The 57,471-nt window shown below is 69.0% G+C and carries 49 protein-coding genes, 2 tRNA genes and 4 pseudogenes (2 of these 55 running past the window's edge); 28 read left to right on the forward strand and 27 right to left on the reverse strand.

The features are described from left to right. Window positions 1-2,509, forward strand: the 3' portion of a protein-coding gene (locus OG385_RS19155; RefSeq protein ID WP_266855947.1) for a D-alanyl-D-alanine carboxypeptidase. It extends 116 nt beyond the left edge of the window; the window shows 2,509 of its 2,625 coding nt (coding positions 117-2,625); its start codon lies off the left edge, out of view; it ends in the stop codon at window positions 2,507-2,509. Between the two features lie 306 nt (window positions 2,510-2,815). Further along, on the forward strand, window positions 2,816-4,573 hold the full coding sequence (locus tag OG385_RS19160; RefSeq protein ID WP_266860998.1) for an MFS transporter: 1,758 nt from the start codon (window positions 2,816-2,818) through the stop codon (window positions 4,571-4,573). A 61-nt stretch (window positions 4,574-4,634) separates the two neighbouring features. Here OG385_RS19160 and OG385_RS19165 read toward each other — a convergent pair whose 3' ends face one another. The 5 genes from OG385_RS19165 to OG385_RS19185 all read right to left on the reverse strand — a co-directional run bounded on the left by OG385_RS19165 (window position 4,635) and on the right by OG385_RS19185 (window position 11,808). Further along, window positions 4,635-5,723 carry an NlpC/P60 family protein gene (locus tag OG385_RS19165; protein WP_266855949.1) on the reverse strand — a complete coding sequence of 363 codons (1,089 nt, stop codon included), beginning with the start codon at window positions 5,721-5,723 and terminating at the stop codon, window positions 4,635-4,637. A 9-nt stretch (window positions 5,724-5,732) separates the two neighbouring features. After that, window positions 5,733-6,215 (reverse strand): poly-gamma-glutamate biosynthesis protein PgsC/CapC, encoded by a 483-nt coding sequence (locus OG385_RS19170; protein ID WP_266855951.1) that lies wholly within the window; start codon window positions 6,213-6,215, stop codon window positions 5,733-5,735. Then, window positions 6,212-7,870 (reverse strand): poly-gamma-glutamate synthase PgsB, encoded by a 1,659-nt coding sequence (pgsB, locus tag OG385_RS19175; protein ID WP_266855953.1) that lies wholly within the window; start codon window positions 7,868-7,870, stop codon window positions 6,212-6,214. Before pgsB ends, OG385_RS19170 begins: the two co-directional genes overlap by 4 nt. A 6-nt stretch (window positions 7,871-7,876) precedes the next feature. After that, window positions 7,877-10,210, reverse strand: coding sequence for a cache and HAMP domain-containing protein (locus tag OG385_RS19180; protein ID WP_266855955.1), 2,334 nt, complete (start codon window positions 10,208-10,210; stop codon window positions 7,877-7,879). Between the two features lie 365 nt (window positions 10,211-10,575). Continuing rightward, entirely contained in the window at window positions 10,576-11,808 is a 1,233-nt protein-coding gene (locus tag OG385_RS19185) for a CapA family protein (protein ID WP_266855957.1), read from the reverse strand. 47 nt (window positions 11,809-11,855) lie between these two features. Here OG385_RS19185 and OG385_RS19190 point away from each other — a divergent pair, with 47 nt between their 5' ends. From OG385_RS19190 to OG385_RS19205, 4 genes are all read left to right on the forward strand, one after another. Then, a complete protein-coding gene (locus OG385_RS19190; RefSeq protein WP_266855959.1) occupies window positions 11,856-12,893 on the forward strand; it encodes a hypothetical protein in 1,038 nt (345 codons plus the stop codon). A 102-nt stretch (window positions 12,894-12,995) separates the two neighbouring features. Continuing rightward, window positions 12,996-14,381 carry an MATE family efflux transporter gene (locus tag OG385_RS19195; protein ID WP_266855960.1) on the forward strand — a complete coding sequence of 462 codons (1,386 nt, stop codon included), beginning with the start codon at window positions 12,996-12,998 and terminating at the stop codon, window positions 14,379-14,381. Window positions 14,382-14,759: 378 nt separating this feature from the next. After that, on the forward strand, window positions 14,760-15,674 hold the full coding sequence (locus OG385_RS19200; RefSeq protein WP_266855961.1) for a hypothetical protein: 915 nt from the start codon (window positions 14,760-14,762) through the stop codon (window positions 15,672-15,674). Next, on the forward strand, window positions 15,671-16,462 hold the full coding sequence (locus OG385_RS19205) for a hypothetical protein (RefSeq protein WP_266855962.1): 792 nt from the start codon (window positions 15,671-15,673) through the stop codon (window positions 16,460-16,462). The genes OG385_RS19200 and OG385_RS19205 overlap by 4 nt, the downstream gene beginning before the upstream one ends. Window positions 16,463-16,518: 56 nt before the next feature. Here the strand turns inward: OG385_RS19205 and OG385_RS19210 are convergent, their stop codons facing one another. The 6 genes from OG385_RS19210 to OG385_RS19235 all read right to left on the reverse strand — a co-directional run bounded on the left by OG385_RS19210 (window position 16,519) and on the right by OG385_RS19235 (window position 23,252). Beyond that, on the reverse strand, window positions 16,519-17,286 hold the full coding sequence (locus OG385_RS19210; RefSeq protein WP_266855963.1) for a TetR/AcrR family transcriptional regulator: 768 nt from the start codon (window positions 17,284-17,286) through the stop codon (window positions 16,519-16,521). 483 nt (window positions 17,287-17,769) lie between these two features. Then, window positions 17,770-19,035, reverse strand: coding sequence for an IS701 family transposase (locus OG385_RS19215; protein WP_266850846.1), 1,266 nt, complete (start codon window positions 19,033-19,035; stop codon window positions 17,770-17,772). Between the two features lie 155 nt (window positions 19,036-19,190). Beyond that, on the reverse strand, window positions 19,191-20,399 hold the full coding sequence (locus OG385_RS19220; protein ID WP_266855964.1) for a cytochrome P450: 1,209 nt from the start codon (window positions 20,397-20,399) through the stop codon (window positions 19,191-19,193). Beyond that, entirely contained in the window at window positions 20,396-21,634 is a 1,239-nt protein-coding gene (locus OG385_RS19225) for an NAD(P)-binding domain-containing protein (protein ID WP_266855965.1), read from the reverse strand. The genes OG385_RS19220 and OG385_RS19225 overlap by 4 nt, the downstream gene beginning before the upstream one ends. Window positions 21,635-21,789: 155 nt before the next feature. Continuing rightward, a complete protein-coding gene (locus OG385_RS19230; protein ID WP_266855966.1) occupies window positions 21,790-23,061 on the reverse strand; it encodes an NAD(P)/FAD-dependent oxidoreductase in 1,272 nt (423 codons plus the stop codon). Beyond that, a complete protein-coding gene (locus tag OG385_RS19235; RefSeq protein WP_266855967.1) occupies window positions 23,058-23,252 on the reverse strand; it encodes a ferredoxin in 195 nt (64 codons plus the stop codon). Before OG385_RS19235 ends, OG385_RS19230 begins: the two co-directional genes overlap by 4 nt. A 137-nt stretch (window positions 23,253-23,389) precedes the next feature. On the opposite strand from OG385_RS19235, the gene OG385_RS19240 reads away from it, so the two are divergent. Next, window positions 23,390-23,608, forward strand: a complete 219-nt coding sequence (locus OG385_RS19240; RefSeq protein WP_323183941.1) for an SDR family oxidoreductase — start codon at window positions 23,390-23,392, stop codon at window positions 23,606-23,608. A 167-nt stretch (window positions 23,609-23,775) separates the two neighbouring features. Here the strand turns inward: OG385_RS19240 and OG385_RS19245 are convergent. After that, window positions 23,776-23,839, reverse strand: a tRNA-OTHER gene (locus OG385_RS19245). Window positions 23,840-23,952: 113 nt separating this feature from the next. Here OG385_RS19245 and OG385_RS19250 point away from each other — a divergent pair. Continuing rightward, window positions 23,953-24,744, forward strand: a complete 792-nt coding sequence (locus tag OG385_RS19250) for a maleylpyruvate isomerase N-terminal domain-containing protein (protein ID WP_266855968.1) — start codon at window positions 23,953-23,955, stop codon at window positions 24,742-24,744. Window positions 24,745-25,418: 674 nt separating this feature from the next. Here the strand turns inward: OG385_RS19250 and OG385_RS19255 are convergent. Then, the gene (locus OG385_RS19255) at window positions 25,419-25,781 is read right to left on the reverse strand and encodes a hypothetical protein (RefSeq protein ID WP_266855969.1); all 363 of its coding nucleotides are present in this window, start codon (window positions 25,779-25,781) and stop codon (window positions 25,419-25,421) included. A 379-nt stretch (window positions 25,782-26,160) separates the two neighbouring features. Here OG385_RS19255 and OG385_RS19260 point away from each other — a divergent pair, with 379 nt between their 5' ends. Further along, complete coding sequence (locus OG385_RS19260; RefSeq protein ID WP_266855971.1) at window positions 26,161-26,499, forward strand: hypothetical protein; 339 nt, start codon at window positions 26,161-26,163, stop codon at window positions 26,497-26,499. A 421-nt stretch (window positions 26,500-26,920) separates the two neighbouring features. On the opposite strand, the gene OG385_RS19265 is transcribed toward OG385_RS19260, so the two are convergent. Continuing rightward, on the reverse strand, window positions 26,921-27,433 hold the full coding sequence (locus OG385_RS19265) for a hypothetical protein (protein WP_266855972.1): 513 nt from the start codon (window positions 27,431-27,433) through the stop codon (window positions 26,921-26,923). Window positions 27,434-27,474: 41 nt separating this feature from the next. Next, window positions 27,475-28,239 (reverse strand): GntR family transcriptional regulator, encoded by a 765-nt coding sequence (locus OG385_RS19270; RefSeq protein WP_266855974.1) that lies wholly within the window; start codon window positions 28,237-28,239, stop codon window positions 27,475-27,477. Window positions 28,240-28,316: 77 nt separating this feature from the next. Between OG385_RS19270 and OG385_RS19275 the strand changes: the two genes are divergently transcribed. From OG385_RS19275 to OG385_RS19290, 4 genes and pseudogenes are all read left to right on the forward strand, one after another. Beyond that, window positions 28,317-28,595 carry a hypothetical protein gene (locus OG385_RS19275; RefSeq protein ID WP_266855976.1) on the forward strand — a complete coding sequence of 93 codons (279 nt, stop codon included), beginning with the start codon at window positions 28,317-28,319 and terminating at the stop codon, window positions 28,593-28,595. Between the two features lie 505 nt (window positions 28,596-29,100). Beyond that, window positions 29,101-29,325, forward strand: a complete 225-nt coding sequence (locus tag OG385_RS19280) for a hypothetical protein (RefSeq protein WP_266855978.1) — start codon at window positions 29,101-29,103, stop codon at window positions 29,323-29,325. An 8-nt stretch (window positions 29,326-29,333) separates the two neighbouring features. Further along, window positions 29,334-30,063, forward strand: a pseudogene (locus OG385_RS19285) (GntR family transcriptional regulator). Further along, window positions 30,060-30,404, forward strand: a complete 345-nt coding sequence (locus OG385_RS19290) for a hypothetical protein (RefSeq protein ID WP_266855979.1) — start codon at window positions 30,060-30,062, stop codon at window positions 30,402-30,404. Before OG385_RS19285 ends, OG385_RS19290 begins: the two are co-directional and overlap by 4 nt. Window positions 30,405-30,846: 442 nt before the next feature. On the opposite strand, the gene OG385_RS19295 is transcribed toward OG385_RS19290, so the two are convergent. After that, window positions 30,847-32,028 carry a DUF4231 domain-containing protein gene (locus tag OG385_RS19295; protein WP_266855981.1) on the reverse strand — a complete coding sequence of 394 codons (1,182 nt, stop codon included), beginning with the start codon at window positions 32,026-32,028 and terminating at the stop codon, window positions 30,847-30,849. A gap of 991 nt (window positions 32,029-33,019) precedes the next feature. Between OG385_RS19295 and OG385_RS19300 the strand changes: the two genes are divergently transcribed. Beyond that, the gene (locus OG385_RS19300) at window positions 33,020-33,916 is read left to right on the forward strand and encodes a Shedu anti-phage system protein SduA domain-containing protein (RefSeq protein WP_266855983.1); all 897 of its coding nucleotides are present in this window, start codon (window positions 33,020-33,022) and stop codon (window positions 33,914-33,916) included. 60 nt (window positions 33,917-33,976) lie between these two features. Continuing rightward, entirely contained in the window at window positions 33,977-34,687 is a 711-nt protein-coding gene (locus OG385_RS19305; RefSeq protein WP_266855985.1) for a hypothetical protein, read from the forward strand. A gap of 510 nt (window positions 34,688-35,197) precedes the next feature. On the opposite strand, the pseudogene OG385_RS19310 reads toward OG385_RS19305, so the two are convergent. Continuing rightward, window positions 35,198-35,431: pseudogene (locus OG385_RS19310) on the reverse strand (NUDIX hydrolase); the annotation flags it as partial. A 76-nt stretch (window positions 35,432-35,507) separates the two neighbouring features. Between OG385_RS19310 and OG385_RS19315 the strand changes: the two are divergent. Further along, window positions 35,508-36,044 (forward strand): tyrosine-type recombinase/integrase, encoded by a 537-nt coding sequence (locus tag OG385_RS19315; RefSeq protein ID WP_266860999.1) that lies wholly within the window; start codon window positions 35,508-35,510, stop codon window positions 36,042-36,044. On the opposite strand, the gene OG385_RS19320 is transcribed toward OG385_RS19315, so the two are convergent. Further along, window positions 36,006-36,078: transfer RNA gene (locus OG385_RS19320), tRNA-Arg, on the reverse strand. The genes OG385_RS19315 and OG385_RS19320 overlap by 39 nt on opposite strands. Before the next feature lie 235 nt (window positions 36,079-36,313). After that, the gene (locus tag OG385_RS19325) at window positions 36,314-37,240 is read right to left on the reverse strand and encodes an RNA polymerase sigma factor SigF (RefSeq protein ID WP_266855986.1); all 927 of its coding nucleotides are present in this window, start codon (window positions 37,238-37,240) and stop codon (window positions 36,314-36,316) included. A gap of 355 nt (window positions 37,241-37,595) precedes the next feature. Between OG385_RS19325 and OG385_RS19330 the strand changes: the two genes are divergently transcribed. Both OG385_RS19330 and OG385_RS19335 read left to right on the forward strand, forming a co-directional pair. Then, window positions 37,596-38,048, forward strand: a complete 453-nt coding sequence (locus OG385_RS19330) for an ATP-binding protein (protein ID WP_323183801.1) — start codon at window positions 37,596-37,598, stop codon at window positions 38,046-38,048. A gap of 125 nt (window positions 38,049-38,173) precedes the next feature. Next, window positions 38,174-40,006 carry a class I adenylate-forming enzyme family protein gene (locus OG385_RS19335; protein ID WP_266855988.1) on the forward strand — a complete coding sequence of 611 codons (1,833 nt, stop codon included), beginning with the start codon at window positions 38,174-38,176 and terminating at the stop codon, window positions 40,004-40,006. Window positions 40,007-40,123: 117 nt separating this feature from the next. Here the strand turns inward: OG385_RS19335 and OG385_RS19340 are convergent, their stop codons facing one another. Further along, window positions 40,124-41,467 carry a M6 family metalloprotease domain-containing protein gene (locus OG385_RS19340; protein ID WP_266855990.1) on the reverse strand — a complete coding sequence of 448 codons (1,344 nt, stop codon included), beginning with the start codon at window positions 41,465-41,467 and terminating at the stop codon, window positions 40,124-40,126. Window positions 41,468-41,793: 326 nt separating this feature from the next. On the opposite strand from OG385_RS19340, the gene OG385_RS19345 reads away from it, so the two are divergent. Both OG385_RS19345 and OG385_RS19350 read left to right on the forward strand, forming a co-directional pair. Then, window positions 41,794-42,432: a TetR/AcrR family transcriptional regulator gene (locus OG385_RS19345; RefSeq protein ID WP_266855992.1), complete on the forward strand. Its 639-nt coding sequence runs from the start codon at window positions 41,794-41,796 to the stop codon at window positions 42,430-42,432. A gap of 339 nt (window positions 42,433-42,771) precedes the next feature. Then, window positions 42,772-44,301 (forward strand): MFS transporter, encoded by a 1,530-nt coding sequence (locus OG385_RS19350; RefSeq protein WP_266855993.1) that lies wholly within the window; start codon window positions 42,772-42,774, stop codon window positions 44,299-44,301. Window positions 44,302-44,464: 163 nt separating this feature from the next. Here OG385_RS19350 and OG385_RS19355 read toward each other — a convergent pair whose 3' ends face one another. Next, window positions 44,465-44,980, reverse strand: coding sequence for a MarR family winged helix-turn-helix transcriptional regulator (locus OG385_RS19355; protein WP_266855995.1), 516 nt, complete (start codon window positions 44,978-44,980; stop codon window positions 44,465-44,467). Between the two features lie 91 nt (window positions 44,981-45,071). Here OG385_RS19355 and OG385_RS19360 point away from each other — a divergent pair, with 91 nt between their 5' ends. Further along, a complete protein-coding gene (locus tag OG385_RS19360; protein ID WP_266855997.1) occupies window positions 45,072-45,851 on the forward strand; it encodes a dioxygenase in 780 nt (259 codons plus the stop codon). Between the two features lie 150 nt (window positions 45,852-46,001). Here OG385_RS19360 and OG385_RS19365 read toward each other — a convergent pair whose 3' ends face one another. Then, the gene (locus OG385_RS19365) at window positions 46,002-46,529 is read right to left on the reverse strand and encodes a GNAT family N-acetyltransferase (RefSeq protein WP_266855999.1); all 528 of its coding nucleotides are present in this window, start codon (window positions 46,527-46,529) and stop codon (window positions 46,002-46,004) included. Between the two features lie 183 nt (window positions 46,530-46,712). Here OG385_RS19365 and OG385_RS19370 point away from each other — a divergent pair, with 183 nt between their 5' ends. After that, window positions 46,713-47,693 (forward strand): RNA polymerase sigma factor RpoD/SigA, encoded by a 981-nt coding sequence (locus OG385_RS19370; protein ID WP_266856000.1) that lies wholly within the window; start codon window positions 46,713-46,715, stop codon window positions 47,691-47,693. 142 nt (window positions 47,694-47,835) lie between these two features. Here OG385_RS19370 and OG385_RS19375 read toward each other — a convergent pair whose 3' ends face one another. Continuing rightward, window positions 47,836-49,359: an MFS transporter gene (locus OG385_RS19375; RefSeq protein WP_266861001.1), complete on the reverse strand. Its 1,524-nt coding sequence runs from the start codon at window positions 49,357-49,359 to the stop codon at window positions 47,836-47,838. Window positions 49,360-49,607: 248 nt separating this feature from the next. On the opposite strand from OG385_RS19375, the gene OG385_RS19380 reads away from it, so the two are divergent. Then, the gene (locus OG385_RS19380; protein WP_266856022.1) at window positions 49,608-50,591 is read left to right on the forward strand and encodes a YafY family protein; all 984 of its coding nucleotides are present in this window, start codon (window positions 49,608-49,610) and stop codon (window positions 50,589-50,591) included. A gap of 195 nt (window positions 50,592-50,786) precedes the next feature. On the opposite strand, the gene OG385_RS19385 is transcribed toward OG385_RS19380, so the two are convergent. Both OG385_RS19385 and OG385_RS19390 read right to left on the reverse strand, forming a co-directional pair. Beyond that, window positions 50,787-51,533 (reverse strand): DUF6227 family protein, encoded by a 747-nt coding sequence (locus OG385_RS19385; RefSeq protein WP_266856024.1) that lies wholly within the window; start codon window positions 51,531-51,533, stop codon window positions 50,787-50,789. A gap of 157 nt (window positions 51,534-51,690) precedes the next feature. Further along, entirely contained in the window at window positions 51,691-52,938 is a 1,248-nt protein-coding gene (locus OG385_RS19390) for a P1 family peptidase (RefSeq protein WP_266856026.1), read from the reverse strand. A gap of 101 nt (window positions 52,939-53,039) precedes the next feature. Here OG385_RS19390 and OG385_RS19395 point away from each other — a divergent pair. The 4 genes and pseudogenes from OG385_RS19395 to OG385_RS19410 form a co-directional block, all read left to right on the forward strand. Then, window positions 53,040-53,357: pseudogene (locus OG385_RS19395) on the forward strand (hypothetical protein); the annotation flags it as partial. Between the two features lie 107 nt (window positions 53,358-53,464). Further along, window positions 53,465-54,042, forward strand: a pseudogene (locus OG385_RS19400) (ubiquinol-cytochrome c reductase iron-sulfur subunit); the annotation flags it as partial. Between the two features lie 35 nt (window positions 54,043-54,077). Continuing rightward, entirely contained in the window at window positions 54,078-54,545 is a 468-nt protein-coding gene (locus OG385_RS19405; RefSeq protein ID WP_266856027.1) for a DUF6755 family protein, read from the forward strand. Window positions 54,546-54,635: 90 nt separating this feature from the next. Continuing rightward, window positions 54,636-54,899 (forward strand): hypothetical protein, encoded by a 264-nt coding sequence (locus tag OG385_RS19410; RefSeq protein ID WP_266856029.1) that lies wholly within the window; start codon window positions 54,636-54,638, stop codon window positions 54,897-54,899. Between the two features lie 176 nt (window positions 54,900-55,075). Here OG385_RS19410 and OG385_RS19415 read toward each other — a convergent pair whose 3' ends face one another. Next, a complete protein-coding gene (locus OG385_RS19415; protein ID WP_266856031.1) occupies window positions 55,076-55,402 on the reverse strand; it encodes an RcpC/CpaB family pilus assembly protein in 327 nt (108 codons plus the stop codon). A 732-nt stretch (window positions 55,403-56,134) separates the two neighbouring features. Here OG385_RS19415 and OG385_RS19420 point away from each other — a divergent pair. After that, window positions 56,135-56,938 (forward strand): alpha/beta hydrolase, encoded by an 804-nt coding sequence (locus OG385_RS19420; RefSeq protein ID WP_266856033.1) that lies wholly within the window; start codon window positions 56,135-56,137, stop codon window positions 56,936-56,938. Between the two features lie 162 nt (window positions 56,939-57,100). Here the strand turns inward: OG385_RS19420 and OG385_RS19425 are convergent, their stop codons facing one another. After that, a protein-coding gene (locus tag OG385_RS19425) for an S-methyl-5'-thioadenosine phosphorylase (protein ID WP_266856034.1) crosses the window boundary here: on the reverse strand, window positions 57,101-57,471 show its 3' portion. Its footprint extends 514 nt past the window's final position; 371 of the gene's 885 nt are visible here — the last part of the coding sequence; its start codon lies beyond the right edge, outside the window; its stop codon occupies window positions 57,101-57,103.

A 57,471-nucleotide genomic window follows, 5' to 3' on the forward strand; every position in this document is an offset into this window, starting at 1 on the left:
CGCGGTGTCCGGGTCGCAGTCGGGCGACGCACGGCTGCGTGAGGCGGTGGCCGCGTGGGTCGCGGCGGCGGACGAGCCGGCGGGTGACCCGTCGGGCGAGTCGGCGGACGGGCCGTCGGACGGTTCGTCGGACGGGAAGGATCCGTCGGGCGCGGACGGTGCGGACGGTGTGGCTGGTGCAGCCGATACGTCCGGTGCGGACGGTGCGGAAGGTGCGGAAGGTGCTGCGGAGGAGGCCTCGAAGACCCACGTGATGGCCGGGCCCCCTGCCGACACGCCCGAAACGGCCGACGAAGACGAATCCGACTCGAACGCGGAGTCGACGGGTGAGGGCGCTCAGGGCGCTTCCGGGGCCGCAACCGCGTCCGAGGCGCCCCAGAGCGCCCCGGAGGGTGCGGGGGCGCGCACGGGCGCTTCAGGCGGCGCGGACGCCCCCGCCGAGGCGAACGGTGACGCGGATTCCGACGATGCGCCGGAGAGCGCGGCGATCGGGACGGGCGGAACGGGTACCGGCGGCACCACGAGCGACACCGCAACGGGCACCACGGACGCGAAGGCATCCGAGGGTGCTGGGTCTGGGTCTGGGTCTGGCTCTGACGCGGACTCCGGCGCCGATGCGGATGTGGATGCGGCCGACGCCGACGCCGAAGCCGACAAGCCGGCTGCGAAGCCTGCTGCCCGTGCGGACGCAGAGTCCGACGCCGACGGGAAGACGGACGCCGACGCCGAAGCGGATGCCGCGACCGCCGACACCACCGCCGGGGACACGCCCGGCGCCACGTCGGACGCGAAGCCGGAAGCCGAGCCCGACGTCGCAAACGCAAAGTCCGCCCCGAAGGGCGATGCGAAGGATGACGCGAAGGCCGAAGCGAAGGCCGATGCGAAGGCCGATGCGAAGGCCGAAGCGAAGGGCACCCCGAAGGCCGACAACGAGGCCGACGGCGAGGCCGTCGATCAGCCCACCGGTATCTTCCGTGTCCCTTCCCGCCCCGTGATCGACCGGCCCACCACCACGCTGAAGCGCAGCACCTTCGTGCCGCTGCGCCCCGACGACGTACCCGGTGAGCGGAAGAAGCAGCCCGCCCCGGTCCCGTCGCCCGCCAAGCCCCCGGCCGGGATCCCCGCCGCGAGCAGCACCACCAGCGCCACCGGTCCCACCGCCACCGCGGCCGGTGCCGGTGCCGCGCAGCCGGGCGTCGTCGAGCCGACCCGGCAGCTGGCGATGCCGCCCAAGCCGCCGCTCGACCTGCTCGCCGAGCTGACCAACAAACCGGCCCCGCCGGAAACCCCGGTGCGGACCGTCGTCCGCCGGTTCAAGATCTGGACACCGCTGGTGATCCTGCTGCTGATCATCTTTGCAGTCGTACAGGCGGTCCGGCCGCTTCCTGATCCGAGCCTGTCCCTGACCGCCGCGCCGTCGTACTCGTTCGGCGGGTCCAAGGTCACCCTGCCCTGGCCGAGCGAGGGCCAGGGGAAGATCTCCGTGGCGGGGCTCGGCACCGTGGACGGTTTCGGGGACGAGAAGCCCGTGCCGATCGCGAGTATGGCCAAGTCGATGACGGCCTACCTGATCCTGCAGGACCACCCGATGAAGCCCGGTGCGAAGGGCGCGTCGATTCCGGTCGACGCCACGGCGGAGAAGGAAGGCCACTACGACAAGACCGGTGGTGAGTCCACTCTCAACACCATCAAGAAGGGCGACGTCCTCTCCGAGAAGGACGCGCTCAGCGCGATCATGATCCCGTCGGCGAACAACGTCGCGCGGCTGCTCGCCCGCTGGGACTCGGGCTCGGAAGCGGTGTTCGTGAAGAAGATGAACGACACCGCCAAGAAGCTCGGCATGACCAACACGAAGTACACCGACCCCTCGGGGCTGACCGCCTCCACGGTCAGCACGGCTGCCGACCAGGTGAAGCTGGGCCAGGAGCTCGTGAAGATCCCGGCGTTGATGGACATCACGAAGCTCCCGAGCTGGACCGACCCGTCGGGCAAGACCTGGGGCAACTACAACCGGCTGGTCCCCTACAACGGTGCGATCGGCATGAAGACCGGCTCCACCACCAACGCCGGTGCCAGCCTGCTCTTCGCCGCGGAGCAGAAGGTCGGCGGCACGACGCAGTACATCGTCGGAGCGATCCTCTCGCAGCACAAGACGCCGATCATCGACACGGTGAACGCGGTGAGCAAGACAGCGCTGCTGGCCACCGAGTCCGCGCTCACCTCGCGGAACGTGGTGAAGAAGGGCGAGGTCGTCGGGTACGTGGACGACGGGCTCGGCGGGCAGACCCCGGTCGTCGCCACCAGGGACTTCGAGGCGGCCGGCTGGGCCGGTCTGAAGGTCGACATCAAGATCGGCAACAGCAAGACGATTCCGCACTCGGCGAAGGCCGGGACGGTCGTCGGCCAGCTGACCGTCGGCTCCGGACCGGGCAAGGTCTCCGCCCCGGTCGCCCTCCAGAAGGATCTTCCGGAGCCCGGCTTCGGAGCGAAGCTGACCCGCGTCGGCTGAGCGCCCGACCGGGCACCTCACTCCGGCATCCATCAGGCGCCCGACCAGGCGCCCGACCAGGCGTCCGAGTGAGTATCAGGGCTGCCGCCTCCGGCCTTCACGACCGGCGGCGGCAGCCCATTTCGTACGTGTTAGCGTCGCTGGGCAACTCTGGGCGCGGGGACTGCGTCCTCCTTCGCAGGAGAGCGAGCCTTGGTGACCACAGCAGACCCGACACGTGAAGAAGGCAGAGGGAGCCCCCGCGCCGGGGGCCGTACCGGCCTGCTCTCACGGGGTGACGGGCCGGGGCAGCGGCCCTCGGACCGGATGCCGTGGACCTGGCCGGCCGCCCACCCCGTCGTCACCGCGACCGCCGTGGCCGCCGTCGCGCACATCCTCTGGTTCTTCTTCTTCGCCAACAGTGGTGGCGACCTCGCGGCGCAGGACGCCTGGGCCGAGTTCGTCGGCCGCCACCCGGCGTCCGCGTACAACCTCGCCTGGTACGGCGGGATGCACCCCGTCTCGTACAGCGTGGTCTCGCCGTATCTGATGTCCGTGCTCGGTGTCCGTACGACGATGATGATCGCCGGGACGGTCTCGGCCGCGCTGACCGCGCTGATCCTCGTGCGGCTGCGCGCCGTCCGTAATCCGCTGCTGTGCGCGCTCGCCGCCGACTTCGCGTTTCTCTGCAACGCGCTGTCCGGCCGGGTCACGTTCGGCCTCGGCACGATGTTCGCGCTGGGCGCGGTGGCCGCGGTCTTCTGCTGGCCGCACCGCTGGCGCACCCGCCGCTGGGCGAAGGCCTGGGTCGCCGCCCCGCTCGCCGGGCTCGCCACCGCGAGCAGCCCTGTGGCCGGGCTCTTCCTGGGTGTGGTGGCCGCCGCGCTCTTCCTCAACAAGCGGCGCCCCGGCGCCTATGCGCTGGGGCTCGCACCGGTCGCCGTGGTCGCGCTGTCCGCCTGGCTGTTCCCGTTCTCCGGCACCCAGCCGATGTCGGTGGGGACGGCTTCGCTCCCCCTCCTCTACGGGGTGTTCGTCCTCTTCCTGGTCCCGAAGGAGTGGCGCACGGTCCGTACGGGCGCGGCCGTGTACGCGCTGGGCGTGGTGCTCACCTGGCTGATCAACTCGGAGATCGGCTCGAACATCTCCCGGCTGCCGATGCTCTTCGCAGGGGTGGTGCTGCTCGCGGCGCTGCCGTACACGGTGCCGAAGTCGCGCAAGTGGTACGCCCTGGTGATCGCGTTCATCGGGCTCAATGTGTGGATCGGCTTCAAGGGCGTCGACGACGTGGTGCGCACCGCCCCCGCCGCCTCCTGGACCCGGGAACTCGCCCCGCTGGTCAACCAGCTCCAGAAGAGGGGCGCGGACAAGGGCCGGGTCGAGGTCGTCCCGGCCAAGAGCCACCGGGAGGCCTCCGCGCTCTCCCCGTACGTCAATCTGGCCCGCGGCTGGAACCGCCAGGCCGACATGGAGCGCAACCCGATCTTCTACGACGACACCCTCGACTCGGTCAACTACAAGGCCTGGCTGGCCCGCTGGGCGGTGCGGTACGTCGTACTGCCCACGGGGGCCCCGGACACCGGGGCCGGCCAGGAGGAGAAGCTCGTCCAGGACGGCCTGCCGTATCTCAAGCGGCTCTGGGGCGACGACAACTGGCAGCTGTTCGCCGTCGACCGGCCGACGCCGATGGCCGACCCGCCGGGCACCGTGGAGCGCGCCGAGGAGGGCGGGCTGACCGTCCGGGTGAAGCAGCGGGGCCGGGTGCTGATCCGGATCCCGTACTCGCCGTGGCTGGGTCTGGTCGACGACAAGGGCAAGAGCGTCGAGCCGCCGCAGGAGACGGAGGCGTCCAAGGGGCGCGGCGAGGGCGAGCCGAAGGCCTTCGCCAACACGCACGGCTGCCTGGCGAAGACGGACAAGGACGCGGACGGCGACGAGTGGACGGAACTGCTCGCCCCGAAGGCCGGTGTCTACCGGCTGGCTTCGCCCTACCGGCTGCCGCGCGGGACACCGTGCCCGGACGAACTGAAGGACACCCTGCCCGCGGGCGCCCCGGACCAGCGGGTGGCTCCGGGCCACCCCTGAGCGTGGGCGCTCCTGATCCTGGGACGCCCCAGTCTCCCGTGGTTCCTGGGGTGTCCCTCCCTCAGATCCGCTTCGCGCTGCGCAGTGTCGCCGCGTAGTAGCCGTTGCCGTCGAGGCGGGAGGTGCCGCCCTTGTCGCCGATGGTCGGGCCGTTCACCTCTTCGCGGCTGGAGACGAAGATCAGGTGGCCGTCCGTGTCGTGGCCCATGTACATGCCGATGTGGTCGAGCCGCTGCCCGGTCCGCTGGTCGAGCTTGAAGAACACCAGGTCACCGGGTTGCAGGACATCGATCGAGGTCGGCCGGTCCGCAGGCGTGATGCCCTTGAGCGGGATGACATCGGCGCCCAGCTTGGAGCGGCCGATGCCGTTCGCGGTACGGGGCAGACCGTCACCCTGGCCGTCCAGCGGGGCGAGCGGGTAGCGCGCGCGGTAGCCGAAGATCGTCCGCATGAAGCCGGAGCAGTCGATCGCGCGGTACCGCGCCTTCGAGGGCTGCCGGGTGACACCGTTGCGGAAGGTGTACGGGATGCCGAGGTAGTCGAAGAAGTCCGACTGTTCGAGGCGCAGGTCGTTGCCCTCGCTGCCTTCCGGGTTGATCGGCCCGAAGTTCGCGTCGCCCGTGTACGGGACGCCCTCGTCGTCCTTCTTGACCGGCGCCCCTTCCACGTACTGGAAGGCGAACGCGAAGAGGTCGTCCTCCTCGCTGCCGTAGTACTTCTTGAACCAGTCCTGGAACCACTGCTGCTTCTCGGCGCCCTTCTTCCACTTCTCGGGCATCAGCCGCACCCAACTCTCCGTGACCACACGGGACTTGGTATTGGCCGGCTCCGCGAAGGTGCGGGACGGGCCGGTGAGCGTCGCCGTGCGGGCCGCGTCGGTGAAGGTGGCGAGCACCTTGCCGTCGGCGTCGCGCAGGACGGTACGGGCAGGCGAGTTGAGCCGTTCCCAGGTCTTCCCGGTCTTCAGCGAGTCGCCCGCGGTCCGCAGACCGGGCTTGTCGGTGACGGCCTGGACGGTGGGCGCCTTGGCCTGTTCGTCCTGGCGCAGCTCCACCGTGAAGTACGCGCTGCCCGCGAGCAGCGCGAGGACGGTGGTGGCGTGCAGGACCGTGCGGCTGCGCTTCGACTTCTTGGTACGCGGAGCGGTCATGGGATCACCTCAGGCAGACGGGAGAGCGCCGAGCAGGATGCCGGCGGTCAGGACGACGTAGGCGAGGAGCGAGACCGAGCCGGTGGCCAGCAGCGTCGCCCCCTTGGGCTGGCGGACCAGCTGGTAGGCGATGAGGCCGGGAACGATGAAGCCGAGCGTCTGGTTCGCGTACATCAGCGGGAACTCCACCTGGAGCACGATCATCACCGTCGCCTGGAGGATCACCCCGGTCAGCACCACGGCGGAGAAGAGCCGCTTGCCGTAGAGGATGACGACCTTCTGGAGCATCAGCACGGAGACGTACGTGAGGACGGTGACCCCGACGACCATCGCCGCCCGCTGCAGATCCTCGACGAGCGTCAGCGCGAGCCAGCCGGGCGTGATCATGCCGCCGGGGGAGAGGTTGGTCGTCAGATAGCAGACCAGGGAGAACATCAGGCCGAGAGCGATACCGATGGCGGCGATCTCGGGCGTCAGGACGGTGGGGATCAACGGGGGTCTCCTGCGCTGTTCTGCCGGCTCTGCTGGTACGGGTCGTGCGACGGATGCGGCTCGTGCGGCTCGTGCTGGTGCTGGGGCTGGTACAGGACGACCGGGTACTGCGGCTCCGTGTATGCCTGGTCGGGGTGCGCCTGGTCGGGGTACGGCGGCTCCCGGTACGCCTGCTCCGGGTGCGCCTGCTCCGGGTACACGGCCGGTTCGAACATGCCGCGGGGCTGCTGCCGCGATTGCTGCGATTGATGGGGCTGTTGAGGCTGTTGGGGCTGCTGTTCCTGCTGGTACGAGTACGGCTGGTGCTGCGGCTGGTAACGGGTCTCGTACGCCTCCGGGTAGGGCGCGTACGGGTCCAGATGCGGCCGGTACTGCTGCCCCAGCGTCTCGTCGTGCCGGGGGTGGTGCGGGTGCTGCGGACTGCGCTGTTCCGGTATGGCGGGCGCCTCGGCCGGGGGCGTCTCGTCCGGGGTCTCGTCGGGCGGGAGTTCGGCGAGGTGCTCCAGGAGCAGTTCGCCCTGGCCGTGGATGTTGCCGATGGCGATGAGCGAGGAGTCGGGGCCGAGCTCCCCGAGCAGCGCTGCCATGAACTCGTCCGGGTCGCGCCGGTCGCCGCCGAGGTCGACCGCACGGTCTCGCCACTCGGCGGGTATCGCGTCGATGGCGCTCTTCGCGGGGTGGCCGATGACGAAGACCTTGTCGGGCCGGAGATCGGGGATGATCTCGCCCATCTGCCCGTTGCGCTCGACGCGGTCGGGACGGCAGTTGATGACGACGTGCAGCGGACGGTGCACGGCGCCCAGGTCGAGCAGCTGGTTGACGTTCATCAGCGTCGACTCGGGGTCGTTGGCCGCGAAGACATTGGCGAACCTGAGCTTCTTGCCGTCGGGCGTCAGATACCGCTCGACGGAGAGGACGCCCGGGTCCGGCGGGGCGTCGTACATCCCCTTGAGGGCCGTCTCCCGTTCCACGCCGAGGAGTTCGGCGACCTTCAGCGCGATGGCCACGTTCTCCTTGAACGTGAACCAGCTGAACCCGCGCAGCTCCTCGTCGCTGACCGTCTCCGGATCGGCGTAGACCAGCTCGCAGTCCCGTGCGTCGGCCTCCTCCTGGAGGATCGCGAACCGGTCGACCTCAGCGGTGACACAGATACCGCCCTCCGGCATGGAGCGGCAGAGCGAGCGCGCCACGTCGTCCAGGGTCGGGCCCATCTCGGCCAGATGGTCCTCGCGTACGTTGCAGAGCACGCCGATCGTGGAGCGGATCAGCTTGGACTGGTTGATCTCCTGGAGCGCCGGCATCACCGCCATGCACTCGATGACCAGTGCCTGCGGATCGTAGGACGCGGCCCGGCGCACGATGCCGATCTGCTCGACCACGTTGGCAAGGCCGAACTTCCGGTAGACCGGCTCCTCGGTGGCGTCGGGGTGGATGAACCGGGCAGCGGTGCCCGTGGTCTTGGCGACCGTCACCAGATCCCCGCCACGCAGTGCGCCCGCGCAGAGCCGGGTGATGGAGGACTTGCCGCGGATGCCGTTCACCAGGACCCGGGAGGGAATGCGCTCCAGGTTGATGAAGTGGCGGCGCTGCTCGACGATGCCCGCAACGAGCAGGATCGCGCAGCAGACCACCAGCACGGTGTAGAGGAACAGCACGTCCGGTCAGGTCCTTTCGGCGTGGGTCGCGGGCGCCGCGGGTGCGCTCGGCGCGGTGGGCGCGGTGGGCGCGGTGTCGCGCTTCGGCTGCGCCGGGAGCTGCTGGCGTACGAGCTCCAGAGAGCGGGTGACGGCGCCGACCTCGTCGTGGTGGCGCGGGTACAGGACGGTGCGGCGGTCTCCGCCGGCGAGGGCCTCGGCCTGGTCGGCGAGTGCCCGCAGCGGGCGTACGACGACGATGTGCAGCCAGCCGAGGCAGGCGGCGACAGCGGCCATCCCGAGCAGCCCGCCGAGCACGGTGAGGTTCTGTCTGCGGTATTCGGGGATGGCCAGAGAGCGTGCGGGCTGCTCGCTGACCACGGTCCAGCCGAGGGTCTTCGCCGCTCCTCCGCCGACGAAGGGCGCGGCTGCCGCGATCTGCACGGAGCCGCCGTCGCGGTAGAGGATGCCGCTGGGGTGCGGGCTGATGCCGGTCTGCTGGTTGGTCCCCGCGACGAGGGTCCTGAGGCGTTCGTTCGGGAGCCGGTGGAAGGCCCGGTAACCGGTGTTGCCGCCGATGACCCGCTGGTCGGCGTCCACGACCCGGACCTCGCCGAGCCCGGGCCGCTTGAGCAGCGCGTTCAGGAACTCGATCCGGAACTCCCCGATCACGGTGGAGCCGCTGCGGCTGGGGATCCCGGCATACCCGACGATGAGCGGCTTCTTGCCCGAGTGGTTGAGCACCCGGATCGAATGGCCGGCCTTGGCGCGGCTCACCGGCTGGTGGGGGGTGTCGCCCGCGTGGGCGACGACCTTCCCCGACGGGTCGACGACGTACAGCGACTGGTAGCGGTCGTGCTCCAGGCGGGTGCGCTCCAGGACGGTGTGCATATCGGCGGGCGAGGTGTCGCTGCCGATCAGTGTGGCCACCGAGAGAAGGTCGGCCTGGCCCTCGTTGAGGGCGCGGCGCACCCGGTCGGTGAGGGTGTCGGTGCGCTCGCGCTGGTCGTTGACGAGCTGCTGCGGTACGACGGCGGTGTCGTCGGCGCGGTTGAGGAGCAGCAGCATCGGCGCGCACCAGACGAGCAGCAGCGCGCCGCAGACCAGGACGAGCCCGCGGCTGCCGAATTCGCCGGTGCGCGCGAACCTGCCGCGCCGCTGGGGAGCGGCCGCCCCCGCGGGTTCGCCGAGCAGTTGCCGGCGCAGCCGCTCAAGGGCGCGTCCGATCCTGGCGGCCTCCCCGTACGCGGGGGAGCTGACCGGGCGGGTCAGGTCGCCGCGGGTCAGCCTGCGGCTCTCCAGGAAGAGCCGGAGCAGCGGGCGTTGGACGGTGCCGAGCAGCAGCGCGACGGCGAGGGCCCCGATGACGACCAGCGCCCCGGCCGCGATCAGGCCGAAGAGCGGTCCGGCGACGGCGGTGGGGTTCTCCGAGACCGGGACCATGGCCACGACGCTGAGGCCGAGACCGGTGGCGATGGTCGGCTCACCGGGCTGCGGCCCGGCGAGCGAGGCGTATCCGGCGATGCTCCGGTCGCCCGTGTGGACGGCGCCCACCAGGCTCCCGCTGACACCGGGGAACCCGCCCGAGCCGGGCTCCCTGGCCGAGATGGGGTTCCGGCGCACCTTCACCGCGGCTGTCTTCGCGAAGCTCTTGAGCTGCCTTTCGGCCCGTTTGGCGTCGGCGCGCTGGGTGGCGGTGCGGACCTGCTCGGGCTCGGGGATGCCGTCGCTGGAGAGGATCTCCGCTTCGTCGTCGATGACGGCGATGGAACGGAACTGGCCCAGGCTGATGCCGGGGAAGCGCAGATTGCTGGAGGCGACCAGGAGTTGCTGCGGGGTGCCGGGCCATGACAGCACGGCGAAGGAGAGCAGCCGGGTCTCGCCGTTGGCGAGCCGCACCATGCGCGGGCTGAGCCCGTCCTTGGCGCGGAGTTTGGTGGTGTCGACGGCGGTGAGGGGGACGTTCTCGCCGCGGGCCGCCAGCAGTTTTCCGGAGGAGATCTGGACGACGGCCGTGCCGGTCCACTTCTGGTAGACGCTGCTGACCTTGTCGAGCACGGCGTCGGGCGACGCGGGCGCTCCGGCGTTGAAGAGGTTCGCGGTCCGGCCCAGGTCGGTGAAGCTCTCGTCGATCGAGGCGCGCAGCGCGATGGCGCCGTCCTCGGCGAACTGCTGCTGCGAGGTCAGCACCGCCTTGGGGACGGGGTCCTGCACCGTACGCCCGAGGTTGAGTGCCGTGATCCCGGCCAGGGAGAGCAGCAGGACCGAGAGGACCGCGATGGGCGGTCGTATGCCACCCAGCAGCGACATGTCGGCCCGGCGGCGGACCTTGTGTCGCCGCTTCGCAGGCGTGGCGGCCATGAGCGTTCCCTTTCTGGGACTTCTTCCCGGGAGTTCTTCCGGGACTTCTGGGTCGGGCAGGGCGGGGTGGGGCGGGGTGGACCGGATGGCGCGGGCCGTGCCGTCGGAACTGTCCGGGCCGGAACTGTGTGTGTCGGAACGGTGAGTGATCGGAACGCGGTCGCGAAAATGCATGACACGTTCGAATTGAGAACGGTTGTAAGGAAAGTGGCGGGTGTGACTCAGCGCACACAGCTGACTCACAGCGTCCGCCGTGCCGGTCCACCCGGCAGACATCCGGGGGTGTCTCTCCGGTAACCGCGACGTCTCCCGGGCGCCCCCGCCCGTTCACCGGCCGGCCGCTGCCGCCCGGACCGCACCGCAGGTCAGCCGGGCAGACTCTCCAGCGGCTTCAGCCCGTCCTGCGCCGCCCCGCGGTTCAGCATCGTGCCCTCGGTGCGCTCGAACGCCAGCCGGTAGCGAGCCTTTTCCTCCGCGGTCAGCTTCCCGCTGTCACGCAGCGCCGCCGCCACATCGATGAGCCGGTGGTCCTGCACCGCGTCGGCGGCCGGCGGATTCGCCGCGTCGGACTCGGGCGGGATGGAGACGAGCGTCGGTACGTACCGTGCCCGGACCTCCCACTTGCCGCCCCGCTTCTGGAAGTCGAACCAGCCGATGACGCCCTCCTCGGTCAGCCCGGACGGCACCTCGTGCCGTGCGACCTGATTGCCGAGCCCGTACGCGATCCAGGTCCCGTCGACCTTCTCCATCGGCTGGACGACATGGGCGTGATGGCCGATGACCAGATCGATGCCGGTCTCACGGGCGATCCGGCGGGCCAGGCCGATCTGCCCCGAACTCGGCTCGGGGTGGTGTTCGCGGCCCCAGTGGATGCTGAGGATCACCACATCGGCGCCGGCTTCACGGGCGCGCAGCTCGGCCTTCCTGATCCGGTCGAAGGCCGTCAGGTTGGCGAGCCAGGGCTTGTCCGCCGGGACCTCGCGCCCGTTGAACCCGAAGGCGTACGAGATCTGTGCGACCTTGACGCCCTTCACGTCCATGATCAGCGGCCGGTCGGCCTCCGCACTGCTGCGGGCCGAACCGGTGTGCTTGAGCCCGGCCTTGTCGAGTGCGTCGAGCGTGCGCTTCACGCCGGGCGCGCCGTGGTCGAGGGTGTGGTTCGACGCGGTGGAGCAGGTGTCGTAGCCGATCTGCTTGACCGCGGTGGTGATCTGCGGAGGCACCAGGAAGTCCGGGAAGCTGCGGAAGGGGCCGTTGGGCTCGCCCACCACCGGCTCGAAGTGGCAGATCGCCAGATCGGCCCGGGAGATGACGGGTTGCACCCCGGCCATCAGCCGGTAGAAGTCGAGCCCCTGCTTGCCTTCGGCCTTGGCATCCTTGCGGGCCTGCTCGATGAGCGGCGGATGGATGAGGATGTCACCCGCAGCGGCCACGGAGAACGACTGCCCGCCGCCCTTGCCCGATGCGCCGTGGCCCGATGTTCCCGACGCGTCCGAACCGTCGCCGCCGTTCAGGAGCGAGCACCCCACCGCAGCCAGTGCGAGGAGAGCCGTCGCTGCGGCGCGGGTTGTGAAGGAGGCGTAAGGGTGTCGTGTCACCCGTGTATTTTTACTTCAATATGACGAGTCCTTGGGCCGGTAAAAAAGTGATCTTTGCAATATCGCTGGTCACAGCGTTGGTGGCGGTGGGTGTGGTGCTCGTCACGTCCAGCGGAGGAGGCGGTTCCGCCAAGGACCGGCCGCAACGTGCCCGCCCGCGCGAGCAGGTCGACCTCGCCGCACGGATCGATGACTTCACCCGGCAGACGATCCGCCGCAGCGCCTTCCGCCCGCCCACCGCCCTGGAGCGCCGTGCGGTCGCCGACGGCGTCGGCCTGTATCTGGACGGACGCCGCGCGGAGGCCGGGAGGCGCCTGGCCGAGGTCGACTTCGGCGTCTCCGCTTTCACCGACACGGCCACCGGCCGCCCCTTCGCCGAATTCGCGGACCGGGCACGGGAGTCCACCCGGGGATGGGGCCGGGTGTACGTGGACCTGCCGCAGGCCGGGCGGCCCGCGGCGAAGTGGTCCGTGCAGGTTCCGCACCCGGTCGCCGATGCCGACAGCGAGAAACTGGGGGTGGGGGCGTGGCGCGCCACACCCGGTGGGGTGCTGGTGCTGGCGGGCGCCAACCGCAGGGCGGGCAAGGACGGCGCGGCGGATGTGGCCCACCGCCGGGACACGGTCTTCCACGCGGTCTGCGCCGAACTGATCGCCCGCCGGCTGCCGGGCATCCAGGTGCACGGCTTCGCCGACTCCACCGAGCCCGACTACGACGTGATCGTCTCCACCGGCCGGGGCGACCACGGCCGCACCTGGGGCGAAGGCCTGGCGGCAGCGCTGTCCCGGCAGGGCTTCGACGTCTGCCGGGTCTGGGTGCGCCGCTGCTCACTCGAAGGCCGTACGAACGTCCAGGGGCGCGCCGCGGCCGACGCCGGACTCCCTTTCCTGCATGTGGAGTTCAGCCGCACGGTGCGGAAGTCCCCGGAGCGGATCACCCGCGCGGTGAAGGCGATCAGGGAGGCGGCGGGGCCGGCCGGCGGGGCTGCGCGGCCGGGGGCTGGCGCGCGTGCGGGGGCGGGTGCGCGGGCGGATGAGGGGACAGGTATGAGTGCGGATGCGAACGAGGGCGCAGTTGTGGGGTGAGCGCGCAGTGGTGGTGTGCGGGCGCTGTCGACCGGTGCGGTGGGCCGGCCGGGGGCGAAGTTCCGCCACCCGGTGCCGTGTTGAGTGGCAGGATCCCCGTATGTGAGCCACGACCGCAGCGCGTTCATGACCATCGCGAGGACCGCAGCCCCGCTCTACGTCACCACCCTGGCCGCGTCGGCGGGTTCGCTCGTCGACACGGTGCTGCTGGGCCGGCACGCGACCGCCTCACTGGCCGCCTTCGCGGTGGCGGTGGCGGTTTTCGGGCCGGCCACCGCCACCGTGGCCGGCGCGCTGCGCGGGGTGATGCCGTTCATCACGCCCCACCGTGAGAATCCGGACGAACTGCTGCCGCTCGTACGGAGCGGGATGTGGCTGGCGTTCGCGGTGGGCGGGGTGTGCGCGGCCGTGGTCGCCGCGGTCCCGCTCATCGGCGGACTCTGGGGCGTACAGCCTGCCGTACTCCACCAACTGGGGCTGCTGCCCTGGCTGCTGGCGGGCAGTGTGCTGCTGATTGCCGTCGGCGGATCGGCGACATCGGTCCTGGTCGCGCTGGGCCGCTCCGCGCAGGTGATGCGTTCCGGTCTGGTGGGCACCGCCGTATCCGTCACGCTGTCGATCCTGCTGGTCGGCGGCCCGGGGCCGCTCCCGAGCCATGGACTGACCGGCGCGGGCGTGGCCATGCTCGCCTCCAGTCTGATCAGCACCGTCCTCAACCAACTGGCCCTGCGGCGGCGGACGGTACTGGCGGGACGGCCGCTGCGCCCCGGCCGGCCCGACCCGCGGCGCGTGCTGCGGCTGGCCGCGGTGGGCATCCCGCTCGGCGGCACGGTCCTGGTGAAGTTCTCGGTGCTGGGCATGCTGACGTTCGCGGCGGCCCGGATCAGTACGGACGCGGCAGCCGTGCACGGCGTCTCGGAGTCGCTGGTGAACGTCATCTTCACCGCGGCGGTCGCGGTCGGCCAGTCCACGGTCCCGCTGATCGCCGACTACGCGTCCAAGCGTGACCTCAGGAGGATCCGCCGCAGTGTGGGGGCGGGGGTCAGGGTGGCCCTGAGTGCGGTCACCGTGCTGGGGGCGGTGCTGCTGGCGCTGCGCGGCCCAGTGGTGGGCCTGTTCACGACGGACGACTCGCTCAGCCACCAGGTGATGAGACTGCTGCCTCTGGTCCTCGCGGTGGTGGTCGCGGACGCACTGCAGGCGGTGGCGGGCTTCGCCCTGGTCGGACTCAGACGAACGGGCCCGAGTCTCGTGTCAACGGTGGTGTGGTTCGGGGTACTTGCCGCTCTGGCGGTCCCGGTGGCCGATACGTACGGTCTGACGGGCCTCTGGGCAGCGCTTGCGGGTGCGAACCTCCTGCAGGCCGGAACCAAGTCGCACTCATTCCTGCGGCACAGCTCCCGCCTGCGGACGCAAGGGGTCGCCGTAGCCCGTACGGGTGGCACCAGTGAGTCCGCAGGACGCACCACGCCCGGGGTACAAGGCTGAGGGGTGAGCCGAGGAGTGACCCATGGTGCTGACACCGCCGCAATGCCCCCACTGCCGTGACCCCCGTCCGCTGTGGAAGGACACCAGCACCACCGGGCCGAAGGTCCCGGACGGATGGCGCTGGTACTGCACAGGATGCAGACAGGTGTGGGAACCCACGAACGACCACAGGGCGAGGTACCGGGCCGTCGCACCGAACGGGCCGGGCGTATATGCGGGGATCCGCTGAGCCGGGCGTATGTGCGGGGACCTGCTGAGCCGGGCGTATGTGCGGGGACCTGCTGAGCTGAGGTACGCGCGGGGATCCGCTGAGCCCGCGTGCGCGCTGGGCTCCGCTGAGCCGGTGCGTGCAAGGGCCTGCCGTGCTGTACTGGCAAGGTGGAGCGAAAGCACTCATTGGCAGCGGTCACGCACCTGAGGCGCCCCGGCGGGGCGGCTTCGGACAGTGCGCGGGACCGGCGGGCCGAGGAGATTCGTACCCGGGTCCGGCTGATGATCGAGATCACGGCGCGGGCAGGGGCGTACCGGAAGGGCCTGGTCGCGGCCGCCCGCCGGCTCAGCCCGGAGGAGGCGACGATCCTGTCGGATCTGGAGCGCCACGGACTGCAGGTGCCCCAGCTGCACGACGTGCTGTGCGGTGGCCATGTGCTGGTCGACGACCCGCAGTTGTACGAGGACTGGCGGTTCGCCAAGGTCAGCCACGAGCGGCTGTCCAGCCACCACCGTGACATCGACAAGACGCTCTATCCCGACATCGGAATGCGCGGGGACGTGGTGCGGGAGAAGCTGCACGGGCGTACCGCCCAGGGCACCTGGGTGCAGCTGGAGAAGACACCGGCCGCGTTCGGCGGGCGGAAGCTGCCCAGCGTGAGCGACCTTCGCCACCTCATGGACTACGTGGTCTACCGGATCACGCGCAGCAATGTCGGGCCCTGGGGCCTGTCCCGGATGACCGAGCGGCGCCCGATGTATCTGGCGCCGTTCCTCGCCGTGCCGACGTCCCTGACGCCTCCGGTCGCGCGGTTGCTGACCCAGGCACTGCGCCGGATCGAGGAAGCCGACGACGTCACCGCCGTCTCCGCCGACCTGGCGGCCCGGTTCTTCCCGCCCCCGGACCGGCAGGACCTGGCCGGCGAGCTGGGACAGTCGCTGTCCGGCAGGGCGGGCCGTGGGCTGTTCGGCAGCTCCGGGGTATGGGTGACCGAGACCCTCTCACGCAGCGCCGCCGCGGTTCTCCGGGAGAGCCGTGTGCCGCCTGCGGTGGACATTCTGCAGCCGGGAAGGCCGTCATGAGCGACGAGCAGCGCGATGTTCCCCCTCCGACGCCGTCGGACGCGGGGTCGGACGGATCGGACACAGGGTCGGAGACGGGGGAGGCGTCCGTCCCTTCGGGGCTGGTGTCGGCCGTGGTGAACCTGGTGAACACGGGACCGGTACTGCTCGGTGCGTACACCATCGCGGAGCTCACCGCCGTGGACGCGATCGTGGACTTCCTGGAGGCCAGGCCGTCGGACGACGTGATCGCCGAGGCCGTCCGCTCGCTGGCGGCACGCCAACTGCTGCTGGCGGGGGATACGGGCGAGCAGGTCCAGGTGCAGGGAGACCTGGGCATCGCCGTGGCGTTCCAGCAGAGGGCCCGCAAGGTACTCGATGCCCGTACGACCGGGTCGGGCCCGGGTGAGCCCTGGCGGATCCTGTTGCTCCCCCAGCCCGAGCGGATCTGTCTCATGGTTCACATCGACGCGCTCGGCGTCCACCAGCTGGGCCTGTACAAGCTCGACGAGGCCCTGAACATGCTTACCGAGTGGCTGCCGCGAGGCTCGTCGGCGGACCCCGACGAGACAACGGACCCCGAGGCCGTGCTCGCCGCATCGGAGCGCTCCGCGCTGATCACCGTCACCGACTACACGGCAGAGGGATCGGCCGAGACCGCGGGCACCAGCAGGGATCTGGTGCTGGCCCGCAGCGGCGGACGGCTGCACGCCCTCGCCCGGGACCCCGCCGACCGGGAGAAGCTGGTGCCGCACCCGGAAGCGCGCAGGGACAACGTCCGTGAACGGCTCATCGATCTGCTGGGGTAGACAACTGAACTGCCGGGGCCCGGGCACCGCTCACGCAAACGGCTCCCGCAGGCCACTCACCGCCCTGCGGCAGCGTCGCTCTGCTCGGGTGCTTCGGCGGTGCTGAGTATGGTGCGGATCGCGGTCACCACCGCGGAGTTCTCTTCGTCCGGCACCTTCCGGATCTCTGTGCCGGGGGCGTGGATCATGGAGTCCAGGAGCCCGTCCGCCAGGCCGAGTACGAGTTGTTCGGCGGAGGCGTGGGGGAAGAGGCTGTGGGTGAGGGCGACGTTGCCGTGCAGCCCGGCCCACAGGGTCTGGGCGAGTTGCTCCACAGGGAGGGTGAGTGCGTAGCCGTCGTTCTTGCAGCGGGTGACGGCCTCCCGGAAGCGTTCCGAGACCAGCCTGGCGGGGTGGCGTCCGATGCGGTCGGCGTCGACGGCCGGCTGGCGCATCTCGTACATGAGCCGGTACTGACCCGGTGCGCGGAGGGCGAAGCGGCAGTAGGTGTGCACCTGGGCCCGCAGCCGGGCGAGCAGGTCCGCCCCCTCGGCGCGGGCGGTTTCGTCGGCGGCGCGCATCTGGTCGGCAAGGTCGCGGTACTTGTCGGCGAGCGCTTCCCAGATCATCTCGGTCTTGTCGGAGAAGTGCAGGTAGAGGCTGGGTGCGGAGACCCCTACCTCCTTGGCCACTGCTCGGATGGTGAGCTTCTCCGTGCTGCCCCACTCGACCAGCAGCCGGTTGACCGCGTCCAGGATCTCCCCGCGGAGCCGTTCGCCCTCTCCCTTGCGGGAACGGGCCCGTTCGGTGGCCGGTTGCCCGGGTTCGGTCGGCTGCGCGCACATGGTCGGTCCTTTCCTTCTGCGCGCCCGAGCCTACGCGCGCCGCAGGCCCCGGCCGCGCCGGCCGTGTCGGGGCTGCCCCAGGTGGTCGTGGCGAAGGCCGGGGTCGATGGGGGTGGGGGTGCCGGACGGCTGCGGCCGGGCGGCCGGGCAGTCGGGTGGCCGTCCGGCACCGCGGACGGGCGGGGTCAGCGGGTGACCACGGGCTAGTGCCACGGCAGGCAACGTTTGCCCCGTCGCGACGCCCGGCACACACTCTCGCCGCACCGGCCGAAAGCCCAAGTACGTCCAGTACAAGGGCTTCCGGCCGGCACGCCGAGAGCACGCACCGAACGCCGCTCCTTGACGGGCAAACCTTGCCTGCCGCGGCACTAGTAGGGCTTGGTCAGGTCAGTACGAGCGTGGGTATGTCGCGGTGGCAGGTGGGGCAGGCGCCGGCCCAGACCGCGAGGAGTATCTGCAGCTCGCGGACGACTTGGTAGAGGCTCAGACCGGCGCCGTGTCTTTTGGGGCTCTGGCCAGTCGTTGCAGGGTGCAGAAGGCGTGGGCGACGGAGACGAGTGTGACGTGGTGGTGCCAGCCGTTGAAGGTGCGGCCCTCGAAATGGGTCAGGCCCAGGGCCTGTTTCATCTCCCGGTAGTCGTGCTCGATGCGCCAACGGAGCTTGGCGAGGCGGACCAACGTGGTCAGTGGAGTGTCGGTGGGCAGGTCGGAGAGCCAGAACTGGACCGGTTCGGGTTCGTTTGCCGGCCACTCGGCCAGCAGCCAGCACTCCGGCAACTGCGGGCCCTGGACCGCCTGACGGATCTCGCGTCCGGCGGGGCGAATCCGCAGGGCGACAAACCGCGAGTACATGCGCTTGAAGCCGCTGCGGCTGGTGCCAGGCCGCGAGCCCTCCCGCCATTGCACGGGTTTGGCCGCCTTCCGGCCTGCTTCCATGGCCAGTTGTTTCACCGACTGTGGTTTGTCCAGATACTTCACAACCGGTGGGCGTCCGGTTCCGGAGTACGGAACGGCCACGGGAACGGCCTGGCCGGGGTGGGCCGTGAGCGTCGTGGAGATCCCGACGACGTAATTCAGGCCGCGGGCCTGAACACCGAGCCGGAAAGCGGTGGCGTCGCCGTATCCAGCGTCCGCGATGGCCAACGGGATCTCAATGCCCCACGAGCGCGTCTCGTCCAGCATGTCCAGGGCCAGCTGCCACTTCTCCACGTGCCCGACATCGTCGGGAATGCCACAGGAGGCGCGGCGGGCGACCCTGTCCGGGTTCGCCTTCGGCGAGGCCGCATCCCACGTCTCGGGCAGGAACAGCCGCCAGTCCACCGCCGAGGAGGCGTGATCGGAGGCCAGGTGCAGCGAAACGCCCACCTGGCAGTTGGTGACCTTGCCGGCGGTGCCGGTGTACTGCCGCGACACACACGCCGAAGCATTTCCGTCCTTGAGGAAGCCGGTGTCGTCGAAGATCAGCGCGCTCGGCTGGATCGCCGCCTCCATTTTCCACGCCAGCCGGGCCCTGATGTGTGAGGGGTCCCACGGACTGGTGGTGACGAAGTGAGCCAGCGCCTGCCGGTTCCCCTCCTCCCCGAGGCGGGCCGCCATCGGCTCGACGGACTTCCGCTTGCCGTCGGTCAACAGCCCGCGCAGGTAGACCTGCCCCCAGCGACGTTGATCCTTTCTCGCGAACGGCTCGAACACCTCCGCCGCAAACGTCTCCAACTCACCACGCACACAGGCAATCTCGTCCGGAGTCACACCCTCTCAACGCCGGACCACACCCAACGGACACGCTCCACCACCATCAACATGACCAAGCCCTACTAGTGGGTGACCGCGAGCTAGCAGGTGTCCACGAGCCAGCAGGTGTCCACGAGCTAGTGGGTGACCATGAGCCAGCGAGAGACCATGAGCTAGCGGGTGACCATGAGCTTCTTCACCGCGTAGTTGGTGCCGTATGTGTCCATGGGGACCTCATCGGCGGGCACCGCGAGGCGCAGATGAGGGAAGCGGGCGAAGAGCCGCGGCAGCACCGTCTTGAGCTCGGCGCGGGCGATGTTCTGGCCCAGGCACTGGTGGACGCCGTAGCCGAAGGCCAGGTGGCGGGTCATCCTGCGGTCGAAGTCGGGGGTGTCCGGGTTGTCGAAGACGCGCGGGTCGCGGTTGGCGGCGGGCATGGCGACGACCACGAGGTCGCCCTTCGCGATCTGCTGGCCGCCCAGTTCGAGGTTCTCCTTGGCGACGCGGCCGAGGCCGAACTGCACGATGGTCAGGTAGCGCAGCAGTTCCTCGACGGCCGGGCCGGTCTTCTCCGGCTGGGCGGTGAAGTCCTTCCGCTGCTCGTCGTGGGTGAGCAGGGTGAAGGCGGAGAGGCCCAGCATGGCGGCGGTGGTGTCGTGCCCGGCGAAGAGCAACAGCACCCCCATGCCGATCAGTTCGTCGTCCTTGAGGAAGGACCCCTCCGCGTCGGCGACCTGGATCAGCTCTGCGAGCAGACCGTCGGCCGCGCCCGTACGGCGCTTCTCGGCGACAAGATTCGTGATGTAGTCGATGAGCCACTTCGCGCCGCGGTCGCGCTCCTCGCGGGGGTTGGCCATGTCCATCATGGCCTCGGTGGCGTGGTGGAAGCCGTCCCGGTCCTCGTAGGGCACCCCGAGCAGCTCGCAGATCACCAGGCAGGGAATGGGCAGCGACATCGCCTGCACGAAGTCGAACGTCTCCGGGCCGGCCGCGATGGCGTCCAGGTGCTCGTCGACGATGCGGTCAATGTAGGGCTGAAGCCGCTTCTGTACGTTCTTCGGTGTGAAGCGGCCGGTCAGCAGCCTGCGGTACTGGCTGTGATCGGGTTCGTCCATCATCACGAACGTCGGGTTGAACGGCGCCTCCTGGTCGGCCTCGGAGACTTCGCCCTCGGGGGTGTCGTGCCGGGGGCGGCGGGCGCTCATCCGCGGGTCGGAGAAGACCTGACTGCCTTCCTCGAAGCGGGTCACCAGCCAGCCGGTGGAGCCGTTGGGGAAGCGGACCCGGGTGACGGGCTGCTCCTCGCGCAACTGGTCGTACTCCAGCGGCGGGTCGAGCGGCCGGGTGCGCTGGACGGGCATGGCGGGAAGGGGCGCGGTCATCGCTTCTCCGTGGGGGTGTGGTCGGATGCGGTGTGGTCGGGTGCGGTGGTGTGGGCGGCCAGGGCTGCGGTGACGCCCTGGTAGGTGGCGGTGGCGTTGCACCAGCCGACGTACAGCGCCAGGTGCAGCACGGCCTCGTGCAGCTGCTCCGGGGTGAACTCCCCGTTGGCCAGGGCGCCGGCGGTCTGGATCTGGATCAGGTCGGCCCGGCCGGTGGACGCGGCGACGCCGAGGGTGAGCAGCCGCCGGTCGCGTACGGACAGTTCAGAACGGCTCCAGACATCCGCGAAGAGGTAGTCGACGGTGTCGGTCGTGAAAGGGTCGGCGGGCTCGCCGACGCGGTCCGCCAGTTCGGGGCCGTAGACCCGCTTCATCATTTCCACGCCCCGCTCACGCCGGTCCTGCGGCAGCGGCGTGAGCGGCCGTGCGGGAGCGTCGTCCAGTCCGAGGGTCTGCCGGGCGCCCTCGCGGGTGACGTCCACCAGAGGTGTGTCCACGCCGAGCGAGGCGCCCAACTCCTGTGCCGCGCCGAGGTCCTTGACCATCAGGGTCTCGACCTGCCGCAGCAGCGACTCCGGTACGCCGTCCTGCTTCATGTGCAGCAGCTGCAGCAGGGTGGCACCTTCGGGGTCGGCGCTCTCGATGACGGTGGCGAGCGCGCCGAGGTCCACACCCGCCGCCTCCACCAGCGCGGAGGCTTCGGCCACGGTGCGCCAGCTGCCGTACGTGACGACATTGCGGGCGATCTTGGTGGCCATTCCGGCGCCGGAAGGGCCGCAGTGCACGACCTTCTTGGCCCAGTCCCGCAGCACCGGCATCGCCTGTTCGACGGTTGCGTCGGCGCCGCCGACGATGGCGACCATGCCGTGCTCGGCGGCCTTGTCGCCCGGGGTGACCCCGCAGTCGAGGAACCCGACGCCCGACTCCCGGCAGGCGGCGGCCAGTTCGCGGACGGCGGGCAGGTCGACGGTGCTGAGCAGTACGACCGTCAGGTCCGGATGGGCCGCGGACAGCAGCCCGCCCTCGCCGCAGATCACGTCGCGGGCCTGTGCGGCATTGACGACCGCCACCATCACCACGTCGCTGCGCCGCGCGACCTCGGCGGGCGAGGACCGGGGAGCCGGTACGCCGTCCAGCAGGTCCGCTGCGTCCGGGCGGATGTCGTGGACCACCGGGGTCCGGCCGCTGCGGGCCAGGCTGACGGCAACCCCACCGCCGATCATGCCGAGCCCCACGACGCCGGCCCGCGGCCTACCGGCGCCTGTGGCCGATCGGTCTGCGTCCGGTCCGTCTGCGTCCGATCCGTCTGTGCCCGGCCCGTCTGCGATCGATCCGTCTGCGCTTGCACGGTCTTCACCTGCACGGTCTGTGCTTGCACTGTCTGCGGGCATCAGCGGGCCCTTCCGGTCGTTGCGGGATTGCTGTCGGAGGACGTGGATGACGTGGCTGTCTGCGCCTCCGCAGCTGCTGCCAGGGCCTCGTCCCACGGGGTGCGGGCGGCCACGAGGGCGCGCAGGGCGCGCAGCGGGCGGAGCATGTTGACGCCGACCGCTGCGCAGACCCGGCCGCCCTTTCCGTAGAGAGCGGTGAACTTCCGCTGCTCCAAGGAGCCGTCCACGAGCGTGAATTGATCGGCTCCGCGGGTGAGCCCATGGATCTGGATCTTCAGGTCGTACTGGTCGGACCACACGTAGGGCACCGTGCTGAACGGCTTCGCGGCGCCGGGCCCGGCCAGCAGGTTGCGCGCGGCCGCCAGTCCCTGTTCGGCGGCGTTGGTGCGGTGCTCGATCCGGATACGCGTCCCGGTGACCGGATCGGGCCAGGAGGCGACATCGCCCGCGGCCCAGACGCCGTCCCCGGCACAGAGGGTGGCGTCGCACTCGACACCGTTGCCGAGCGGGACGCCGCTGCCCGCCAGCCATTCGACGTTGGGCTGTGCGCCGATGCCGACCAGCACCGCACCGGCGCTCACCGTGCGGCCGTCGGACAGGGCGACGCCGGTCGCCCGCCCACGATCGCTCAGGACCCGCTCGACGCTCACACCCGTCTCGATGCGCACCCCGTGCTCGGCGTGCACCTGGCGCAGCATGGCGCCGACGTCGGAGCCCAGGGCGTCACTCATCGGTTGCGGAGTGTCGGTGACCAGGGTGACCTCACAGCCCAGGCCACGCGCGACGGCGGCGGCCTCCGCGCCGACGAAACCTCCGCCGACGACCACCAAGTGCGGCGCGAGCGCGAGCTCCGCTTTCAGCGCGAGGGCATCCTCCAGGGTGCGCAGTACATGCACCCCGGTCACCTCCTCGGTGCCGGGCAGACGCCGGGCGCGAGTGCCGGTGGCGACCACGAGCGCCTCGTACGCCACCCGGGAACCGCCGGCCAGCACCACCTCACGCGCCCGGGTGTCCAGTGCCGTGGCTGCCGAGCCGGGCCGCAGGTCCAGGTCCAGCCCCGACAACACATCGGGGGTACGCAGCGCGAGACGCCCGGCTTCCCAACTGCCCGACAGCAGCTGCTTGGACAGCGGCGGCCGGTCGTACGGAGTGTGCTCTTCCTCGCCGAGCAGTGTCAGCGTGCCGTCGTAGCCCTGGCGGCGCAGCCCTTCGGCGGCGGCGAGACCGGCCGCCGAGGCGCCGACGACCACGACGGAGCGCGGCCACGTCACTCGCGCACCTCGATGGCGGCTGCGGGACAGACGGCCGCAGCCTCACGCACGTTCCCGTACTGCTCCTGCGGCGGGTCCTGGTCCAACAGGACGACGATGCCGTCCTCGTCCCGCTGGTCGAACACCTCCGGCGCCACCAGCACGCACTGGCCGGCCCCGCAGCACTTGTCCTCTTCGATGGCGATCTTCATGGGGGGATACCTCCGGCGCGCCTCTGGAAACGAGGCAGCGCGGTACAGGGCAGCAATATCGCTGCACCAGTCACCTAACTAAGTTCAGTCACGGACGTTACGACTCTGCCGGTCCCGTGTCCAGCCTGGTTTCGGGGGTGTGCGAGGAACGGGAGCGGGGAGGGGGGCCCGCGGCCGAACCCACCGCGACGAGGTTGGCGGCCGCACGTGCGGGAATGGTCCCCACGGGCCACCGGGGAACCAGCCAGGACGTGGCCGACGCGGCACTCTTCCTCGCCTCGGACGAGTCCGCGTTCATCACCGGCGTCATCCTGCCTGACGACGGCGACTTCACCCTCCGGGCAGGAACCCACTGAACGCCCCGGCCTGCAAGGCATAAACCGATCGTCCACCGTCTCGCCCACCATCGCCGCAGCCTCGCGCCTTGCGAAGATCGCTCACGCAAACGGCCCCGGACGAAGTCCGAGGCCGGGCCGAGCCGCTACCTGAGGGAGAAACCCCAGGTGAGCGCGGTAGTACGTTGTGCCCCCGGCAGGATTCGAACCTGCGACGCTCGCTTGAGGAGCGAGGTTGGGCGATCCGGGGGCCGAGCTACGGGAGGCCTACTCCAGCGGTGGAAGTACGGCGGTCCGGCCGCGATGGCGGCTGTGAAAATCGCTGTCCGATTGTCGGAACGCAGTGGTAGAGGTTCAGGGTGACAATGACACTTGAGTTCCCCGTTCTGCTGCGACAGATCGACGAACGGTCGACCGCCTTCCGCGCCGCGGTCGCCTCCGCGCCCAGCCTCGACGTACAGGTGCCGACCTGCCCCGAGTGGACGCTGTTCGATCTGGCGCAGCACATCGGCGAGGGGCGCCGTGACTGGGCCGCCACCGTCGCCGCAGGGCCTGCTCCGGCCAAGTCCGCAGCGGAGGGCGCCCCGGCTGCGCCTCGGGAACGGGAGGCTCTGCTGGCCTGGTTGGCGGAGTCCACGGAGCAACTGCTGGACGCACTGCGGAAGGCCGGCCCGGATCGCGGTTGCTGGACATGGTGGGAGACGTCGCAGTCGCCGCAGATCTCCGGTGCCGTAGCTCGGCACCAGCTCCAGCAGATGGCGGTGCACACGTACGACGCCCAGATCACCGTGGGCGACCCGCAGCCGCTGCCGGCCGAGGTGGCGCTCGACGGTGTCGACGAGTTCCTGTCCACCTGCGTCGCAACGACAAGTGCCTGGCCGCACAAGCCCGCTGTCGTCGACTTCCACGCCTCCGAGGGCCGCTCATGGCGCCTCTCGCTCTCCGCCGACGGCGCACGGACCGCCCGCCTCCCCGGGCCCGGCACCATGCCGGCCAACGCTGCCGGCCAGGACCCGGACGCGGCCGCCGCCTCCGCCTGGGGCACGGCCGACCAGCTGGTCCTCATCCTGCACGACCGTATCCCGGTCAACTCCCTGAAGCTCGACGGCGACCAACATCTCTTCGAGCAGCTCAGCGCCTGGGACCCGGAAGAGTAGAACGTGACGAACTTGTCCGGCGCGGGCTGGTGGCCGTAGGTGCCGACGCCTTCCTCACTGCGAGTAGTGGTTGGGAAGGATCACAGAGGCGGGTCACGGGGCGCTTCGTGCGCCGTTGCGTTGATGAAGTGTCAGGGGGTGCCCGCAGGACCGTGGAGCCGGGCCCAGTCTGGTCGGCCGGCGGCAGTTGGTGGGAAGATGGCCGACATGACGATCACCAGAAAGGCCGATGCCGCGTAGACGGCCTGGCCGCGTCCGTACCGAGCTTCCGCGCCGGCCTCGGATGCAAGAAGACATCACGACCATCCATGGTCTGTCCTCGGCAGCACTCGCTGAAGTTCGACGAATTGAGCGCCAGAAGAAGTACCTCTGGCCGGGCTTGATCGGGTCGGCCATGGTGCGCTGGCGAAGCTTCGTCCACCAGCCGAACCATCGCTTGTGGGACTACGAGAGCGGCGGCTGCACGGAATGGGCCTGCTGCGGAGACCCCAGGCAGGCCCGTGAGCACCTCGAAGCAGTGATGCTGTCGATGTCCCGACGACGGGCTCGCGAGCTCCGCAGCCTGGTTGAAGCCCTCGACAGACGCTATTGACGCGAAGCGGACACCACCGTCACAGCTCGGGATTAAACGACCAAGATCAAGTGCAAAGCGCCAACGGCTGTACCGCTGGTCCCTAACGCCGGTTCCCAAAGACGCGCGGCACCCACTGGTCGAGTTGGGTGCCGAAGGCCGCTGCTGATTTGATGCCGAACGCCGGTATCGGTCCACCGTCGTCGAGGCCGTCGAAGTAGTCCACGTCGGCCCAGCCGCCCCGGAACAGCACCACGGACAGTCCAGCGTCCTCCGGGCCGGAGATGAGCACGCCGACGGAGTCGGGATCACGCACGAGAGTTCTGTCAGTCTCAAGCTGCTGAGGCCACGGCGCGGCTCCGCCCCGCCACGTCACCTGCCCGACCGCGAGGCCGGCCGCCAGCCATCGTGCAGTCCGCTCAGCGATTGCTGCGGCGGCCTGATCAAGATCGATGACGCGCTCCATGAGCGGATCATGCCCCACTCCGACGCACCGTTCCACTGACTTCCACACACCCTCCGGTCGGACCGCACACTACTGAGCCGACTCAGGTGCTCTCAATTCGCAGCGACATTTTCAGAGTGCCCTGCCATCAACCGCTCTTGGAAGACACCGACAAACGCTCTCCGGCCTTACCTACGCAGCCAGCTACTGGACGGTCGGCGCTAAGCTGCTGTTCCTGTGCCGCCCGACTTGGCGAACTCGTAGTCTCCAGCCCATGGAATGGACAGCGCTAGTTGCCACGGCAGTGGGTGCGGTTATCGGGGTGGGCAGCACCCTCGCCACAGACCGAGTGCGTTGGCGACGGGACATGGGCGAGCGTGACAGAGACACTCTGCGCACGGTGTCTGCCCAGTTCCTGGAGGCCCTGACTGAAGCGCGCGATGCGATAAGCGATGCCAGCCGATCCGGACACCTACCAGCGAATGAGCGAACCGAGCTCGCTCGCGCCGGCATCCTGGCCCACGGCGTGCACTCGAAGCAGTACCAACTGGAGCTACTGGCCACGCCGGAAGTGGCTCAGTCTGCCAAGGATGCCGCCTACCAGCTGCTCCTCTACCGGGACGTGGTGGTCGCCGGACACCTGCGTGACGATCCTGAGTGCGCACAAGTACGCCGCGCCTTCCGGGACGCGCGCCAGAACCTCATGGCTGCCATGCGGTCGTCGCTGGCTCGCCCCTGAGAGCCCTGACCGCAGCTTTCCCTTCCCGAGCGAATTCCTGCCGGAGGTGGACAAGACCTTGCGCACTTCGTCGGCCCCGGGAGTAACGGAAGGATCTATCAGCACATGATTAATGGCCGTGACTGAGAGATCGCAGGCCGCCTGGCGCGATGATCCGTACGGCGCGGGGCGAAACGGACTCATAGCGGTCTTTGCGGCGCGTGTGTGGCATGGCCGCGATCATGCAGAAGGGCCAGTTCTGGAGGATCATGCCTCAGAACTGGCCCTTCATCGTGTGCCCCCGGCAGGATTCGAACCTGCGACACCCGCTTTAGGAGTTCGATCCGGGCCCGCCCCAGATGTCTTCGTTGTCTGGTCCGACGGTTGTTCAGAGGTGGGGGCGCGTGCCGCCGTCCGGCCTCGTTGATGTCAACTTTGGATGTCAGGAATCAGGCTCGACGCGGCATCGGTCGTGTGGGCACTCGTCGTCTCGCTGGTGCGACTGTCGGAGGTTGTCCAGTGCGGCGCTGGGGAAGTCGTGCTGGACCCATCTCTTCCGGTAGCCGGCTTCGCCGTGGAGCCGCAACACCGTCTCGGCAGCCTCCATGACTACATGGCCCAAAGAGCTACGCGGCTGTGTCGAGCTCCAACAGGGGATGCCCTGATCATCGGGCGCGTTCCAGCTCTCGGACACGTCCGGGAATTGGGAGATGGTGATTTCCACGTTCGCTTCGTGGCGCCGGAGCCTCCACCTGACTTCGACAGGTTCAAGGTCGAAGGAGACCCGCTGGACAGCGTCTGTCTCGTAGAGCCCAGCGACCGCGTACAAGAGGTCGGAGAGGGCGTTGGTGCAGTAGCTGACGGTGTCCTTGCGCTCCGACATGCCGTCTGCGATTCGGTACGTTGCCCACCCGCTGCCGCTCAGTTCCCAGGTGAACTGGAGGTCATCCTTCATTCCGCCCCTCCCGCGTCCGTTCAATGACGGTACCGCCTACGTCAGTGGTCTCGACGGTGGATGGGGATCTCGTAGACGATCTCGCAGTGAGCGGCGGGCACGATGATGTCCGCGGTCTCCACGGGCCGTCCCTCGTCGCTGTAGTAGGTCCGTCGGATGTGTGTGACAAGTGCGGCCTTCTGGATACCGAGGAGAGACGCCTCCTCGGTGGTCGCCTGCCGCGGCTCCGGCTGTTCCACCGCGTGGCAGACGGTGATGCCGATCTGGGCCATGCGGTTCACAACACCTGCCCCTGCGTGCGGCCCTCCCTCGGGGAGGACGACGAGTGTGCCGGCGGTGAGGTCATACGGTTCCCAGCTCGTCGACAGTTGCACCGGTCTGGCGTCGGCCAGGAACTCGTACACGGTGCGGACGCACAGGTCGCCTTCGGCAATACCGAGCCGAGCCGCGATGTCCGTCGGTGCGGGGACCTTGGCCTCGGTCCTGCTCTCCCAGTCCCCTTGCCTCCCCACGGCCTTCATGTCCGCGCGGAACGGGGAACCGTCGCGCTGCTCGCGCGCCGTGGAGCGGACCACTCGCACGCGCTGGCGGGGCTCGTCAACGTACGTGCCAGAACCGGCGCGGCCCTCCAGAACTCCCTGGGAGATCAGTAGCTCCTGAGCCCGCCGGACCACGTTCTCGCCGACGCCGCATTCCTGGGCGATCTGGGCGCGCGAGGGCAGCCGGTCGCCCGGCGTCCACTCGTGATCCGCGATCCGCTGCCGAAGGGTGTCGGCGATGCGGAGATAGGGCGGCTGCTCAGGCATATGGAAAATCTAGTCCACTAGCTCTAATCTAGTTAACTAGCTTCACGTACTGTGATCACCTGGCGACGGAGACACCTGTGCCCGCTTCCGAACTGAGCGCCGAGAACATCGCCGCCCGGTTGTCCGCCGCCGGACTCACCCCGCGCGTGGAGCAGCACGCGCGACACACGTCGATCGAAGTGGAGGTGCCGGACGACTTCCCCGCCGGCTCATGGAGGGAGGTCCTGGAGGTGGTGGCGGAGGCCGATCGATTCGGCCTTCTCGCCAGCAACGTGAACGGCCGCACCTTATGGGCCGCCGTTCGCAGAACGGTCCCCGCGACGGGCGATGTCCGGGGACCTGGCCATCAGCGATAGGAGCTGATCAGCGTGTTCAACCGTATCCGCCGTGCCCTCTCACGCACCAGTGAGCGGTGCCTCTCGAAGAGTCTGCACAGCCGCCCCTTAACACCCAACCGAACGAGAGTCGTTCACCTCACCGCCTTCAATCCGCCCTCGCTGCCGACAGGACGGTCCCAAGGCCACACCGAGGTTCCCGCCGGGGAGGAGACGGAGCTCGTCCGCCCATATGTGCTGGCCAATGAGGAACGGAGGCGGCGACACCAGGCAGCTGTACTGCCCGCCTCCCTTCTCCGCCCCCGGCTCACCGCGGCGGAGGCCCTTTGATGCCCGCTCGTCAGCAGCCACGCGTGGCGATGAAGGCGTCCCCCTACAAGTCGAGTTCGTGCTCGATCGGTACTCACCGTGAATGCGCGCACTCCTCTCCGGCCGTGGCACCGGTCGGAGTCCCCGTGATCTACGAAGCGTGCGAGTGCCCCTGCCACCCGACCGTCGTACCGACCACCCCGAGGGAGGTGGCCACGTGAGGAGATGGACGCCCAGCGTGGTTACCGCAGTCAACGTCGAGATCACCTCGGCCAGCGTCCAGCGCGGCGACGTCATCCAGATCGGCGGCCAACCATGCCGCGTGGCCGACCTCTTCCAACTACCGCTACGCGCAAAGCGCCTTCGTTTCGAGTCCGGCGAGCTTCTCACCATGCACTCGCGGACCCGGCTCGTCGCCCTGCGCATGTCGGGAAGGTGGTGACAGTGCCCGTGGCTTCCCGCCGTCAGGTCATCGCCGACGATCTCCGGGAGCAGATCTCGACCGGCCGCATCAAAGCCGGCGAACGTCTCCCCTCGGAGGCACAGCTCGCCACCCGCTACACGGTCAGCACACCAACCCTGCGGAGTGCCCTGGCGGTCCTCCAAGGGGAAGGGCTCGTGGAAAAGGTTCACGGCAGGGGGAACTTCGTCCGGTATCCCCTGCGCAGAATCACGTACGTCGGCGGCGGTCGCACATCCGATATGGCAACCGCGATGCCGGCATCTCTCCGCATCAACGTCTGCGACCCAGCTTCAAGCGCGAGGGGAACTGGCCAGTCTCATGCGCGTGCCGGCAAGTAGTCCGCTGACGGAATTCCTCTGCCTCTGCCACGACGGGAACTCACCGCACAGCCTGGCCCGCATCTATGTTCCTCGCGACCTGGCGCCCGTTGAGGGGTACGACGAGTCGCTCTGGCGCGAGGGGGTGGATTCCCGGCTTGCTCACCTCCGCCCGCCTTTGGCCGAGGTCCAAGAACAGGTCACCGCGCGCTTCCCGACACCATCGGAAGCAGCGACTCTCCGAATCAGCTCGGCCTTGCCAGTTCTCGCGATAACTCGCCTGGCGGCCGACACCACGGGACGCGTCATCGAGGCGGCACTCCTGGTGCTTCCGGGCGACCGGGCAGACGCCCTGTTCACCAGCCACGCGACGACCGAAGAGAGGGGAACGGAAGGATGATCACCCATAACGAGCTGCGGCTCCTCCCGTGGTCGGGCCCCGAGGGCAAGCCCTGCTACCTGAGTACCGACGACGCCAACGGCTACCTATCCCGCCTGGCCGACAGCACCGAAGCGGTACAACTCGGCCTGGCTGCCGAACTCCTGGAAGCGTCGGATGTACTCGGCGATAGGGACGCGGGCCTGAAGGAGCTGCGTGTCCTGGCGGGGGACTTGACGGGAGCTCTGCGCGATGTCCTCCGCGTAGCGATCAGCAGGGGGCACCGTCTGTCTGCACCGGAGTTCGGTGATGGCGAAGAGGACGGCGAGGGTCCGCGACTCCCGGCAGCAGCCTTCGGCTAGCAGCAAAGGCACCTCCAACGCAGGGGTGCCCCAGCCCCCCGTCTGGGGCTCCCCCGCACCGATCCACCAGCTCGACATACACCTCAGCGCATAGCAGAGGCGGGGGTTTTTACACGACCTCTTCGTCCCGAAGCAACTCGGGTGCCCGTTGTCCTTGGGCTGCTGCACCTGTCACCTGCGCTGATGGTCCGCTGGCGTACACGGTTGTTCGCGAGTGTGCGTCGCGGTTGTCACGCAGTTAGACACTCAGGCGTCATGCGGTCCCTCACTCCTCGCCGGGCGGTTCGAGTAGGTCGCGGGCGAGCCGAGGGCCGGGCCGTACCGGAAGTCGACTTCGTCCCACCTGGTGGGTGCTGCCCAGTCGACTGCGAGGAAGGAGTCTTCCCTCACACGAGGTGCCGCGTCGTTCGGGTTGGCCGCCCTGTCTGCGTCCCACTGCCAGTCAGATGACGTCGGCCTGCCCCTGATGCGGCTGTTCCAACTGTTGTTCCCGCTTGCGCTGCTCCACCCGCAGCATCTCTACGTTCTCCGCGAACCTCTCCAGGTTTACCGCCGAGTCCGCATCCGAGTATGGCGTAATGCCCAGATCGAAGGCCGTGGCGTGCTGTTCTACCTGGTCTGCGGTCTGCTGAAGGTTGTATGCCCGCTCACGGAATTTGAAGTAGCCCGTCACCGCGGTTGCGAACGCGAGGAACGACCCCAGCACGATCAGGATCGTCTTACCCGGCTGCGGGGTATCCCAGAAAGCCGTAGTTGCCGTGGTCCCCACGGACGCGAAGAACACCCCCCACTGGAACCAGTTGTGAATACGCCGATAGAACCTTGTATCCCGCCTAAGACGCTCTACCACCCGCGGTAGGCGCTCTCGGTAGCCGTCCCTATGCTCCCTCGTGGGGCGCGCCTTTGAGGCGTTGAGGATCCATCGGTCATGGATTATCTCCAGATCTCTGCGGAGCAGGAACACCGACTGGACACCGTGTTTGTCGTCCTTCACCCGCAGAATGAAGCCGACCAGGAACACCACTACTAGGACCAGCATCACCGCGATGGTCACGATGTTGAACGTGCGCAGGTCCGGCACGTCTTCCGGCCACAGGTTTCCCCACCCGACCACTGCCAGAACCAGCAGCATCACCACAAGCGGTACCAGCCGGAGCCACCGTGACAGAAGAGCCCTGCGTATACGGCGCTCCGTTGTCGCGATGTCCCGCCGGTAGGTGATAACGCTGTTGGCATACTCGTGCTGTCGAGCGGGCTCTAAATTCCATCCGTACTCTCGTTTTGGGTCGTTGAGGTATTCAATGACCTCCTCAACGAGGCTGCCCCAGGTGGAATTTGATTCCGCGGTGAAAACACTCTCAAGTCGTACGTACCGCTTGTATCGATCAGGTGACCCATACTGTTGGTGGAAGACGTATGCACCGTCACTGGTGTATCTGACCTGTCGGGCTATTTGAACGAATAGAGTCCATTTGAGTTCTTCTCTATCGGTTTTCCAAGCGGCGGAGAGGATCGCGTCTACGCCCTCCCAGGTCAATACGAAGTCTTCGGGGAGGGGGGTGAGCATGTCGGCCTCGGACAGCCGCTGGTCTTCGTGTGCGAGGTGACGCAGGACATCACCCACCCACGGTTTGTAACTGCCGGCGGTCTCGGGTTCATGTTCGCGCGGCACGTCAGTGAGGCCAGACATCGTGGAGTGCCTCCCGGTCAAGGGTGGTGGTGTGTCGTCGACGGCACGCTACCGCCGCCCTGTCTTCCATAGACAGGTAACCCTTTTGCCTGGAAGTGGAGTTGACCGCCCCTACCCCTAGAGAGCGCTGGCCTCGCGCTTGCACGTTCGCTCAGCCCACCACTTATCCCAGCTCCCATCCCGTCCGCCGTCGACCCACGCACCATGGACCACGTCTGCTCGGCTCTGCCTGGGTCGACGGTGGACGGGATGGGAGACCTCCCCACGCTCACCACGATGTGCCTGCGGCCGGGAACGGCGCCACCTCCTACCCGGTGCCGGCCGATCCCCCGCCGGAGGCATCGTCCTTGAGCGCGGAACGGGTTGGCCCGAGTCCTATCCACACGTGGACGAGTGTTCAACGCAGGTCGAGCAGAAGGCAGCCGGTGCTCGGCCCCGTCGTAGTGCTGTGCTGTTCAGCCACAACTGATCACTGGTGGCCGGGACCTGCGGCCGTCTTATCGATCAACGCTCTGAACTGCGGTGCAGTCGTCGCCAGTTGTCAGCGCTGGTCACCAACGAGTGCCCTTCCGCGGCCCCAGGACGGCCCGGGAGGGCGTTCGTGCGTTTGGCCCCGTTGTCGATGCTGCTGTCGTCATGCGGCGGTTGCGCTGCACTTGGGCCATGGTGACGTGCGCGAACCCTGTGCTCTGTGCACAGAGTTGGTGCTAACGTCCAGTCACGACACCTTCATCACATTTCCTTCACATCGAGGGGCGGTTGCTGTGAGCGACTCGGGCGACATGAGGATCTGGGGCAGGGATCGCGAGGACGAAGAGAGCTCATTCTTCGTACGCGAAGCGCGGACATCAAGAACGGGCCGCGAGTCTTCAAGCAAGTCACCCTTTCAACGTTCGGCAACCCGGATACAGGTGAAGTCAGGAACGTGCAGCTTCAACTCGCCACCTATCCAAAAAAGTTGGGCGATAACGGGTACGACTTCGAGAATCCCACGCAAAAATGGCGATGTGAAAATAGCGAAATCGAGCGCCTTGTAGCATTCCTGTCGGATGACGTTAGGGCCACTGGTAGGTACCGCATCGTTGATGCTGCATCAGCGTCTACTGCCATGCTCACGCTGCTGGAAAATGGTGATGTTGACCCGGCCGCGTTGGGTGCGGCTCTCTCGGAGCATAGGGATCTTTCTGCTGTTATCGCTGCGTTGACTGCAACGACTGCTGGTCTGTCTGCTGCCGAGGCGGCAGTGATAGCTCGGCGGAGAGCTGTTCTGAATGAACTGAAAACCCTAGCTGTGCGAGAAGGTGTTACTGAGACAGATATGCAGAAGGCGATGGAGCGGCATCACTGGCTCTTTGGTGGCCAATATGTTGGAGTAGCTCACAGGCAAAGTCTAACTATGCTGGATCGCCATGACATTCCGCTCGTTGGGGCGAATGGGTCGCTGCATATAGTCGAGCTCAAGGGGTCCAATATCGAGTCGTTGGTCAAGAAGTACAGGAGCCACCACATTGTCGGGAGCGAGGTTCATGAGGCGACTAGCCAGGTTATGAATTATCTTAAGCATCTAGACCAGCAAGGCGCCAGCATGGAGCAAACTTTTAGGAATAATCATGGAGTGGAATATGATACGAGCAGACTCTGCGGAACGGTCGTTATGGGGCATTCTAGATTTGTTCCGGGTGTAGGTAGGAAGATAATTGATCAGACACTGCGTACCTTCAACTCGCACCTGAGCCGAGTTGAAGTTATGACCTATGAAGATGTGCTTGACAGGGCGGAAATGGCGCTTCGTTTCGAAGAAAGCACAGCTGACGACCAATAGTGCCGCTTAGCGATTTACGGGTAAGCGAAGTGCGTGCTCAATTTTCTTCGAGGGGGAGGCATGCTGCACCGTCTGCGCAGTTTGTGGCGAGAAACACCGTCAGTCACAAGACGCCTCTGCGTCGTCATGCCTGCGACGGGTGGTCTGCTGATTGCAGTGGGCCTGGCTGGTGACGCAAAAGGTTGGTGGGAGGGGTACAGCTTTCTCACCAACCTGGTATCCAGCCTGACTGGCCTCATGTTTGCGGTGCCGTTCGCCCTCGTTGTTCTTAGTCGACTTAGTGAAACTCACGCGGAACTGGCCGAGCGGCGAGCCGCAATCCGCTTCGGTGAGCGCACCGTCCGAAATTTCTTGGCAATTCTTGTGCCAGTTAAGAGTGCCCTGCGTGATGAGCTGATGGCATTCGTTCATCCGGACCGGTCCGACATGCAGCAGCTGCTTGACGAGATTAAGGAAAAGCTGCGTCAGTATGACGCCATTCTGGAAAGTGTCGAAGAGCGCTGGCGGGTCGTAAGTGACCAAGCGATGCCTAGGCTAGCTGAGGTTGGTATGCGGCTCGAAATGGAATCTTCTGCGACTCGCTATGTTCAGGCGGTTGGGAGTCTCTCCCAGCTGAAGAGCTATGTTGCTGACATCCACGTTGCGCCGCCCGGTAGTTCGGGCACGCATCTCGTCCATGATGGAGGCCGTGGAGTGGTCGGCAGTATAATTGCTGCTATTGACGAATTGCCCACGTCGGCCCGATTCCGTTTTACGGAAGATGGGTCTTGAAAGTCCGACTTGGAGGTTAAAGCACGACGTTGGGCCATGATCTTAGAGACTCGCCCCAAAGTGGCTGCCTAAAGCCGTGGAGCCGACCGCCCCAAGCCATAGAGGGTGTCTTCCTGGCCTTCCCCGCATGCACGCAGCGGGCCGCCGGGCCCGGCCAGCCGGGGCGGAGACATGAGGCAGGCCGGGCCCGGCGGCCCGCGCCCGCGCCGTGCGCGGGCCTTGATGAAGTAGAGAAACTCTTACCGCACCAGCCACTCGGACGACTTGGGCGCCCCAGCGCCTCAGAGAGCGATTGGCCTGTATGTCAACGCTCGGTCGACAATCTTCTCCGCCGTCAGGCCCGGCTCGAAGTCCCAGAAGGTGTAGTCGCTGACGTGAGGACATGCCAGGACACGCACCAACACGTCGAGCAGCTGGCCCGCCTCCGCCCCAGTCGCGGTGTCGGTTCCATGGGGTGCCGTACCAGTCGGACCGCTTCCTCACGGCTCATCCGACGCACCGGGTCCGTGTTCACAGGGTCTTGATTAGCCGGCGCCCGTCATGGCTGCGCATGTGGGGGCCTGCCCCGTCCAGCGCGTCCAGGAGGCGGATGGCGTAGACCTCGGCCATGCAGTCCTCGACCTCTGAGGGGGTGAGCCAGGCAACCGCCGAGGACTCGTCGGAGGTTCGCTCGTATCCTCCTGACGGCTTGCACCGGAAGACCAGGGCGACGATGCCGCGGGTGGTGTTCTTGTAGACGCCGGTCTCCGACACGGTCCAGGCCCTCAAGCGGCACCGTGTCCAGCAGGACAAGGACCGCGAGGAGTGGGGGAGCGCCTGGGTGGAGACCGGGAGGGTCTTCACCCGCGAGAACGGCGAACTACTCCACCCTGCCAACATCACAAGGCGGTTCATCGACCTGTACGAGGAGATCACCCTCCCGCCGGTCCGGCTCCATGACCTCCGCCACGGTGCCGCGACTCTGGCTCACGCGGCCGGTGCCGGCCTGAAGGACATCCAGGAGATGCTCGGCCACTCCTCGATCACCATCACGTCGGACACGTACACGAGCCTGCTCCCCGAGGCAGATCTGGCAATCGCGGAGGCCGCGGCCCGGCTCGTGCCGCGAGCGCACGCCACTCCTGGGAACGCCGGTTCTGGGACGGACGCCCGGCCGACTGAAGCGGACGAGTCCGTGTCGGACGGTGCTGATCCGTTGGGAGCTATTTCGGAGATCAACTCTCCGTCCGCTCACGCAAACGGCCCCGGACGCGAAGTCCGAGGCCGAATAGAGCGCCTTCCTGGGGGAGAAGCCCCAGGTCAGCGGGGTAATGCACTGTGCCCCCGGCAGGATTCGAACCTGCGACACCCGCTTTAGGAGAGCGGTGCTCTATCCCCTGAGCTACGAAGGCGAGCCGTCAGCCACTGACCGACCCCGACAGGGTACCGGATGCGGAGTCGGCGGGTCTTGTGCGTCCTGCCTTCGCCGTCCGCGGCCCGTTCAGTGGCGGGGCCGGGGCGGTGAGGGGGACGCCACTGGGCCCTCTCGGTGGGGTAGGCCCAGTGTGCGGTGCGTGGTGTGCCCGGGGCTCGGGGCTGGTGGCGACCGGGTGCACCACACACCGCTGTGCGGATCGTGGGTGCGGGTTACTCCTCGACCAGCATTCCGCTGCGCAGGCTCTTCAGGATGCGCGACAGGAGGCGGGAGACGTGCATCTGGGAGATGCCCAGCTTCTCGCCGATCTGGGACTGAGTCAGCTCCTCGCCGAAGCGCATCTCCACGATGCGGCGTTCGCGGCTGTCCAGCTTGCTCAGCAGCGGTGCCAGGGCGTGCAGGTCCTCGACCGTCTCCATCGCCGGGTCGGCCTCGCCCAGGACGTCGGCGAAGGTGCGGCCGCTCTTGGTGGCCTGGCCGTCGCCGGTCGACTCGTTGGGCATGTCCAGCGAGCCGGCGGTGTAGCCGTTGCTCGCGACGATGCCTTCGACGATCTCCTCCTCGGTGAGCTGGAGGTGCCTGGCTAGTTCGGCGACGGTCGGGTCGCGGTCGAGCTCGACCGCCAGCTTTTCCTTCCCCTTGGCGATCTCGACCCGCAACTCCTGCAGCCTGCGCGGGACATGGACCGCCCAGCTGGTGTCACGGAAGAAGCGCTTGATCTCGCCGACGATGTAAGGAACGGCAAATGTAGTGAATTCAACTTCGCGAGACAGGTCGAACCGGTCGATGGCCTTGATGAGACCGATCGTGCCGACCTGGTTGATGTCTTCCATCTCGCCGCTGCCGCGGTGACGGAAGCGGCTCGCCGCGAACCTCACCAGCGAAAGGTTCATTTCAATAAGGGTGTTGCGGGCGTACTGGTATTCGTGCGTGCCCTCTTCGAGGACCTGGAGCTGGTCGAAAAAGATTTTGGAAAGCGCTCGTGCGTCCTTCGGTGCGACCTTCCCCGCATCCTCGATCCAGGGGAGATCTCCCACCTCCGGCGGCGCCGGTGCGGCAGCGGTAAGTGCCGGCTCGGCAGATACCGGCTCAGCAGGTGCCGACTCAGTCGTGGCGGCATGAGCGAATGTCTGCGTCATGTCTTTCAGCCTCCCCAAGTAGCGGACCCCGTTCAATGTCCGCTCCTGCCCGGAGGTCGCGGTTTCAATCCCCTCAGGGCAGGAGCGGATAAGGGTGTGGTGGTTTGTCCGGGTATCTCCCTTAGGTCGGCCCCAGGTTCGCTTCGCATCTGTCTCGTTCGCTGCCCCCCCCGGTGCCGTCGTGCCTCAGGCGGCTGGGGTCTCTGGTTCCCTGCCCTTTCTGCTCCATGCGTGTTCCTGCATGTGAGTGAATGGCGGGCATTTCCGCTGGATCCTCTCGGCTGGGGTAAGCGCGCAGCTACACGGAGATCAACAGACGCGCCAAGAAGGGCGTTTCTATAGGCGGGTGAGTCATATGCATCAGGTGCATCAGGAATTCGGCGAGCGGAGCCTCGGTGTCGGTGTCGGTGTCGGTGTCGACGTCGATGGCCGTCAGTCCGTCGACTGGATCTGTCAGCCGCGTCTCGCGGCCGATGCCCGGGAGGCTGCCTTCAGGTTTCTCGCCGGGCTGCATCCCGCGCCGCCCGCGCACGTGTCGCAGAATCTGGTCCTCTTGGTCTCCGAACTCGTCACCAACGCCCTGCGCCATGCCGGAGGCGTGACCGTCCTGCGGCTCAGGGCCGACCGGTGCAGTGTCGAAGTCGCCGTCGTGGATCCCAGCCCGGCTCATCCGCAGGACCGCACCCCCGACCTGGCCGGGCGTAACGGTGGGTTCGGCTGGCCGATGGTCCAGCGGCTCGCCCGTACCGTTGCCGTGCGCAACGAGGTCGGCGGCGGGAAGGCGGTCTGCGCCACCCTGACGCGGTGACGCGGTGACGCGGATTTCCTTTGGGCGGTGGGGTGCTGGAGGCCGGGGTGTGCTTCTTCTTGACCCGGTGCAGATGCGGGCATAGCGTCCCAGGGGACTGAGCAAGCGCTTAGAGAGGGACTTCAGTGCCGCAGACCGAGCCCCCCACTGCTTCGCACGACCCCGCCGCCCAAGCCGTCCCTGCTCCTGCTTCCGGCCCCGGCCCCGCCGCCGTCGAAGCGACGCTGTGTGCTCCCGGCGCCCCCTTCGCCGTGGTCGCCGCGGAGGACGGTTCTCCGGTGTACGCGAGTGGGCCCCGCACCCTGCGGGAGTTCGTCGAAGCCGTCTGGGCCTTCGGGGACCAGCCGTTCCTCGTCGCCGAGAGCGGCACGTACACCTATGGCGAGTTCTTCGCGGCCGCCTCCGCGCTCGCCCGGCGGTTCGTGGACGTGTACGGGCTCCTGCCGGGTGACCGTGCGGTGGTCGCGATGCGGAACCATCCCGAGTGGCAGATCGCCTTCTGGGCCGCAGAGTTGGCCGGTCTCGTCGCCGTACCGCTCAACGCCTGGTGGACCGAGGACGAGTTCACGTACGCCCTGGACGACTGCCGGCCCCGTGTCCTGCTGGTCGACGGTGAACGGCTGGGGCGGGTCCTGCCGTGGGCCGAGCGGCAGGGGGCGGAGCCGGACGCGGACGCGGGGCCGTGGATCGTCGCCTTCCACCACGATGGAACCGGAACCGGAACCGGAACCGGAACCGGAAACGGAAACGGAACCGAGACCGAGACCGCGTACGAGCGTTTTGAGCGCTACGTCGAGCTGCCCGCCGCCGACCCCGCGCTCGGTCCGCCCGACGTGGAGGTCCGCCCCGAGGACGACGCCACGATCATCTACACCTCGGGCACCACAGGCCGCCCCAAGGGCGCGGTGGCGACGCATCTGGCGCAGGTCGGCGCCATGATGAACCCCCTCTACCACGCTGCCGCCTCCGCACTGGCGCGCGGCACGGTTCCCGGTCAGGGGCCCGCGCCGGTGGCACTGATGACCTTCCCCTTCTTCCATGTGGCCGCCTTCACCAGCGTTTACGCGGCGATGTCCGCCGGCGGCACCCTCGTCCTGATGCGGAAGTGGGACGCGGAGAAGGCCCTGACCGCCATCCGTGCGCATGGCGTCACGTTCTACGCGGGCGTGCCCGCCACCGCGCTGCAACTGCTCGACGCGGCCGAGCGCAGCGGCGACGGCCTGGAGAGTCTGGTCATGCTCAGCACCGGAGGTGCCGCCGCCCCGCCCGATCTCGTACGCACGGTCGTGGCCCGGCACGGCGGGCGGATCGAGCCCCGGAACGGATATGGGCTGACGGAGACCTGCGGCGGCGTACTGGCGAACTTCGGAGCCGAGTACCGCGCCCACCCGGAGAGCGTCGGCCGCCCGACGCCCGCCACCGAGGTGCGCATCGCGGACCGGTCGGGCCGGGCGCTGGGCGACGGCGACATCGGTGAGCTGTGGCTGCGCGGGCAGGCGCTCGTCCGCGGGTACTGGAACGCCCCCGAGGCCACCGCGGCCGCCTTCCAGGACGGCTGGTTCAGGACCGGGGACCTCGCGACCGTCCACGAGGGGCGGGTCAACGTCGTGGACCGGATCAAGGACATGGTCGTCAGGGGCGGCGAGAACGTGTACTGCGTCGAGGTGGAGGCCGCTCTGCACGCGCATCCCGATGTGCTCGACGCGGCCGTGCTCGGGGTCGCGCACCCGGTCCTCGGCGAGGAGGTCGCCGCCGTGGTGCAGCTGCGGGACGGCAGCGAGGCCACGCCTGACGTGCTCCGGGCGCATGTCGGGGAGACGCTGGCCGCTTTCAAGGTTCCCGCGTACGTCTTCGTACGGGCGGAGCCGCTGCCCCGCAACGCGACGGGCAAGGTGCTCAAGCGCGAGCTGCGCGGGCCCGTCCAGGAGCAGGTGTCGCAGGTGTCGCGGGCCGACTGATCCGCCGCGAAGGGGGGTGCTGGGGGAGCGGTCGGTCAGGTATGGCAGGGCGCGTCAGGAACGCCAGGTGCGTCAGGAATTCAGGAACGTCAGGCGCGTAGGTGCGTCAGGTGCGCGTCAGGAGCGGGTGATGCGTACCCGGTAGTCCCCGGACTTGTCCTTGCCGGTGATCTTGATGATGATCCCGTGCGCCGCGTCGGTGAAGGTCTGGCCCACCGTGTACGGGGCGTCCGACAGTTCGGCCTGCACATTGGCGCGCAGGGTGCAGCCGCCGCTGTCCGGGGTGCTGTCCCGGACGGAGACCGGGCCCTGGCCGGTGTCGACGTCGCCGTCGACGCGGTAGACGAGTACCCCCGGGCGGCACACCGCGTCGTCGTTGCCCGCCCGGGTCCTGACCTCGACCACATAGGCGGCGGACTCGGACATCGGGATCACCGCCAGCTTGGTGCCGCCGCGTTCCTCCAGCGGGGAGAGCGCCGCCTCGTGGGTGCCGGGCGTCGACGCGCAGCTGACCTGGTTGTCGTCCAGCCAGCCGAGCTTCCACTTGTGCCAGCCCAGCATGTCGTTGTTGGCCCCCCAGTCCTCGGACATGATGTCCCAGTGCCCGACCGAGCCGCCGCCGCTGGAGGTGTAGAGGTCGGGGAGGCCGAAGGTGTGGCCGTTCTCGTGCGGCAGGACGCGGTAGCCGGTGCGGTCGTACGAACCCGATCCGTCGTCCTGACGGCTGTAGATGAACGACATGTTGGAGAGCTTGACGCCGTCCGCGACGGGCGCCTCGTCGTTGCCGGAGAACGTCACCGAGAGCACGGTGTCCAGCGCGGAAGGGCCCGCGTTCGGGGTGGCCAGCACGTTGATCAGGTCGTACTTGCGGAAATCCACCTGCCGGTCGGCGGCCTTCGCGATGTCCTGGGCGAGCCGACGGTAGCCCGGCTGGTAGGGGGAGCCCCGCTGTATTCCGTACGAGCTGAACGGCGACGGCATCCGCAGCCAGCGCTTGACGGGGGCCTCGGGGTGGTAGTTGAGCCGCCCGTAGGAGCTCGTGCGGTACCAGTTCGAGGTCTGCGGGAAGAACTCGCCGTACCGCTTCATCGCGGGCTCGGACCCATGCGCGTCCGGGAAGTCGACCATGAGCGTGAGGGCGTGGATGGAGCCGGTCGAGCGGGCGTAGCCCGGTGCGGTGGGCAGTCCCTCGGACATCTGGACGCCCAGCGCGCCGCCGATCCGGCACGGGCCGAGCGATACGGCGGAGTCGGCGCGTACGGCGAGCCGGCCGGTGGTGGCCGCGGGGCCGCCCGGCGGGGTCCGCTGGATCAGGGTGGTGCTGCCCGAGGTCAGCGCGGCCAGTGCGAGCGCGGCCAGGGTGACGACGGCCAGCGGACGGCGGGGGGAACGTATCCGGTAGCGGGGGGTCTGTGAACGGCCTGAGGGGCTGCCGCTCGACCTGGGGCGGGTCTGATGCATGCCTTCGCCTTCGGGCCGCGGCAGCCGACGGTTCCGAGCTGCACTCGTTCGATCACCCTGTGTCGGGCACGGCGGAGGCGCGCGCTGGGTGGGCCGATCGGGGACATTCCGGGCACTTGGGGCGTGATGCGGGTCACACGTGGCGCGGGAAATAACTGGGGACCGTTTCCCCGTTTGAACCGGTGTCACAGCGAACCGGGGACACCCTCCCCGGTTACGGGAACCAGAACTGTCCGGGAACGAACCGGAACCGTCCGCGATTGATCGGGGACGGGGATGGATCGGCAGAAACAGACCGGGATATCGGGAAAGGGAAGGGAAGCGCCGTGGAAACCGCCACCGCCGTCCGGCCGCGCACCAGGGCCGACGCCCTGCGCAACCGGGAGCGGATCGTGTCGGCCGCGCGTGAGATGTTCGTGGAGTACGGGCCGGATGTGCCGCTCGACGAGATCGCCCGCCGGGCCGGCGTCGGCAACGCCACGCTCTACCGCAACTTCCCCGACCGGATCGAACTCTTCCGGCATGTGGTTCTCTCCGTCATGGCCCGCGTCGCGGACCAGGTGGAGGCGGCCATCGCCGAAGAACCCGACAGTTTCGCCGCTCTCCGTCGTTTTGTGCACGCGGCGGCCGAAGAGAAGATCGGTGCGCTCTGCCCGATGCTCTCGGACGGCTTCGACCGCGCGGACACGGAGATCATGGCGGCGCGCGACCGGCTCTCGGAGTCCGTGGAGGACCTCATGGGCCGTGCGCGCGAGGAAGGGCAACTGCGCTCCGACGTCGCCGTCGGGGATCTGTTCGTCGCCCTCTCCCAGCTCACCCGGCCACTGCCGGGCGCGGGCTGCCTGGGTCTCGACCGCTTCGTCCACCGGCATCTGCAGCTGTTCCTCGACGGGCTTCAGGCCTCGGCGCGGACGGTACTTCCTGGGTCACCGGCGACTCTTGAAGACCTGCGTCGTCCGTCGTAACGCAGCCGTAATGCCCGGGCTCCACGCTTGAACCCACGCTGAACACCAGCTTGAACACCCGCTTGAACACACCGAAGCCTGCACGCTGTTTGAACACGATGCTCGATCTCGACGTTTGATCACGACGCCTGAACAGGACGCCCGATGCACGCCTGACCTCGATGCCCGACGCCCGCGTACGCCCCTGAAGCGCACGCCCGGAGCGCACACCCGCTAGACGTACACCCGTTGAACGCCCACGCGTTGAACGCGCACCCGCGAGGCGCACGCCCGCGGGGGCTCTCTCGACTTCCGTTCCGACCTCTCCGCACCTAGGTGGCTACCACCATGTCAACTTCCATGTCGAAAACTCCCGACATATCACTCCCTGATCCCAATCGCTGGAAAGCGCTTGTCTTCATCGCCCTGGCGCAGCTGATGGTGGTGCTCGACGCGACGATCGTGAACATCGCGCTGCCGCACGCCCAGGTCGACCTGGGCATCTCGGACGCCAACAAGCAGTGGGTCATCACGGCCTACGCCCTCGCCTTCGGCGGGCTCCTGCTCTTCGGCGGCCGCATCGGCGACCTGTGGGGCCGTAAGCGGGCCTTCGTCATCGGGCTGCTCGGCTTCGCCGCGGCGTCCGCCGTCGGCGGTGCCGCCGCCAACGAGGCGATGCTGCTCACCTCCCGCGCCGCGCAGGGCGTCTTCGGCGCGCTGCTCGCACCGGCCGCCCTGTCGCTGCTCGCCGTGACCTTCACCGATGCCAAGGAGCGCGCCAAGGCGTTCGGCATCTTCGGAGCCATCGCCGGTGGTGGTGGCGCCGTGGGCCTGCTGCTCGGCGGATTCCTCACCGAGTACCTGGACTGGCGCTGGACGTTCTTCGTGAACATCCCGTTCGCCGCAGTCGCCGCGCTCGGTGCGTACTTCGTGATCCGTGAGCCCGCGGGCGGCCGCAACCGTTCGCCGCTGGACATCCCCGGCGTCCTGCTTTCCACGACGGGCCTGGTCTCGCTGGTGTACGGCTTCACGCGCGCCGCGTCCGACGGCTGGTCCGACCCGGTCACGATCGGCCTGTTCGTCGCCACCGTCGTCCTGCTCGGTGCGTTCGTCGCCGTCGAGTCGAAGGTCAAGGCCCCGCTGCTGCCGCTGCGCGTGGTCGCCGACCGCAACCGCGGTGGCATCTACGCCTCGCTCGGCCTGGCCATCATCGGGATGTTCGGTCTCTTCCTCTTCCTGACGTACTACCTCCAGGTCGTGCAGGGCTACTCCTCGGTCAGGACCGGCTTCGCCTTCCTGCCGATGGTCGCCGCCATGGTCACGGGCTCCACGCAGATCGGCGCCCGGCTGATGACCCGGGTGCCCGCCCGGTTCCTGATGGGTCCCGGCTTCGCCGTCGCGGCTGTCGGGATGCTGCTGCTGACCCGTATCGAGGTCGGTTCCTCGTACGCCACGGTGATCCTGCCGGGCGTGGTGCTGCTGGGCCTCGGCATGGGTACGGCGTTCATGCCCGCCATGTCGCTCGCCACGCACGGCATCGCACCGCGTGACGCGGGTGTCGCGTCGGCGATGGTCAACACCTCGCAGCAGGTGGGTGGCGCGATCGGTACGGCGCTGCTCAACACGATCGCCGCCTCCGCCACCACCGCGTACCTCGTGGGGCACGCGGCGGCCGGCGGCAACCCGAAGCTGATCCAGGCCCAGGCGCTGGTGCACGGCTACACGAACGCGATCTGGGTGGCGGTCGGCATCCTCGCGATCGCCTCGGCGATCGCGCTGACGTTCATCAACGCCGGTCGTCCCTCGGTCACTCCGACGGCATCGGGCTCCGGTTCCGGGGACTCCGGCGCGGTCGAGGACGAGGTGCGGATCCCGGTGATCGCGCACTGAGCCAGGTCGCCGCCCGGCGCGGGAGGTCTGATCCGGTACGGAAGGTCTGACCCGGTCGGAAGGTCTGATCCGGTACGGAAGGTCGTCCGACCCCGTACGGGAGGTCTGATCCGGTACGGAAAGTCTGCCCTGGTTCCGCAGGCACGTCTCAGCAGTGGAGGCGTCAGCGGAGCCAGGGCAGATCCGCGTCCTCACCCTGTGGCTGGAGTCCTTCGGCCATCACCCGCATGATCTCGCCGAGCTGGCCGATCTGTTCGGGCGAGAGCCGGTCGAACAGTGCCTGCCGTACGGCATCGACATGGCCGGGCGCGGTCCGCTCCAGCACCTTCGTACCGGCGGGCGTCAGGACCGCGTTCTGGCCGCGCTTGTCGGACGGGCAGTCCTCGCGGCGCACCCAGCCGTTCCGCTCCAGCCGCGCTATCGCGTGCGAGAGCCGGGAGCGGGTGATCTTCGCGTCCATCGCCAGCTCGGTCATCCGCATCCGCCGCCGGGGCGCCTGGGAGAGCTTCACGAGGAGCCCGTAGTAGATGTGCGGCATCCCGGCGTCCCGCTGCAACTGGCGGTCGAGGTGATCCTCCAGGAGCGTGGTGGCATGGAGGTACGCGCGCCAGATGCGCTGCTCCTCGTCGCTGAGCCAGCGCGGTTCGTCAGGGGGCGGTGCCGAGGTCATGTGCTCCACTGTACGACTCTTTCTTGAATATTAAACTAGATGCGGCTAAGGTCTGGTCCCGAGTAAGTGCTTGAGACTTCAATTAATGGAGTTGTCGCCCATGACCGCCATCGCCCCCGAACGTATGCCCGCCCTCTATCTCTCCCATGGCGCGCCACCGCTCGCCGATGATCCGGTCTGGCCGGGCCAGCTCGCCGACTGGTCCGCCGGTCTGCCACGCCCCAAGGCCATTCTGATGGTCTCCGCACACTGGGAGGATGCCCCGCTGGCGCTCGGTGCGACCGAGACAGTCCCCCTTGTTCATGACTTCTGGGGATTTCCCGAGCGGTACTACGCGGTGCGGTACGACGCTCCCGGTGCGCCCCTGCTGGCCGAGAACGTACGGAAGTTGCTGCGCGGCGCCGGTCACCCGGTCCAGGACGTCCCGGACCGGGGCCTCGACCACGGTGCGTACGTCCCGCTGGTCGAGATGTTCCCGGACGCCGGCATACCCGTACTCCAGATCTCCATGCCGACGCTCGACCCGCGGAAGCTGATGGACATCGGGCGCAGGCTCGCCCCGCTGCGGGACGAAGGCGTGCTGATCGTCGGCAGCGGCTTCTTCACCCACAACCTGGCCGCGCTGCGACACGAGGGCGTCCCCGGCTGGTCCGCCGAGTTCGACGCCTGGGGGCGGGAGGCGATGGCGGCGCAGGACATCGACGCGCTGCTCGACTTCGAGCACAAGTCCCCGTCCGGGCGGCTCGCCCATCCCCGTACCGAGCACTTCGCGCCGCTGTTCGTGACGCTCGGGGCGGCGGGGGACGGGCTGGAGAGCCGGCGCGACGTGATCGACGGCTTCTGGATGGGGCTGGCGAAGCGGTCGGTGCAGTTCGGGTAGGGGCTGCCGGCCGGGATCGGGGTGTGGGGGCAGGGGCCGGGGGCGGCCCGCGTCGAGAGCCTGCCCGGCCGTTGAGAGTGCCCGGCCGTCGAGAGCCTGCCCTGCCGGGGTGCCTCGGGAGGTAGCCCGGTTCCTGCCCGCCGGGCCGGGCTACCTCCCGCCGAGCTCCTTCTCGTACCAGGCGACGTCGTGGTACACGCCGAACTTCCGGCCGACCTCGCGGTACGTGCCCACCGGCGTGAAGCCGAAGCGGGCGTGCAGTGCGGCGGATGCCTCGTTGGGCATGGTGATGCCGGCGTACGCCCGGTGGACGTCCTCGTCGGCCAGCGCCTCGAACAGCGCCTTGTAGAGCATCGTGCCGATTCCGCGCCCCGCCGTGCCGGGGGCGCAGTACACGGTCACCTCGACGGACGTGGCGTACGCGGCCTTCGGCCGGAATGCGCTGCTGGTTGCGTACCCCAGAATTCGGGCAGACGGTACCTCCTGCGCAACCAGCAGCCGGTGTGGGCCGTCTTCAGGGTGGGAGAGCAGCCACGGACGGCGTTCCTCGGGGGTGAAGACATTCGTGTCAAATGTGATCGCAGTCTCACGGACGTAGTGGTTGTAAAGGTCGGTGAGGTCCTGGAGATCCGCCTCCTTGCCAGGCCTGACCTGCATTTCCGTACCCTGCGCAGGCATCTGCTCTCCCTTGGTGGCCGGACAGGGTACTGCATGATCACTAAAAACAGAGCGCGTCATGGGAATTCTGTCCGGATTCCAGTCGTTGTTTCCATCAGATGCAGGACACCGGAGAGGGTGTTCCGCACCACACCGAGCCACTGATTCGCGACCTCATCACGTTACTCACGTTAGGGAGCACGCATGGCAACCCGTGCCGTCGCCCGTCGATCCGACCGGGCAAGCAGCGTTCGCGCCGTAGGCGGGGAGATCGCCGACCGCGACCTGGTCGGCATGTACCTCGACGAAATCGCACGTACGCCACTGCTCGACGCCGAAAAAGAGGTCGAGCTGTCCCAGACCATCGAGGCCGGGGTGTACGCCCAGCAGGTTCTTGACGGTTCCGTGCAGAGCGAGGCGGGTGGGGCCTCGCGTGAGGAGCTGGAGGCGCTGGTTGCCGCCGGGGAGCGCGCCAAGGACGTCTTCATCCGGTCCAACCTGCGGCTGGTCGTCGCTGTGGCCCGCCGCTATCCGCGAGCCGGTCTGCCGCTGCTCGACCTGATCCAGGAGGGCAACGCGGGTCTGGTGCGCGCGGTCGAGAAGTTCGACTACGCCAAGGGCTTCAAGTTCTCCACGTATGCGACCTGGTGGATCCGGCAGGCCATCACCCGGTCGATAGCCGATCAGTCGCGCACCATCCGGCTCCCTGTCCACCTGGTGGAGGAGCTGGGCCGGATCCGCCGTGTCCAGCGCGAGTTCAACCGCGAGCACGGCCGCGACCCGGAGCACGAGGAGATCGCCGCTGAGCTGGACGCCAAGCCGCAGCGTGTGAGCGATGTGCTGGACTGGGCCCGCGACCCGGTCAGTCTGAACATGCCGGTGGACGACCAGGGCGAGACGCAGTTCGGTGACCTCCTGGAGGACACGTCGGCGGTGTCGCCCGAGCAGTCCGTGATGACGCTGCTGCGCAGCGAGGAGCTCGACGAACTGATCGGCAGGCTCGATCACCGCACCGCTTCGATCATCAAGATGCGCTTCGGTATCGACGACGGCCGGGAGCGGACGCTGACCGAGGTCGGCAAGGAGCACGGGCTGACACGTGAGCGGATCCGTCAGATCGAGAAGCACGCGCTGCTCGAACTGAAGAAGATGGCCGACGACGTGGGCTTCGACGCGGCGGCGTGAGCTGCCCGCCCGCCTGCCCGCACCGTCACGCTGTCACTTGATGGATGGCCGATCGCCGGACTGCGCCTGCTGTGGCGCCGTCCGGCGATCGGTTGGATCTGGGCCGGCTCATGCCGGCCGACTCATGTCGGCGGCTGTTCGCTCAGATGCTGAGCGCCGGTTCCGCTGAGGCCGGTTCCCCGAGGGGCCCGCCCGCGTCGGACTCCGCGTAGAGGTCGTCCCCCATGATGCCCGGGGTGGTGTCCCCGTCGATGCCTTCGTTGATGTCCGCGCCGATGTCCTTTCCGCTGCCCGCGGGCGCCCGCTTCGGCAGGGCGAACATCAGCAGGAAGATCACACCGAGCACCCCGACCACCCACCACAGCGAGTGCATGAACGCGTGGACGAAGGCGGGCCCGGCCGCACTCGGTGCCGGCCGGTCGCTGATCGAGCCGAAGAACACCACGGACACCAGACCGAGCCCCAGCGCATTGCCCATCTGCTGCACGGTGTTGATCAGCCCGGAGGCCGACCCGGCGTGTTCCTTCGGGACGTCCGCGAGCACCGCGTCCGTCAGCGGCGCGACGATCAGCCCCATGCCGATCCCCATGACCACCAGCGGCAGCGCCATCTGCCAGGACGCGATCGCCGTCCCGTACCGGTCCGCCTCCCAGATGTAGAGCAGCAGTCCGGCCGCCATCAGCAGCGCGCCCGTCTGGAGCACCTTGCGGCCGAAGCGCGGCACCAGCTTCTGTACGGAGATACCGGCGGCAGCCGAGACCGCGACCGAGAACGGGATCCCCGTGGTCCCGGCCCGCAGCGCGCTCCAGCCGAGGCCGATCTGCATGTACAGCGTCCAGACCAGGAAGAAGATGCCCAGCGCCACACCGAACGTGGCCTGTACCGCGATACCGGCCGCGAAGCTCTTCACCTTGAACAGCTCCAGCTCGACCAGCGGCGAACCGTCCTTCCGCGCCTTCACCCGCTCGTACGCGACCAGCCCGCCGAACACCACGACGCTGCCCGCCATCAAGACGTAACCCCAGATCGGCCAGCCGAGCTCACGGCCGCGCGTCAGCGGATAGAGCAGCATCAGCAGGCCCACCACGACGAGCAGCACACCGACGATGTCCAGCCGGAGGGCCTTCGGGGCCTTGGACTCGCTGATGAACCTGCGCCCGAGCAGCAGCCCGATCAGCCCGACCGGCAGGTTGATCAGGAAGATCGGGCGCCACTCCAGACCGGCGATGTTCCACTCGGTGAGCAGCGCGCCGAGCAGCGGGCCGGAGACCGCGCCCAGGCCGATGACCGCGCCGAACAGCCCGAAAACCTTGCCGCGCTCCTCCGCCGGGAAGGTGGCGTGCACGATCGAGAGCACCTGCGGCACCATCAGCGCCGCCATCGCGCCCTGCAGGATGCGTGAGGCGACCAGCATTTCGGGGTTGGCTGCGAAGCCGCACAGTGCGGAGGCCAGCGTGAAGCCGCCTATCCCGATGAGGAAGAGCTTCTTGCGGCCGTGGATGTCGCCGAGCCGGCCGCCCGTGATCAGCCCGGCGGCGAAGGCGAGCGCGTAACCGGCGGTGATCCACTGGATCTGGCCGAACGAGGCGCCGGTGTCCTTCTGGATGGACGGGATCGCGATGTTGACGATCGTGACGTCGACGAGGTCCATGAAGGCCGCCGTCATCACGATGGCGAGAGCGAACCATCGGCGGCGGTCCGCCCTGAGGACGGCCTGCGCGGCCTGTGCGGCCTGTGCGGCTTGCCCGGCCTGTGTGGCGTGCGCGGCCTGCGCCGTCTGCGGGTGCCGTACGTCCGGCGCATCCTCTGCAACCGGTGCATCCTGCGCGGTGGGCTGGGGTGTTGAGGTCATGCGGGGAAGTTAGGCGGCATATAGGTCAACCTGTGTCCCAGTTCCGGGGCATCCTGACTGCCATGACGGACACTCCGGTACGGCTGCTGCACCTTCTCTCGCTGCTCCAGACTCCGCGCGAATGGCCCGGCGGTGAACTCGCCGAGCGCCTCGACGTCAGCAGGCGCACGGTCCGGCGCGACATCGACCGGCTGCGCGACCTCGGCTATCCGGTCCAGGCCACGATGGGGGCCGAGGGCGGCTACCGGCTGGTGGCGGGCAAGGCCATGCCTCCGCTGGTCCTCGACGACGAAGAGGCGGTGGCCATCGCGGTCGGGCTGCGCGCCGGGGCCGGGCACGCGGTCGAGGGCATCGAGGAGGCCTCCGTACGGGCCCTGGCCAAGCTGGAACAGGTGCTGCCGTCCAGGCTGCGCCACCGGGTCGCCACCCTCCAGGCCGCGACGATCCCGCTGACCAGCGGCGACGGCGCGACGGTCGACCCGGGCACGCTGACGGTGATCGCGGGCGCGGCCACTGGGCCCGAGCGGCTGCGCTTCGGCTACCGCGCGGGGAACGGTACGGAGACGAAGCGGCTGGTCGAGCCGTACCGGCTGGTCTCCACCGGGCGCCGCTGGTACCTGGTGGCGTACGACATCGACCGCGAGGACTGGCGTACGTTCCGGGTCGACCGGGTGAGCCGGCCGTTCGCGACCGGGGCGCGGTTCGTCCCGCGTGAGCTGCCTGTGGGTGACGCGGCGGAGTTCGTCAGCCAGTCCCTTTCACGGCGCCAGCTCTCGGTGGATCTCGACGTCACTTTCGAGGCCCCGGCCCAGTACGTGGCGGCCCGGCTGCCGAACGGGATGGGCGCGCCCGAAGTGCTGGACGAACGGCGCTGCCGGCTCAGGGCGCCGGTGGCGGACTCGCTGGAGTGGCTGGGGCTGCGGCTCGCGGTGGTGGACGCGGAGTTCACCGTGCACCACCCGCCCGAGCTGGTGGACTACCTGGCGGAGCTGGGGGCCCGACTGGGCCGCGCGGCGGGAGCAGGGGGCCGGCCGACGACGGGGTGAGCGGGGATGCCGAGCGAGGGGGCCGGGCACCCGGGCACCCGGGCACGCCGAAGGGCTGGGGCTCACGGTGCTGGGGCTCACCGAGCTGGGCTTACGGTGCCGGGGCCTGCGGTGCTGGGGGTTGCGGTGCTCGGCTTACGGTGCTGGGGCCTGCGGAGCCGCCGTGGTGCGGGGCTCGGCGGAGTTCGGCGGGGCTCAGCGCACGCGGGCGCGGAGCTCCATCGCCGCGCGGGCCTCGCTCTGTGACGCGTACACCTCGCACATATGGCGTCCGTCGGGCGTCGCCGTGTGCTCGACCTCCCAGAGGCTGATCTCCCGGCCGTCGAGCAGCAGAAAGGCGTGTTCGTAGAGGGTGAAGGCCGCTGGGCCGACGCTCTCGAACCGGCACTGGCTGCCGAGGGCCTGGCTGATCTGGTGGGCGAACGCCGAACGCAGCAGCCGGGCGACGTCCTCACCGGGGCAGTCCGGGTTCTCCGCGCGGCGCAGCACCCGGCGGGCGTGGTCGGCCGACCGGTCGGCCGCATACGTCCTGGCCACCGCGGGCGGCGGCGCCGACTGGAGCGCCGTGAGGATCCCGAGATCGTCCTCCGGGTCGTCGTCGGGGAACATCGCGGCGGCGTCCGCCCCGCGGATCCGGGTCACGGCGAGTCTGGCCTCCGCCTCGCCCGGATACAGCTCGTACTTCGGGCCCTCACCCGTACCCGTCTCGTACACCAGCTCCCACAGCGCCAGATCGGTGCCGTCGGAGAGGAGGAACGTGTGCCGGTACGTCTCGCGGTGCAGCCCGGCGCCCGAGCTGTGGTGCGAGGAGTGCAGCGCTGTGCTGTGCGCCAGCGCGAAGCCGAGCCGCTCGACGGTGGCGTCGGGCAGCTCGAAAGCGTTCAGTGCGCGGCCGAGGAGTCGCGCGAGGTGCTCCTCGGTCGTCTCATGCGAATGGCTCAAGGTCTCTCCAGGCCGTCGCGGCAAGTCATGGGGTCGGAACTCAACGTAGTCCCTGGGTCTGACAACGTGGCCTTCGTTCGGCAAAACGAAGGGGGCGTGCGGAAAGTTCCCGGGCGCCCCGCCAACTCACTTGTCCGGTAAGTCAGTAGATGCTGTGTCAGTTCGGATCGGTTCCCGCCCCCGTCCCGTACAGATCGCGGTGGGCCGGGAACCACCCGCCGGGGCCGTCCACCGATTCCGCTGCCCGGACGGCGCGCACCACGGCCCGGCTCAGTGCGTCGGCGCCCGCGGCCAGTACTTCGTTGAGGACACCCAGGTCGGGGCGGTGCCCTGTGCCGGTGGCAAGTGCGAAGACGGTATCGCCGTCGTGCAGGAGGTGGACGGGCCGCACGGCACGCGCGAGGCCGTCGTGCGCCGTGCCGGCCAGCTTCTGCGCCTGGGCGCGGGTGAGTTCGGCGTCGGTGGCCACGACGGCGATCGTGGTGTTCAGCGGGGGGCACGCATTGCGCTCGCGCGCCAGAGCCAGCTGCCGCTGCGCCTCCTCGTGAACGGCGGCGGTGGGGTATTCGGGCCGCCCCTGACCGTACTCGCCGTAGAGCACGCCCGTCAGCGGATCGACCGGCGAGCCCACCGAGTTGACCACGGCGAGGGCGCCCACGGTGACGCCCGACGCAAGCGTGATGCTCGCCGAGCCGACGCCACCCTTGAGTCCGCCGGCCACCGCACCCGTACCGGCGCCGACGCTGCCCTGCTCGACCGGTGTGCCCGGTGCCGTGTCCGCCGCGGCTTCCACGGCCGCGCGTCCGGTCGACGCGTCCGGCCTGGCCCGCCAGTCGCCGCCGCGGCCCAGATCGAAGACGCACGCGGCGGGTACGACCGGGACGACCTGGGCGGGGTCGGGCCCGACCTGGAAGCCGCGGCCCTGCCCCTCCAGCCAGGCCATCACGCCGGATGCGGAGTCCAGCCCGTACGCGCTGCCGCCCGTCAGGACGACGGCGTCCACGCGCTGCACCAGGTTGCGTGGATCGAGGGCGTCCGTCTCCCGGGTGCCGGGGCCGCCGCCGCGTACATCCACTGCGGCGACCGCCCCGCCCGGCGGAGCCAGGACGACCGTGGTGCCACTCAGCGCACGCTCCCCGGCGACCCGTGCGTGTCCGACCCGGAGGCCGTCCACATCGGTGAGCGAGTCCGAGCCGGAGTCCGAGCGGGAGCGGGAGCCCGAGCCGGAGCCCGAGTCGGAGTCCGAGCCAGGCCCAGGGGCGGGTGCAGGGGTGGGTGCAGCCCCAGGGCCGGAGCTTGAGTTCGCGGGCGGGTGTGCGGGTGTGCCGTGCGGGGCCGGGTTGTGCGAGCCGGCTGTGCGGGCCGCGTCAACAGGGCGCTCTGACGGGGTGTCTGCTGCGGTCATGCCCCCATGGGACCACTGCTGCCTGTGATGTGTGAGGTGACGCCCCTTGTTCTGCCCGCCGTTACCCCTGCCCCGTTGCCCTTGCCCCTGCTGTCATTGCGCTGAAGTGCAACCTCTGCTGCGACCGCACCGCGTACGGTCTCGCCCCCATGCGCGCCACGGTCTGCCCGACCGGGGCGCTGTTCTACGGAACGCTGGAGGAGCTCCAGGCGGAGCGCCCCGGCGTCCAGCTCGCCGATTCCTTCGCGTTCGGCGATGTCGTGGTCAAGACCGGCGTCGCGATGGTGGTCCCCGCCGAGAAGGTCCAGTGGCCGGTGCCCGGCGGGCTTCCGGTTGTCGAGGTCAATGGAGTCGATGTGAGAGAGACACCGGGTGTCGGTGGCCCCGGTGGTGCGGGGAGCGGGGGCGGCGGGCGATGAGCGTTACCCAGCAGCCGCCCGGCCAGCAGCCACCGGGCCGGCAGCCACCGGGTCAGCAGCCCCCAGGTCAGCAACCGCCCGGCCAGTCGTCGCCGGGTGGCGACTCGATGGACAACGGCGGGGCCCGTGAGGCGCTGCACGACCGGATCAGCGCGGACTCGCTCACCACGCGCCGCGACTATCTGCGGATCGTCACCACCGTCTCCGGGGGCCTCGCCGTCGGCGGCCTCGGTGTCGCCGGGGGAGTGCTGAAGCGGCACGGCGACAGCGAGACCGCCCCCACCCCCAGGAAGGTCACCGACCGGTTGCTGCCCGGTGAGTCCGTTGCCTTCCGCTTCCCGGCGACGAGGACCGTGCCGTGGCCGTACGTCTCGCGGACGGCACCCTCGCCGGCTACTCCGCCGTCTGCACACACCTCGCCTGCGCCGTTCTGTGGCGCTTGGACCGCGGTGCCGAGGGGGAGCTCTACTGCCCCTGCCACGAGGGTGCCTTCGACGCCCGGACCGGTGAGGTCACCGCCGGTCCGCCCCCTCGGGGACTGCCCCTGGTGCTCCTCGTGGAGAGAGATGACGGCAGTGTCTGGGCTCTTGCCACCGCCCGCTCCGGTGAGGACATCAAGCACGCGGTGTGCCGGCAGTTCAAGGACTCGGAGCCGGAGTCGACCGCGCGGATCGGCTGTCCCGGTGCGACGGGGGCGACACGCGAGAGAGGGGAGCAGACATGAGCGACCAACCACCGCAGCCCGAACCACCGCAGCCCGAACCACCGCAGCCTGAACCACCGCGCTCCGAACCACCGCGCTCCGAACCACCGCGCTCCGAACCACCGCAGCCCGTGCCACCCCGCCCCGAGTACCGGCCGGGCAGTGTTGAGCCCCGTCTCAACCGGCCGCTCGCCGAACGGTATCCGCAGATCCGCGCCACCAGCGGGTACGGCGACCCGTGGATCCGGCACACCGGCCCCGGCCCCGGCGCGGGGAGCGAACAGGAGTCTGAACGCTCCTCCAAGCTGACCGCCCGGCTCGTCCTGGCGATGACGGTCGTGATCGGCCAGCTCTGGGCGCTCACGATCACCGTCAACGAGTGGATGGAGGGAAACACCGGCACCGCATGGTGGGGCGCCGGTTTCCTCTGTCTGTCGTTTCTGGTGGTACTCGGGCTCTGGCACCTCGACCCGAAGGACCGGTGAAGGGCAGGGCGGGCGACGGGCCACACCTGGCACAGGCCCTGGTGGGGGCAGGCGGAGCCGTACGGCAGCCGGGCGCCGTACCCTTGCCGTATGAGCACTGCCCCCGCTTCCGGCCCCGGCCCCCGTGACGACGAGGACCGCGACCCCGCGGCCCCCTCCGGCGCGACGCCACCGGAGCCCGGGCCGAAGCCCACGCCGGTGTCCAAACCGGTGTCCAAGCTGGTCTTCGACGATCCGCTCGATCAGCAGTCCCCGGACGACACGGACCACGGCTGGGGCGACCGGCCGTCCGGCGGGAGCAGTGCGTCGGATCTGGCCCGCTTCCTCGACGAGAAGCCGCCGCACCACATCTGACCCGCCCCTGGGTGCACCGGACGCGGAACGCTCCGCTCCGTCACCTGAGGCGCTGCACCACCACGAAGCTGTCCAATTACCCCACTCCCGCAGGGGATATGACTGGGCATCCGTGCTGTTCGGCTCACGGTTCAGCACAGCCGGCGCAGGCTTCAGCACTGGATTCAGCACAGCGTTCAGCACAGGGTCACCGCCAGTTTGGACGTGGCTCCGGCGCCTGCCAGCGCGGTCGCCGTCGAGCGGGGCACAGTGAGCACGACGAGCGCTCCGGCGTCGGGGGAGGCGTCGTCCGAGGCGCCCGCATCCGGCACGTCGGTCACCCGTACCCCCGTCGCGACCACCCGCGCCGCTCGGGCGCTTCCTGGCGGACCTGACCCCGCCGAGGCGCCGTCGGCTGTGGCATCACCGGCCGAGGCAGAACCGATCGCGATGACATCGACGTGGTCGCCGGGGGCCAGCAGCCGTACGGTCGCCGCGTCGGCAATCCGTACCGGCGCGGACACCGGAGCCGACACCGGAGCTGCGCGGTCCGAGGCCGCAGAGGCGCCCGGCGCACGGGCCCGCCCGTCCGCAGCGTCGGCCCGGGGCTCCGCCCGGACGGCAATAGACGGCCCCCCGCCCCCGACGTCGCGAGGTGCCCAGGCGGCCAGGGCAGCAGTCACGAGAACCAGTCCCGCCACCACCGTCCGGCGCCATCGACCCAGAGCCCGCCGAATACGGTGCCGTCCCGGGCGCACCCGCAGCGGGGCGAACTGCGGCACTCCGCGCGGCTCGGGCGCGGATACGACAGGTACGGGCATGGGGATCATGGCAACCACCGCCTGGTCAGAGGAGTCCGTGGCGAACTCCTCCCACGATCCGGCGTTCCGCGACATCCTGCTGAGAGCTGTGGATTACTCGCGAGTTGTGGACAACCCGCTGCCCCGCTGCCCCGCCGACCCGCTGCCCAGCCGACCCGTTGCCCCGCGCTCATACCCCTGGCGGGAAGGGGCGGAAAGGAGCGGGAAAGGGCGGAAAAAAAGGGGTGGGTTGAACCGCGATCGGGCTGCTAGCTTTCAGTCGACCGCGACACCGGCCCGACGCGACACCGTCCGGACCGATACACCGTCCCGAGGAGGTGAGACCCATGAACGCCGTATCCACGTGGGTGCTCCCCCTCCCGTCACGGTCAGGCGATTGACGCAGGTGTCGCCGGGAGCGCCACGACAACAAGGCACTCCCGAAAGGCAACACCTATGCGATCTCTACAGTTCACCGCCGAGTCGTCACGGAACGGCCTGCTCGAACGCGACTTCACCGTCCCCGGAGTCCCCGGAGTCCCCGGCGTGCCCGGAGTCCCCGGAGTCCCCGGAGTCCTCTGGTCGCCGGCCTCCGCCCCCGCCGAGCCCGCGCCCCTGATCCTGATGGCCCACGGCGGCGGCAACCACAAGAAGCATCCCGCGATGTCCGGCCGCGCCCAGCGCGTGGTGACCGGCTGCGGCTTCCACGTCGCCGTCATCGACGCGCCCGGTCACGGCGACCGGCCCCGCACGGCGCACGACGAGGAAGAAGTCGCCGAGCTGTTCCGGGCCAGGGCGGCGGGCGAGCCGGAAGGCCCGATCGTCGTGCGCTACAACGACCACCTGGCTCAGCTCGCCGTGCCCGAGTACCGGGCGACCCTGGATGCCCTCCAGGAACTCCCGGAGATCGGCGCCGGCGGTCCCGTCGGTTTCTGGGGCATCAACATGGGCACCGCGATCGGCGTACCGCTGGTGGCGGTCGAACCCAGGATCACAGCCGCGGTATTCGGCCAGCACTGGCCCGATGTCCTTGCCGAGAAGGCGAAGCGGATCACCGTCCCGATCGAGTTCGACCTGCAGTGGGATGACGAGCACATCTCGCGCGAGGAAGGTCTCGCGCTGTTCGACGCCTTCGCCTCGAAGGAGAAGTCGTTGCACGTGAACTCGGGCAAGCACAAGGAGCTGCCCAGGTTCGAGGCAGACAGCGCGGTCCGGTTCTTCGCCCGGCACCTCGGCGGCGCAGTCACCGCACCGGCCTGATCCGAGCGGTTGCGGGCGCCGGGCCGGCCGGCCCGGCGCCGCGCAGCCTCGGCGGGCATCTCCTCGGATGCCCGCCGTCCTCACCACTCAGCTCGGATGCCCGCCGTCCTCACCACTCGGCGCCCACGGCTCAGGGCCTTCCCCCTCAGCCGGCCCCACCCTTCAGGGCAGCGTGATCCCCGGGTCGACCCCGTCCAGCGCACGCGCACAGTGGCACGCCTTCGACTGCTCCGCAGGCAGCCCGGCCACCGCGTCGAAGAGCACCGTGCGCAGCCGGTCCACATTGGCGGCGAAGACCCTCAGCACCTCGTCGTGGGAGACGCCCTCCCCTGCCTCGGCCCCCGCGTCCAGGTCCGTGACCAGCGTCATCGACGTGTAGCAGAGCCCCAGTTCACGGGCGAGGACCGCCTCGGGGTGCCCGGTCATGCCCACCACGGACCAGCCCATCGCCGCATGCCAGCGCGACTCGGCCCTGGTCGAGAACCGCGGCCCCTCGATGATGACCAGAGTCCCGCCGTCCACCGGCTCCCACT

It is taken from the genome of Streptomyces sp. NBC_01306, from assembly GCF_026340465.1.
Lineage (GTDB): Bacteria > Actinomycetota > Actinomycetes > Streptomycetales > Streptomycetaceae > Streptomyces.

Coding starts and splice junctions, on each gene's coding strand:
- OG385_RS19160 (WP_266860998.1), top strand. CDS start 2,816: ATGCCGTGGACCTGGCCGGCCGCCCACCCCGTCGTCACCGCGACCGCC.
- OG385_RS19165 (WP_266855949.1), bottom strand. CDS start 5,723: ATGACCGCTCCGCGTACCAAGAAGTCGAAGCGCAGCCGCACGGTCCTG.
- OG385_RS19180 (WP_266855955.1), bottom strand. CDS start 10,210: ATGGCCGCCACGCCTGCGAAGCGGCGACACAAGGTCCGCCGCCGGGCC.
- OG385_RS19205 (WP_266855962.1), top strand. CDS start 15,671: ATGAGCGACGAGCAGCGCGATGTTCCCCCTCCGACGCCGTCGGACGCG.
- OG385_RS19210 (WP_266855963.1), bottom strand. CDS start 17,286: ATGTGCGCGCAGCCGACCGAACCCGGGCAACCGGCCACCGAACGGGCC.
- OG385_RS19220 (WP_266855964.1), bottom strand. CDS start 20,399: ATGACCGCGCCCCTTCCCGCCATGCCCGTCCAGCGCACCCGGCCGCTC.
- OG385_RS19235 (WP_266855967.1), bottom strand. CDS start 23,252: ATGAAGATCGCCATCGAAGAGGACAAGTGCTGCGGGGCCGGCCAGTGC.
- OG385_RS19250 (WP_266855968.1), top strand. CDS start 23,953: ATGACACTTGAGTTCCCCGTTCTGCTGCGACAGATCGACGAACGGTCG.
- OG385_RS19255 (WP_266855969.1), bottom strand. CDS start 25,781: ATGGAGCGCGTCATCGATCTTGATCAGGCCGCCGCAGCAATCGCTGAG.
- OG385_RS19265 (WP_266855972.1), bottom strand. CDS start 27,433: ATGAAGGATGACCTCCAGTTCACCTGGGAACTGAGCGGCAGCGGGTGG.
- OG385_RS19270 (WP_266855974.1), bottom strand. CDS start 28,239: ATGCCTGAGCAGCCGCCCTATCTCCGCATCGCCGACACCCTTCGGCAG.
- OG385_RS19290 (WP_266855979.1), top strand. CDS start 30,060: ATGATCACCCATAACGAGCTGCGGCTCCTCCCGTGGTCGGGCCCCGAG.
- OG385_RS19305 (WP_266855985.1), top strand. CDS start 33,977: ATGCTGCACCGTCTGCGCAGTTTGTGGCGAGAAACACCGTCAGTCACA.
- OG385_RS19325 (WP_266855986.1), bottom strand. CDS start 37,240: ATGACGCAGACATTCGCTCATGCCGCCACGACTGAGTCGGCACCTGCT.
- OG385_RS19330 (WP_323183801.1), top strand. CDS start 37,596: ATGCATCAGGTGCATCAGGAATTCGGCGAGCGGAGCCTCGGTGTCGGT.
- OG385_RS19340 (WP_266855990.1), bottom strand. CDS start 41,467: ATGCATCAGACCCGCCCCAGGTCGAGCGGCAGCCCCTCAGGCCGTTCA.
- OG385_RS19350 (WP_266855993.1), top strand. CDS start 42,772: ATGTCGAAAACTCCCGACATATCACTCCCTGATCCCAATCGCTGGAAA.
- OG385_RS19360 (WP_266855997.1), top strand. CDS start 45,072: ATGACCGCCATCGCCCCCGAACGTATGCCCGCCCTCTATCTCTCCCAT.
- OG385_RS19365 (WP_266855999.1), bottom strand. CDS start 46,529: ATGCCTGCGCAGGGTACGGAAATGCAGGTCAGGCCTGGCAAGGAGGCG.
- OG385_RS19370 (WP_266856000.1), top strand. CDS start 46,713: ATGGCAACCCGTGCCGTCGCCCGTCGATCCGACCGGGCAAGCAGCGTT.
- OG385_RS19375 (WP_266861001.1), bottom strand. CDS start 49,359: ATGACGGCGGCCTTCATGGACCTCGTCGACGTCACGATCGTCAACATC.
- OG385_RS19380 (WP_266856022.1), top strand. CDS start 49,608: ATGACGGACACTCCGGTACGGCTGCTGCACCTTCTCTCGCTGCTCCAG.
- OG385_RS19390 (WP_266856026.1), bottom strand. CDS start 52,938: ATGACCGCAGCAGACACCCCGTCAGAGCGCCCTGTTGACGCGGCCCGC.
- OG385_RS19405 (WP_266856027.1), top strand. CDS start 54,078: ATGAGCGACCAACCACCGCAGCCCGAACCACCGCAGCCCGAACCACCG.
- OG385_RS19410 (WP_266856029.1), top strand. CDS start 54,636: ATGAGCACTGCCCCCGCTTCCGGCCCCGGCCCCCGTGACGACGAGGAC.
- OG385_RS19420 (WP_266856033.1), top strand. CDS start 56,135: ATGCGATCTCTACAGTTCACCGCCGAGTCGTCACGGAACGGCCTGCTC.